The sequence below is a fragment of the Lentzea alba genome (assembly GCF_011067745.1).
Classification (GTDB): domain Bacteria; phylum Actinomycetota; class Actinomycetes; order Mycobacteriales; family Pseudonocardiaceae; genus Lentzea; species Lentzea alba.
Genome location: NZ_JAAMPJ010000014.1, coordinates 171,516 through 225,504, shown reverse-complemented (window position 1 = coordinate 225,504; position 53,989 = coordinate 171,516). Strand labels below are relative to the sequence as shown.

General features: G+C 69.1%; 65 protein-coding genes and 1 pseudogene (2 of these 66 only partly in view). 32 read left to right on the top strand and 34 right to left on the bottom strand.

Going from position 1 to position 53,989, the window contains the following annotated elements; genetic code table 11:
- Positions 1-703: the 5' portion of a GNAT family N-acetyltransferase gene (locus tag G7043_RS39280; RefSeq protein ID WP_166053774.1), read on the bottom strand. The gene continues 68 nt to the left of window position 1, outside the view; only the first 703 of its 771 coding nucleotides appear in the window; the start codon lies at positions 701-703; its stop codon lies beyond the left edge, outside the window.
- 178 nt (positions 704-881) lie between these two features.
- On the bottom strand, positions 882-1,484 hold the full coding sequence (locus tag G7043_RS39275) for a LysE family translocator (RefSeq protein WP_166053773.1): 603 nt from the start codon (positions 1,482-1,484) through the stop codon (positions 882-884).
- Positions 1,485-1,593: 109 nt separating this feature from the next.
- Here G7043_RS39275 and G7043_RS39270 point away from each other — a divergent pair, with 109 nt between their 5' ends.
- Positions 1,594-2,031 (top strand): VOC family protein, encoded by a 438-nt coding sequence (locus tag G7043_RS39270; RefSeq protein WP_166053772.1) that lies wholly within the window; start codon positions 1,594-1,596, stop codon positions 2,029-2,031.
- Here the strand turns inward: G7043_RS39270 and G7043_RS39265 are convergent.
- A complete protein-coding gene (locus tag G7043_RS39265) occupies positions 2,024-2,716 on the bottom strand; it encodes a helix-turn-helix domain-containing protein (protein ID WP_207312359.1) in 693 nt (230 codons plus the stop codon). The genes G7043_RS39270 and G7043_RS39265 overlap by 8 nt on opposite strands.
- A 145-nt stretch (positions 2,717-2,861) precedes the next feature.
- Here G7043_RS39265 and G7043_RS39260 point away from each other — a divergent pair, with 145 nt between their 5' ends.
- The 3 genes from G7043_RS39260 to G7043_RS39250 all read left to right on the top strand — a co-directional run bounded on the left by G7043_RS39260 (position 2,862) and on the right by G7043_RS39250 (position 7,365).
- On the top strand, positions 2,862-3,416 hold the full coding sequence (locus G7043_RS39260; RefSeq protein WP_166053770.1) for a TIGR03086 family metal-binding protein: 555 nt from the start codon (positions 2,862-2,864) through the stop codon (positions 3,414-3,416).
- Between the two features lie 8 nt (positions 3,417-3,424).
- Complete coding sequence (locus tag G7043_RS39255) at positions 3,425-4,108, top strand: aspartate/glutamate racemase family protein (RefSeq protein ID WP_166053769.1); 684 nt, start codon at positions 3,425-3,427, stop codon at positions 4,106-4,108.
- A gap of 98 nt (positions 4,109-4,206) precedes the next feature.
- Positions 4,207-7,365, top strand: a complete 3,159-nt coding sequence (locus G7043_RS39250; RefSeq protein WP_166053768.1) for a S8 family peptidase — start codon at positions 4,207-4,209, stop codon at positions 7,363-7,365.
- A gap of 72 nt (positions 7,366-7,437) precedes the next feature.
- Here G7043_RS39250 and G7043_RS39245 read toward each other — a convergent pair whose 3' ends face one another.
- The 5 genes from G7043_RS39245 to G7043_RS39225 are packed head-to-tail and all read right to left on the bottom strand — an operon-like array spanning position 7,438 to position 10,711.
- The gene (locus G7043_RS39245; protein WP_207312358.1) at positions 7,438-7,848 is read right to left on the bottom strand and encodes a YciI family protein; all 411 of its coding nucleotides are present in this window, start codon (positions 7,846-7,848) and stop codon (positions 7,438-7,440) included.
- 5 nt (positions 7,849-7,853) lie between these two features.
- Positions 7,854-8,252 carry a VOC family protein gene (locus tag G7043_RS39240; protein WP_166053766.1) on the bottom strand — a complete coding sequence of 133 codons (399 nt, stop codon included), beginning with the start codon at positions 8,250-8,252 and terminating at the stop codon, positions 7,854-7,856.
- A 45-nt stretch (positions 8,253-8,297) separates the two neighbouring features.
- Complete coding sequence (locus tag G7043_RS39235; protein ID WP_166053765.1) at positions 8,298-8,864, bottom strand: TIGR03086 family metal-binding protein; 567 nt, start codon at positions 8,862-8,864, stop codon at positions 8,298-8,300.
- Positions 8,865-8,868: 4 nt separating this feature from the next.
- Positions 8,869-9,540: an RraA family protein gene (locus G7043_RS39230; protein ID WP_166053764.1), complete on the bottom strand. Its 672-nt coding sequence runs from the start codon at positions 9,538-9,540 to the stop codon at positions 8,869-8,871.
- Positions 9,541-9,550: 10 nt separating this feature from the next.
- Positions 9,551-10,711, bottom strand: a complete 1,161-nt coding sequence (locus G7043_RS39225; protein ID WP_313888297.1) for an MFS transporter — start codon at positions 10,709-10,711, stop codon at positions 9,551-9,553.
- A gap of 72 nt (positions 10,712-10,783) precedes the next feature.
- Between G7043_RS39225 and G7043_RS39220 the strand changes: the two genes are divergently transcribed.
- Positions 10,784-11,521: a DeoR/GlpR family DNA-binding transcription regulator gene (locus tag G7043_RS39220; protein WP_313888296.1), complete on the top strand. Its 738-nt coding sequence runs from the start codon at positions 10,784-10,786 to the stop codon at positions 11,519-11,521.
- The gene (locus G7043_RS39215) at positions 11,518-12,051 is read left to right on the top strand and encodes an HAD-IA family hydrolase (protein ID WP_166053761.1); all 534 of its coding nucleotides are present in this window, start codon (positions 11,518-11,520) and stop codon (positions 12,049-12,051) included. The genes G7043_RS39220 and G7043_RS39215 overlap by 4 nt, the downstream gene beginning before the upstream one ends.
- On the opposite strand, the gene G7043_RS39210 is transcribed toward G7043_RS39215, so the two are convergent.
- Positions 12,048-12,827 (bottom strand): SDR family NAD(P)-dependent oxidoreductase, encoded by a 780-nt coding sequence (locus tag G7043_RS39210; protein WP_166053760.1) that lies wholly within the window; start codon positions 12,825-12,827, stop codon positions 12,048-12,050. The genes G7043_RS39215 and G7043_RS39210 overlap by 4 nt on opposite strands.
- An 85-nt stretch (positions 12,828-12,912) precedes the next feature.
- Between G7043_RS39210 and G7043_RS39205 the strand changes: the two genes are divergently transcribed.
- From G7043_RS39205 to G7043_RS39195, 3 genes are all read left to right on the top strand, one after another.
- On the top strand, positions 12,913-13,761 hold the full coding sequence (locus G7043_RS39205; protein WP_166053759.1) for a helix-turn-helix transcriptional regulator: 849 nt from the start codon (positions 12,913-12,915) through the stop codon (positions 13,759-13,761).
- Between the two features lie 247 nt (positions 13,762-14,008).
- Positions 14,009-15,124: a zinc-dependent alcohol dehydrogenase gene (locus G7043_RS39200; protein ID WP_166053758.1), complete on the top strand. Its 1,116-nt coding sequence runs from the start codon at positions 14,009-14,011 to the stop codon at positions 15,122-15,124.
- Complete coding sequence (locus G7043_RS39195) at positions 15,121-15,612, top strand: tautomerase family protein (protein ID WP_166053757.1); 492 nt, start codon at positions 15,121-15,123, stop codon at positions 15,610-15,612. The genes G7043_RS39200 and G7043_RS39195 overlap by 4 nt, the downstream gene beginning before the upstream one ends.
- Here the strand turns inward: G7043_RS39195 and G7043_RS39190 are convergent.
- The 7 genes from G7043_RS39190 to G7043_RS39160 form a co-directional block, all read right to left on the bottom strand.
- Complete coding sequence (locus G7043_RS39190; RefSeq protein WP_166053756.1) at positions 15,591-16,127, bottom strand: vitamin K epoxide reductase family protein; 537 nt, start codon at positions 16,125-16,127, stop codon at positions 15,591-15,593. The two genes, G7043_RS39195 and G7043_RS39190, sit on opposite strands and share 22 nt — an antisense overlap.
- Positions 16,124-16,723, bottom strand: a complete 600-nt coding sequence (locus tag G7043_RS39185) for a DsbA family protein (RefSeq protein ID WP_166053755.1) — start codon at positions 16,721-16,723, stop codon at positions 16,124-16,126. Before G7043_RS39185 ends, G7043_RS39190 begins: the two co-directional genes overlap by 4 nt.
- Before the next feature lie 49 nt (positions 16,724-16,772).
- Entirely contained in the window at positions 16,773-17,147 is a 375-nt protein-coding gene (locus tag G7043_RS39180; RefSeq protein WP_166053754.1) for a hypothetical protein, read from the bottom strand.
- Between the two features lie 45 nt (positions 17,148-17,192).
- Positions 17,193-18,668: a carboxylesterase/lipase family protein gene (locus G7043_RS39175; protein ID WP_207312316.1), complete on the bottom strand. Its 1,476-nt coding sequence runs from the start codon at positions 18,666-18,668 to the stop codon at positions 17,193-17,195.
- Between the two features lie 14 nt (positions 18,669-18,682).
- A complete protein-coding gene (locus tag G7043_RS39170) occupies positions 18,683-19,249 on the bottom strand; it encodes a TetR/AcrR family transcriptional regulator (protein ID WP_166053752.1) in 567 nt (188 codons plus the stop codon).
- 29 nt (positions 19,250-19,278) lie between these two features.
- Entirely contained in the window at positions 19,279-19,692 is a 414-nt protein-coding gene (locus G7043_RS39165) for a cytochrome P450 (RefSeq protein WP_313888295.1), read from the bottom strand.
- A gap of 289 nt (positions 19,693-19,981) precedes the next feature.
- Positions 19,982-21,016 (bottom strand): NAD(P)-dependent alcohol dehydrogenase, encoded by a 1,035-nt coding sequence (locus G7043_RS39160; RefSeq protein ID WP_166053751.1) that lies wholly within the window; start codon positions 21,014-21,016, stop codon positions 19,982-19,984.
- Between the two features lie 92 nt (positions 21,017-21,108).
- Between G7043_RS39160 and G7043_RS39155 the strand changes: the two genes are divergently transcribed.
- The 6 genes and pseudogenes from G7043_RS39155 to G7043_RS39135 all read left to right on the top strand — a co-directional run bounded on the left by G7043_RS39155 (position 21,109) and on the right by G7043_RS39135 (position 25,975).
- Positions 21,109-21,699: a TetR family transcriptional regulator gene (locus G7043_RS39155; RefSeq protein WP_166053750.1), complete on the top strand. Its 591-nt coding sequence runs from the start codon at positions 21,109-21,111 to the stop codon at positions 21,697-21,699.
- 474 nt (positions 21,700-22,173) lie between these two features.
- Positions 22,174-22,347, top strand: a pseudogene (locus G7043_RS48880) (transposase); the annotation flags it as partial.
- A gap of 231 nt (positions 22,348-22,578) precedes the next feature.
- Positions 22,579-23,919, top strand: a complete 1,341-nt coding sequence (locus G7043_RS39150) for a hypothetical protein (RefSeq protein WP_166053749.1) — start codon at positions 22,579-22,581, stop codon at positions 23,917-23,919.
- Positions 23,916-24,869 carry a hypothetical protein gene (locus G7043_RS39145; protein ID WP_166053748.1) on the top strand — a complete coding sequence of 318 codons (954 nt, stop codon included), beginning with the start codon at positions 23,916-23,918 and terminating at the stop codon, positions 24,867-24,869. Before G7043_RS39150 ends, G7043_RS39145 begins: the two co-directional genes overlap by 4 nt.
- 88 nt (positions 24,870-24,957) lie before the next feature.
- On the top strand, positions 24,958-25,824 hold the full coding sequence (locus tag G7043_RS39140) for a helix-turn-helix domain-containing protein (RefSeq protein WP_166053747.1): 867 nt from the start codon (positions 24,958-24,960) through the stop codon (positions 25,822-25,824).
- Entirely contained in the window at positions 25,802-25,975 is a 174-nt protein-coding gene (locus G7043_RS39135) for a DUF397 domain-containing protein (protein ID WP_166053746.1), read from the top strand. The genes G7043_RS39140 and G7043_RS39135 overlap by 23 nt, the downstream gene beginning before the upstream one ends.
- Here the strand turns inward: G7043_RS39135 and G7043_RS39130 are convergent.
- From G7043_RS39130 to G7043_RS39120, 3 genes are read right to left on the bottom strand one after another with little or no spacing between them, the layout of a single operon-like run.
- Positions 25,947-26,222: a hypothetical protein gene (locus G7043_RS39130; RefSeq protein ID WP_166053745.1), complete on the bottom strand. Its 276-nt coding sequence runs from the start codon at positions 26,220-26,222 to the stop codon at positions 25,947-25,949. The two genes, G7043_RS39135 and G7043_RS39130, sit on opposite strands and share 29 nt — an antisense overlap.
- A 30-nt stretch (positions 26,223-26,252) precedes the next feature.
- Positions 26,253-27,302 carry a 4Fe-4S binding protein gene (locus G7043_RS39125; protein ID WP_166053744.1) on the bottom strand — a complete coding sequence of 350 codons (1,050 nt, stop codon included), beginning with the start codon at positions 27,300-27,302 and terminating at the stop codon, positions 26,253-26,255.
- The gene (locus G7043_RS39120) at positions 27,299-28,174 is read right to left on the bottom strand and encodes an alpha/beta fold hydrolase (RefSeq protein WP_166053743.1); all 876 of its coding nucleotides are present in this window, start codon (positions 28,172-28,174) and stop codon (positions 27,299-27,301) included. Before G7043_RS39120 ends, G7043_RS39125 begins: the two co-directional genes overlap by 4 nt.
- 99 nt (positions 28,175-28,273) lie before the next feature.
- Here G7043_RS39120 and G7043_RS39115 point away from each other — a divergent pair, with 99 nt between their 5' ends.
- Positions 28,274-28,756 carry a winged helix-turn-helix transcriptional regulator gene (locus G7043_RS39115; protein ID WP_242643162.1) on the top strand — a complete coding sequence of 161 codons (483 nt, stop codon included), beginning with the start codon at positions 28,274-28,276 and terminating at the stop codon, positions 28,754-28,756.
- Here the strand turns inward: G7043_RS39115 and G7043_RS39110 are convergent.
- Together G7043_RS39110 and G7043_RS39105 are read right to left on the bottom strand one after the other, a co-directional pair.
- Positions 28,749-29,795 carry a M4 family metallopeptidase gene (locus G7043_RS39110; protein ID WP_166053742.1) on the bottom strand — a complete coding sequence of 349 codons (1,047 nt, stop codon included), beginning with the start codon at positions 29,793-29,795 and terminating at the stop codon, positions 28,749-28,751. The genes G7043_RS39115 and G7043_RS39110 overlap by 8 nt on opposite strands.
- A 48-nt stretch (positions 29,796-29,843) precedes the next feature.
- Positions 29,844-30,917 carry an AAA family ATPase gene (locus G7043_RS39105; RefSeq protein ID WP_207312315.1) on the bottom strand — a complete coding sequence of 358 codons (1,074 nt, stop codon included), beginning with the start codon at positions 30,915-30,917 and terminating at the stop codon, positions 29,844-29,846.
- 124 nt (positions 30,918-31,041) lie between these two features.
- Here G7043_RS39105 and G7043_RS39100 point away from each other — a divergent pair, with 124 nt between their 5' ends.
- From G7043_RS39100 to G7043_RS39090, 3 genes are read left to right on the top strand one after another with little or no spacing between them, the layout of a single operon-like run.
- Positions 31,042-31,503 carry an SRPBCC domain-containing protein gene (locus tag G7043_RS39100; protein ID WP_166053741.1) on the top strand — a complete coding sequence of 154 codons (462 nt, stop codon included), beginning with the start codon at positions 31,042-31,044 and terminating at the stop codon, positions 31,501-31,503.
- Entirely contained in the window at positions 31,500-31,847 is a 348-nt protein-coding gene (locus G7043_RS39095) for an ArsR/SmtB family transcription factor (protein ID WP_166053740.1), read from the top strand. Before G7043_RS39100 ends, G7043_RS39095 begins: the two co-directional genes overlap by 4 nt.
- Positions 31,844-32,293 carry an SRPBCC family protein gene (locus G7043_RS39090; protein WP_166053739.1) on the top strand — a complete coding sequence of 150 codons (450 nt, stop codon included), beginning with the start codon at positions 31,844-31,846 and terminating at the stop codon, positions 32,291-32,293. Before G7043_RS39095 ends, G7043_RS39090 begins: the two co-directional genes overlap by 4 nt.
- On the opposite strand, the gene G7043_RS39085 is transcribed toward G7043_RS39090, so the two are convergent.
- Complete coding sequence (locus G7043_RS39085; RefSeq protein WP_166053738.1) at positions 32,294-32,701, bottom strand: hypothetical protein; 408 nt, start codon at positions 32,699-32,701, stop codon at positions 32,294-32,296. It lies immediately after the preceding gene.
- A complete protein-coding gene (locus tag G7043_RS39080; RefSeq protein WP_166053737.1) occupies positions 32,698-33,252 on the bottom strand; it encodes a sigma-70 family RNA polymerase sigma factor in 555 nt (184 codons plus the stop codon). Before G7043_RS39080 ends, G7043_RS39085 begins: the two co-directional genes overlap by 4 nt.
- Before the next feature lie 153 nt (positions 33,253-33,405).
- On the opposite strand from G7043_RS39080, the gene G7043_RS39075 reads away from it, so the two are divergent.
- Positions 33,406-33,582 carry a hypothetical protein gene (locus G7043_RS39075; RefSeq protein WP_166053736.1) on the top strand — a complete coding sequence of 59 codons (177 nt, stop codon included), beginning with the start codon at positions 33,406-33,408 and terminating at the stop codon, positions 33,580-33,582.
- Here G7043_RS39075 and G7043_RS39070 read toward each other — a convergent pair whose 3' ends face one another.
- Positions 33,583-34,074 carry an FBP domain-containing protein gene (locus tag G7043_RS39070; protein WP_166053735.1) on the bottom strand — a complete coding sequence of 164 codons (492 nt, stop codon included), beginning with the start codon at positions 34,072-34,074 and terminating at the stop codon, positions 33,583-33,585.
- Positions 34,075-34,141: 67 nt separating this feature from the next.
- Here G7043_RS39070 and G7043_RS39065 point away from each other — a divergent pair, with 67 nt between their 5' ends.
- Positions 34,142-34,714 carry a TetR/AcrR family transcriptional regulator gene (locus G7043_RS39065; RefSeq protein ID WP_166053734.1) on the top strand — a complete coding sequence of 191 codons (573 nt, stop codon included), beginning with the start codon at positions 34,142-34,144 and terminating at the stop codon, positions 34,712-34,714.
- A 310-nt stretch (positions 34,715-35,024) separates the two neighbouring features.
- Here G7043_RS39065 and G7043_RS39060 read toward each other — a convergent pair whose 3' ends face one another.
- Complete coding sequence (locus G7043_RS39060) at positions 35,025-35,462, bottom strand: Lrp/AsnC family transcriptional regulator (protein ID WP_166053733.1); 438 nt, start codon at positions 35,460-35,462, stop codon at positions 35,025-35,027.
- A gap of 130 nt (positions 35,463-35,592) precedes the next feature.
- Between G7043_RS39060 and G7043_RS39055 the strand changes: the two genes are divergently transcribed.
- Positions 35,593-36,855 carry an ArgE/DapE family deacylase gene (locus tag G7043_RS39055; RefSeq protein WP_166053909.1) on the top strand — a complete coding sequence of 421 codons (1,263 nt, stop codon included), beginning with the start codon at positions 35,593-35,595 and terminating at the stop codon, positions 36,853-36,855.
- Positions 36,856-36,858: 3 nt separating this feature from the next.
- Here the strand turns inward: G7043_RS39055 and G7043_RS39050 are convergent, their stop codons facing one another.
- Positions 36,859-37,758, bottom strand: a complete 900-nt coding sequence (locus G7043_RS39050) for a helix-turn-helix domain-containing protein (protein WP_166053732.1) — start codon at positions 37,756-37,758, stop codon at positions 36,859-36,861.
- Positions 37,759-37,902: 144 nt separating this feature from the next.
- On the opposite strand from G7043_RS39050, the gene G7043_RS39045 reads away from it, so the two are divergent.
- A complete protein-coding gene (locus tag G7043_RS39045) occupies positions 37,903-38,655 on the top strand; it encodes a M15 family metallopeptidase (protein WP_166053731.1) in 753 nt (250 codons plus the stop codon).
- On the opposite strand, the gene G7043_RS39040 is transcribed toward G7043_RS39045, so the two are convergent.
- The 5 genes from G7043_RS39040 to G7043_RS39020 all read right to left on the bottom strand — a co-directional run bounded on the left by G7043_RS39040 (position 38,636) and on the right by G7043_RS39020 (position 43,509).
- Positions 38,636-39,721 carry an alpha/beta hydrolase gene (locus tag G7043_RS39040; protein ID WP_166053730.1) on the bottom strand — a complete coding sequence of 362 codons (1,086 nt, stop codon included), beginning with the start codon at positions 39,719-39,721 and terminating at the stop codon, positions 38,636-38,638. The two genes, G7043_RS39045 and G7043_RS39040, sit on opposite strands and share 20 nt — an antisense overlap.
- Positions 39,722-39,892: 171 nt before the next feature.
- The gene (locus G7043_RS39035) at positions 39,893-40,216 is read right to left on the bottom strand and encodes a toll/interleukin-1 receptor domain-containing protein (RefSeq protein ID WP_166053729.1); all 324 of its coding nucleotides are present in this window, start codon (positions 40,214-40,216) and stop codon (positions 39,893-39,895) included.
- Between the two features lie 77 nt (positions 40,217-40,293).
- The gene (locus G7043_RS39030; RefSeq protein ID WP_166053728.1) at positions 40,294-41,028 is read right to left on the bottom strand and encodes a hypothetical protein; all 735 of its coding nucleotides are present in this window, start codon (positions 41,026-41,028) and stop codon (positions 40,294-40,296) included.
- 4 nt (positions 41,029-41,032) lie between these two features.
- The gene (locus G7043_RS39025; RefSeq protein WP_313888294.1) at positions 41,033-42,403 is read right to left on the bottom strand and encodes a tyrosine-type recombinase/integrase; all 1,371 of its coding nucleotides are present in this window, start codon (positions 42,401-42,403) and stop codon (positions 41,033-41,035) included.
- Positions 42,404-42,408: 5 nt separating this feature from the next.
- Positions 42,409-43,509, bottom strand: coding sequence for a hypothetical protein (locus G7043_RS39020; protein ID WP_207312313.1), 1,101 nt, complete (start codon positions 43,507-43,509; stop codon positions 42,409-42,411).
- A gap of 316 nt (positions 43,510-43,825) precedes the next feature.
- Here G7043_RS39020 and G7043_RS39015 point away from each other — a divergent pair, with 316 nt between their 5' ends.
- The 6 genes from G7043_RS39015 to G7043_RS38990 all read left to right on the top strand — a co-directional run bounded on the left by G7043_RS39015 (position 43,826) and on the right by G7043_RS38990 (position 47,556).
- The gene (locus tag G7043_RS39015) at positions 43,826-44,173 is read left to right on the top strand and encodes a hypothetical protein (protein ID WP_166053726.1); all 348 of its coding nucleotides are present in this window, start codon (positions 43,826-43,828) and stop codon (positions 44,171-44,173) included.
- Positions 44,174-44,311: 138 nt separating this feature from the next.
- A complete protein-coding gene (locus tag G7043_RS39010) occupies positions 44,312-44,665 on the top strand; it encodes a hypothetical protein (protein WP_166053725.1) in 354 nt (117 codons plus the stop codon).
- Positions 44,666-44,671: 6 nt separating this feature from the next.
- On the top strand, positions 44,672-45,457 hold the full coding sequence (locus G7043_RS39005) for a pentapeptide repeat-containing protein (RefSeq protein ID WP_166053724.1): 786 nt from the start codon (positions 44,672-44,674) through the stop codon (positions 45,455-45,457).
- Positions 45,458-45,547: 90 nt separating this feature from the next.
- The gene (locus G7043_RS39000; RefSeq protein WP_166053723.1) at positions 45,548-45,892 is read left to right on the top strand and encodes a hypothetical protein; all 345 of its coding nucleotides are present in this window, start codon (positions 45,548-45,550) and stop codon (positions 45,890-45,892) included.
- 49 nt (positions 45,893-45,941) lie between these two features.
- Complete coding sequence (locus tag G7043_RS38995; RefSeq protein WP_207312312.1) at positions 45,942-47,003, top strand: agmatine deiminase family protein; 1,062 nt, start codon at positions 45,942-45,944, stop codon at positions 47,001-47,003.
- 7 nt (positions 47,004-47,010) lie between these two features.
- Complete coding sequence (locus tag G7043_RS38990; RefSeq protein WP_166053722.1) at positions 47,011-47,556, top strand: TetR/AcrR family transcriptional regulator; 546 nt, start codon at positions 47,011-47,013, stop codon at positions 47,554-47,556.
- Here G7043_RS38990 and G7043_RS38985 read toward each other — a convergent pair.
- Both G7043_RS38985 and G7043_RS38980 read right to left on the bottom strand, forming a co-directional pair.
- A complete protein-coding gene (locus G7043_RS38985; RefSeq protein WP_166053721.1) occupies positions 47,553-48,317 on the bottom strand; it encodes an alpha/beta fold hydrolase in 765 nt (254 codons plus the stop codon). The genes G7043_RS38990 and G7043_RS38985 overlap by 4 nt on opposite strands.
- An 83-nt stretch (positions 48,318-48,400) precedes the next feature.
- Entirely contained in the window at positions 48,401-48,856 is a 456-nt protein-coding gene (locus G7043_RS38980; protein ID WP_166053719.1) for a hypothetical protein, read from the bottom strand.
- A gap of 89 nt (positions 48,857-48,945) precedes the next feature.
- Between G7043_RS38980 and G7043_RS38975 the strand changes: the two genes are divergently transcribed.
- Both G7043_RS38975 and G7043_RS38970 read left to right on the top strand, forming a co-directional pair.
- The gene (locus G7043_RS38975) at positions 48,946-49,653 is read left to right on the top strand and encodes a Crp/Fnr family transcriptional regulator (RefSeq protein ID WP_166053718.1); all 708 of its coding nucleotides are present in this window, start codon (positions 48,946-48,948) and stop codon (positions 49,651-49,653) included.
- A gap of 57 nt (positions 49,654-49,710) precedes the next feature.
- Positions 49,711-52,974 (top strand): ATP-binding protein, encoded by a 3,264-nt coding sequence (locus G7043_RS38970; RefSeq protein ID WP_166053717.1) that lies wholly within the window; start codon positions 49,711-49,713, stop codon positions 52,972-52,974.
- On the opposite strand, the gene G7043_RS38965 is transcribed toward G7043_RS38970, so the two are convergent.
- The gene (locus G7043_RS38965) at positions 52,952-53,512 is read right to left on the bottom strand and encodes a TetR/AcrR family transcriptional regulator (protein ID WP_166053716.1); all 561 of its coding nucleotides are present in this window, start codon (positions 53,510-53,512) and stop codon (positions 52,952-52,954) included. The genes G7043_RS38970 and G7043_RS38965 overlap by 23 nt on opposite strands.
- An 86-nt stretch (positions 53,513-53,598) precedes the next feature.
- On the opposite strand from G7043_RS38965, the gene G7043_RS38960 reads away from it, so the two are divergent.
- Positions 53,599-53,989 carry the 5' portion of an FAD-dependent monooxygenase gene (locus G7043_RS38960; protein ID WP_166053715.1) on the top strand. Its footprint extends 827 nt past the window's final position, so only the first 391 of its 1,218 coding nucleotides appear in the window; its start codon is at positions 53,599-53,601; the stop codon falls past the right edge of the window.

Below are 53,989 nucleotides of genomic sequence, written 5' to 3'. Positions count from 1 at the left end.
CCGTCGCCGCCACGTTGGTCTCGTTCACCTCGGCCGACGCCGACTCGATCCCCGCCTGGTGCAGCACGCCGAGCGCGTGGGTCAGCAGCGCGCGGGCGATGCCGCGGCGCTGCCGGGCGGCGCGGACGGCGATCAGCCCGATCCGGGGCAGGCGCGTCAGCTGCACCACCCGCACCAGGCCCACGTACTGACCGTTCTCGACCGCCACGGTGTACATCGACGCGTCGCCGGCGGGCCGGACCATCACCTCGGCCGGCATCTCCTGCCAGCCAACGGTTTCTTCGACTTCGGCACGGATCACGCGGTCCAGCTCGTGCAGCGGGCCGTCGTCGGCGGACTCGATCGTGACGCCCGGTGGCGGGACGGCGGGCCCGGTGACGCGTGGATCGGTGGGCACGACGTACTCCCACTCACGCCGCCGGATCGTCATTCCGGCGCGACGCCAGCCGGCCACGAGTTCGTGATCAGTTTCGTCGGCCACCGTGTGCAGCGGTTCCGGCAGGGAGGTCAGCATCGTGCGGGCGAGCTGGTCGAAGACCGAGCGGTGCCAGGCGTCGACGCTGAGGAAGACCCGCCCGTCCGGTCGCGTGATGGCCTCGCCGCGACCGGTCACCTGGTCGTCGTCCAGCGCGTGCCACAGTCCTGGCGTGATGCGGGTGATCTCCACCGCGGGTTCGCCCGCGGTGAAACGCAGAGGGTTCATGATGGGTCGCCTTTCAGGAATGCCTGATCGCGGCGCTCCCGGCAACCCCTACGTCAGTCGCCCGACCGTGACGACGAGGGGAGCACCCACATCGAAACAGCGTTCATGGGTCTCACCTCCGAGTGTCGAGTCACGGTCGTCGGAACCCTAGAAGTGCGGCGTGATCGAGTCCACCGATTTAAGTCAGGGCCAGCTTCAGGCCGAGCGCGGCGAACGAGGCGGCGAACAACCGGCGCAGCCACACCATCACGCGCGGCCGGGCCAGCACCCGGTCGCGCATCGACGCCGCGAACACCCCGTACCCGGCGAACACCACGAACGTCAGCGCCATGGACACCGCGCTGAGCTGGACCATCTGCCCGACGCCCGTCGCGAACTGCGGCAGGAACGCCACGAAGAAGATCGTCAGCTTCGGGTTGAGCAGGTTGATCAGCACCGCCGACACCACGATCCTCCGCGCGGACGCCGGCGCCCAAGAGGTGTTTGCAGCGGTGTCCACGACCAGTTCGCTCTTGTCCCGCAACGTCATCCACGCCAGGTACACCAGATAGGCCACGCCCAGGTACTTCACGATCTCGAACGCCAGCGCGCTCGCGTGCAACAACGCGGCGAGGCCTGTCACGGTCGCCAGGACGTGCGGCACCATCCCCACGGTGCAGCCGAACGCCGCGATGACGCTCGCCTTGCGTCCGTGCGCGAGACCGGCAGACAGCGTGTACAGCACACCGGTGCCAGGCGTGGCGACCGCGATCAACGTCGTGACCAGGAAGGCAAGGCTCATGCCGGTGAACTCTGCCGCCAAAGCGGTCCAGGCAGGAGAGCCAAAAACCGCCCGTGAAGTTGGACCACTTTCGATGTCGAACTTCGGTCATGAGCTCCGTCCCTGGGGCATGACCATCAAGAGCATGCACCACATCGGCATGACCGTCACCGACCTCGCGGCCGCCGTCGCGTTCTTCGAAGCCCTCGGCCTGGAACTGGAAGGCAAGGCGCACATGGAAGGCGAATTCGTCGACGGCGTCATCGGGCTCGACGGTTCCAGCAGCGACATCGCGATGATGCGCACCCCAGACGACCGCTACCGCATCGAGTTCAGCGAGTTCCAGGCGCCCCAGAGCATCGACGGCAGCTCGCACGCCCCGATCAACGCCCTGGGGCTGCGGCACGTCGCGTTCGTCGTGGACGACCTCGACGACACCCTCGCGCGCATCAAGCCGCACGGCGCCGAGCTGGTCAGGAACATCGAGACCTACCAGGACGTGCTGCGGACCTGTTACGTGCGTGGCCCCGAGGGGATTCTCCTCGAACTGTGCGAGTACTTCAGGTGAGCGCCCGCGCGTAAGCCGTTGGAGACACTCCAACGGTCTGGGTGAAGTCACGCACGAGGTGGGCCTGGTCGCTGTAACCGAGATCGGCGGCCAGACGAGCCCACTCCACTTCGGACTCCGCGCGCTCCAATGCCTCGTGGATGCGATACCGCAGGATGACCCACTTCGGGCTCACCCCGACGTAGTCCGCGAACAGTCGTTGCATCGTCCGCACCGCGACACCGCAGTCCCGCGCGAAGTCCGCGACCCGCCGGATCTCCCGGTCGTCCCGGATCCGTTGGACGAGCTCCATCGCCAGCGTCGCCTGCGGGTCGGCCACCGGTCCCATCCCCAGCAGGAACGAATCGAGCGCGGCCACCCGCTCGTCCTCGTCCTCCACGTCGAGCACGAGCGCAGCGGGCACGTCGAGTCGCACGTGCCTGCCGGTCCAGTGCGACACCGGCTCGGCGCGGAACGGCCGGAACCCGCCCGGCCGGAACTGCACGCCCGCCACCCGAATCCGCCCGTCCAGCACCCGGCTGAACAACCCGAGCCCGACACCGGCGATCTCCGGCTGTGCGTGCCCGTGTTCGAAGACGATGTTCACGGACGGATGCGGCACGACGTGTGTGGTGTACGGCGTGTCCAGCTGACCGTCGATCAGCCAGTAGTGCTCCAGATACGGCTGCAACTCCACGCACGGCATGCGACGCCGGAACCGCACACGAGCAAAAAGCTCGCGCGCGTCCACGATTCCCCTAGTGTCCCGACGCGGCCCCTGCACGCCTTAAATCCTAGGTTGGCGTGTTTCTTCAAGAACGCGGAACCGCGCACTCCTAACGTCGAGAACCATGAAGCTCAGCGTTCTGCTCGACCGCGCCCGCGACCACGCGTTGCCCGTCATCGCCACCATCAGCGACGACGACCTGACCAAGCCCACCCCGTGCGCCGACTACGACGTCCGCGCCCTGCTCGACCACCTGCTGCACGTCGTCGTCGAGTTCCAGAAGCTCGCCGCCAAGCAGGACGCCGACTTCAGCCACACCCCGAACTACCCGGACTGGCGCGTGCAGTTCCCCGCTGAGACCGCGAAGCTCGTCGAGGCGTGGGCAGAGCCCGGCGCGGACGAGGGCATCGCCGGCAACATGGGGATGCCCGCGCAGACCGTCGGCGGCCTCGCGCTGCTCGACCTCACCATCCACGCCTCCGACCTCGCGCAGGCGACCGGCCAGCACTTCGAACCGGACCCCGAGGTGTTCGCCGAGGTCAAGAACCTGGTCGAGCAGATGGGACCGACGGCGATCGAGTGGAAGGTCTTCAAGGAACCCGTCGAAGCACCGGAAGGCGCGTCCGCGTTCGAGCAGCTCCTGGCGCGCACCGGCCGTGACCCGCGCTGGAGTGCTTGACTGGGCCCATGCTGACGATCGGGATGCTGGGCGGGATGAGCTGGGAGAGCAGCGCGGAGTACTACCGGCTGGCGAACGTGCTGGTACGCGAACGCGTCGGCGGTCTGCACTCGGCCAAGATCGTGCTGCTCTCCGTGGACTTCGCCGAGATCGAACGCATGCAGGTCGAGGGCCGGTGGGACGACGCCGGCAAGGCGCTCGCCGAGGCCGCGACGGGCGTGCAGGCGGCCGGCGCGGACTTCCTGCTGATCTGCACCAACACCATGCACAAGGTGTTCGACCAGGTCCAGGCCGCGGTCGACATCCCGGTGATCCACCTCGGCGACACGACCGCCGAGGCCATCAAGAACGCGGGCCTGACCACGGTCGGACTGCTCGGCACCGGGTTCACCATGGACCAGCCGTTCTACCGCGAACGCCTGGAGTCGCACGGGTTGCGCGTCCTGCTGCCGTCCCCGCAGGACCGAGCGACGGTGCACCGGATCATCTACGACGAGCTGTGCCTCGGCATCGTCCGCGACGAGTCCCGCCGCGCCTACCAGGACGTGATCGCCCGGTTCGACGGCGCGGAGGGGATCATCCTCGGCTGCACCGAGATCGAGCTGCTGATCGGCCAGGCCGACGTGCCGCTCCCGGTCTTCCCGACCACCCGCCTGCACGTCGAGGCGGCGGTCGAGCGGGCGGTTCTGTGAACCGTTGATGTGACCTGGAATACAACGCGGACACCCTCGGGTGTGTCTCAGTCACAGAGGGCTGATACAGCTCCACAGTGAACCCAGGGGAGTTCGCGTTGAAACGATCACACATAGCCGCAGGTCTGACGGCTGTCGTGGTAGCCGCCACGGCAGCCGTTCCCGTTTCCACGGCGTCCGCCGCGCCGCAACCGGAAGTACGCGCGGACGGGCTGACCACCAAGGTCACGCTCGTCACCGGTGACGAGGTCGTCGTCGCCAACGGCCAGGTGCGAGCCAGAGGGGCCAAGGGCCGCGAGAAGGTCGGGTTCCGCACGTTCAAGGACCCGCGGGGCGACCTCCACGTCGTCCCGCTCGACGCCCAGGCCCGGCTCAACTCCGGCGAACTGGACGAGCGGCTGTTCGACGTCTCGCTGCTCGCCAGATCCGGCTACGACGACGCGTCCAGCAAGACCATTCCGCTGATCGTGCAGGGGCAGGGGATCAGCGCGGCGGGCGCGGAGTCGTTGCCGAGCATCGGCGCGCACGCGGTGACGGTCGACAAGAGCGGCGGTTTCTGGTCCGGTGCCCGGGCGGCGGGCACCGGCAGGATCTGGCTCGACGGCAAGGTGACCGCGTCACTGGACCGCAGCGCCGCGCAGGTCGGCGCTCCCCAGGCGTGGGAGAAGGGCTTCACCGGCAAGGACGTGACCGTCGCGATCCTCGACACCGGCGTCGACGAGACGCACCCGGACCTCGCGGGCGCCGTGGTGGAGTCGAAGAACTTCAGCGACAGCGACACCACCGACGACCGTCTCGGCCACGGCACGCACGTCGCCTCGACCGTGACCGGTGACGGCAAGTACAAGGGCATCGCCCCTGACGCGAAGCTCGTCAACGGCAAGGTGCTGGGCGACCACGGCGGCGGGCGCGAGAGCGACATCATCGCCGGCATGGAGTGGGCCGCCACCAAGGCCAAGGTCATCAACATGAGCCTCGGCAGCTCGTGGCCCGACGAGGGCACCGACCCGATGTCGCTCGCGCTCAACAAGATCACCGAACAGACCGGCGCGTTGTTCGTGGTCGCCGCCGGCAACTCCGGTGGCGCGATCGGCTCACCCGCGTCCGCCGACGCGGCCCTCACCGTCGGCGCCGTGGACCGCGGCGACCAGCTCGCCCCGTTCTCCTCGCGCGGCCCGCGCTGGTACAACAACGCGGTCAAGCCCGACATCACCGCGCCGGGCGTCGACATCGTCGCGGCCAAGGCGCGCAACGGCCAGATCGGCACCCCCGTCGGTGACGCGCACGTCGCGTTGTCCGGCACGTCGATGGCCACTCCGCACGTGGCCGGCGCGGCGGCGATCCTCGCGGCCAAGAACCCGCAGTGGAAGGCCGAGGACATCAAGGCCGCGCTGATGAACAGCGCCAAGCCCAACCCCTCGCTGACCGTCTACGAGCAGGGCGCCGGACGCCTCGACGTCGGCCGTGCGGTGTCGACGAACGTGAGCACCGATCACGGCAGTCTCTCGTTGGGCACCGCGTTGTGGCCACACGACGACGACAAGGTGATCGAGCGGAAGCTGACCTACCGCAACACCGGCAGCGAACCGGTGACGCTCGACCTGAGCGTCACCGAGGTGAAGCCCGCGGCGAACGGCCTGTTCAGCGTCACCCCGGCCAAGCTGACGATCCCGGCCGGCGGTACGGCCGACGCCACGGTCACCGCGGACACCCGCGCGAACGTGCCGGACGCGATCTACGGGGCCGCGGTCACCGCTTCCGACGGCACCCGCGTGCCGGTCGGCGTGGTCAAGGAGGTCGAGAGCTACGACGTGAGCCTCACGTTCCTCGACCACAACGGCCAGCTGACGCCGAACTACTTCTATCGCTTCGTCGACCTGTTCCACCGGCAGGCGTACGTCCGCTTCGACGCGTCGGGCAAGCTCGTCCAGCGCCTGCCCAAGGGCACGTTCTTCCTGGACGGGTTCGTCCAGACGCCCGGCGCCCAGCCGACGGACCGCTGGAAGACGACGATCCTCAGCGAACCGGCCTACGAGGTCACCGGTGCGGCGGACCTGGTCTTCGACGCGCGGCAGGCGATCCAGCCGTCCATCGGCGTCGAGCGGAAGGACGCCGCCCCGGCGACTTCCGAGCTGAGCTTCGACATGCAGGCCAACTGGGGCGCCACCGGTGCCACCTGGGGCCTGCGCGACTTCGAGGGCCTGTTCGTGCGGCCGTCGACGACGTCGTGGCCGACGTTCACGTTCTCGGCCTCGTCCGTGATGGCCAAGCCGGACGGCACCGGCTTCTTCCACCTGAGCCCGTACCAGTACCACGTCCGGATCACTGAGAAGAGCCGCGTGCCGGAGAACCTCCAGCGCACGGTCAAGGACCGCGACCTGGCCCGCGTCGACTCGGTCACGCACGCCCGCGTGCCGGGCTCGATCGGCCAGCGCGACGACGGCGCCTCGGGCCCGCTGCCGTTGCGGCTCAAGGAGTTCTACACGCCGGACGTGGAGTGGATGGGCTCGCTCACGGAGTCCGCGAAGCTCAACGAGTTCCCCGGCCACGGCTACCAGTTCACGGGTGTGCCGCGGAAGTTCAAGCTCGGCAGGACCACGACCGAGCACTGGAACAGCGCCGTGTACGGCCCGTCCATGCCGAACGACCCGCGCTACGTCCGGTTCGCCGGACGCCTCGGCAACCAGCTGCGCCTGGACGTGCCGATGGCCAGCGCGATCGGCACGGTCGGCACCGGCACCCACACCGGCAAGACCGTCATCACCCTGGACGGCAAGGTGATCGCGGAGACCGACTACGCGGGCTCCGCGCGCGCCGCGGACGTGCCGGCCGAGAAGCGCCGCTACCAGGCGCACGTTGAGCTCAACCGGGACACGCAGTCCTCGCGCATCACCACGGACTGGCAGTTCACCTCCGAGCACGTCGCCGGCGAGGAGTACCGCCCGGTGCCGCTGCTCGCGGTGCGGTTCGAACCGGAACTCGACGAGCTCAACCGGGCCGGCCGGGTGCTGACGCTGCCGATCACGGTGCAGCGCAACGGGTTCGGCAACGTCACCGACATCAAGGACCCGGCGGTGTCGGTGTCCTATGACGAGGGCAAGACGTGGAAGCAGGTGCCGTTGCGCAAGACCCGCGGTGGCTGGCAGGTCACGCTGCTGCACCCGCACGGCGCCAAGAACGTGTCTTTGAAGGCACGTGCGGCCGATGCGGGCGGTGAGGTCCAGCAGACCATCATCCGCGCGTACGACCTGAAGTAACGCTGCGTTACCGCACGCGGGGCGCTTCCGTACTGTCACACAGTACGAAGGCGCCCCGCGTGCGTCTCGCCGCTACTGCTGGTACGGCGCCAGCGTTTCCGCGTCCACGTCGGGCGCGCCCATGATCGGGTGCACCTCGATCGGCTGGTTCAGGATCTTCCCGCCCGGCCCGGGACACGCCGAGCACTTGCGGGCGACCTCCAGCAACCGCTCCCGGCTGGCCACGTCCACCACCCAGTACCCGGCGATGACCTCCTTGGACTCCGCGAACGGCCCGTCCACCACGACCGGCCCGTCGTCGGACCCGCGCACCACGAACGCCCGCGCCGGTCCGCTCAAGCCCTCGGACTGCAGCAGCTCACCGGACGCGCGCAGCTCGGCGTCGAGGTCGCGCATGTAGGCGATCATGCGGTGCATGTCCTCGTCCGACCAGGCTGCGAGGCCCTCCCAGTCCTCCTGGCTGCCCCCGTAGCTGACCAGCATGTACTTCACTTCCACTCCCCACCGGTAGCGCGGGCCTTGATCTCCTGTACGGCCCAGCTGTTGCCGTCCGGGTCGTCGAAGAAGATGAACGACCCGCCGTCCTGTTCGTTCATGCGCACGATCTCGCCGACCTCGACGCCGCGCTCGATCAGTTGCGCGCGGGCTTTTTCCAGGTCCGACACGACGAGTTGGACGCCCTTCAACGAGCCCGGCTCGCCCTTGACGATGCCCTTGCCCAGCACGATCGAGCAGCCCGAGCCGGGTGGCGTGAGCTGCATGATGCGGGTGTCCTCGTTGAACGTCGTGTCGTGGTCGACGGTGAAGCCGAGTTGCTCGGAGTAGAAGTGCTTCGCGCGGTCCAGGTCCGACACCGGCACCACGACGACTTCCAGAGTCCAGTCCATCGTTTTTCCTCTCAGCGGCTGCCTTGCACCGACCCGTCGAACCGCTCAGAAACTTTTCGACACGGGGTCTCGACCCACATACCCGAGCAGCCGGTCCTGCAGCGGAGCGTCCTCGGGCACCGGGATCTCCGGGCCGTAGACCTCGATGCCCGGACCGAACGCGCCGGGCGTGCGGAAGCGTTCCATCAGCTCGGCGGGCACCGCGGTCGCGGCGGCCCAGAGACGTTCCAGATCGGCGGTGGGAATGGTCTCGTCCTGGCCGGTGGCGCGGGCGAGGTCCCAGCCGTGCAGCACCAGGTCGTCGCTGACGACCTGGTCGATGTGGTCTTCGAGCGTCATCGGGCCACTGGGCGTGGAGACCTCCTCGCCCGCACGGTCCGAATCCAACGCCTCCTGCACCTGACGGCGTGCCTCGCGGAAGTCCGTGAGTGGGTCATCGGTGCGTGGGATCTGCCGGCTGAGCATCACGCCGTGCATGTCGATGACGTGGTCCACCACCCCACGCGCGGTCCATCGGGCACACGGCGAGGGGTTGTCCCACTGGTCCTCACGGACGTGAGCGACTTTTGCCTCGAACGCGTCCGCACGGGCGCGATATCTCTCCGCGATCATGGCCTCACTCCTCGACGGCGCCGCCGATCTTGCGCAGATGCTCGCGGAACGTCAGCCCGCTCGCCAGGTACTCGTCGAACCGGAGCTGGCCGCGCAGGGACTCACCCTGCCGCACGCGCTCGGCCTGCGCGCGTTCGACGTCGCGAATGCTCGCGGCCTTGGCGAGGACCGCGTCCACGTCGGCTGCGGGCACGAACAGCACGCCGTCGTCGTCGCCGAACACGACGTCATCGGACGTGACGGTCCACTGGTCGATGTCCGCCGTCGAGAGAGCCTCGGGCGCACGGTCGCGCAGGCTCAACGGGCCCGTCGGGTTGGCGCCGAGGCTGAACACCGGCAGCCCGATCGCGCGGATGTCCTGGGTGTCGCGGTGCAGGCCCCAGATCACCACGCCGGCCAGTCCGGCGGCGCGCGCCTCCAGCACGATCAGGTCGCCCACGCAGGCTTCGTCGGTGCGGCCGTCGTTGTCGACGACCAGCACGTCGCCGGGCTGGGAACGCTCGACGGCCTCCAGGAAGACGTCGACGCTGCCCGCGTGCCGGGCGGGCAGGACGCGCCCGGACGTCCTGGTGCCCGGGATCACCGGCGTGAGAACCACCGTGCGGACCGGGATGCCGGAGCGAATGCAGGCGTCGGCCAGGTGCGCGGTGGTGAGATCCAGTTCAGCGAGATCCATGCGCGCATTCTTACGCCGCGACCCGCTCCTCGGCGGGTTCGGCCCGCAACACTCCCGCCGACAGCGCCGCGATCGCGCAGAACGCCACCGGCAGCAGGAACGCGATGTTGAGCGGCATGACGTGCGTCATCCACCCGATCACCGCTGGTCCGGCCAGCACGCCGAGGTAACCGATCCCGACCACCCGCGACATGTTCGCCGCCGCCGCACCGGGTTCCGCGTGACCGGCCGCGCTGAACAGCTGCGGCACCGTGCCCGACAGGCCGATGCCCGCGACCGCCCAGCCCACCAGCGCGAGCCAGATCCACGGCGAGAGCGCGGCGGTCGCGATGCCCACGGCCCCGATCGCCGAACCCCAGCGCAGCACCGCCATCGAACCGACCTTCGCGGTGACCCGGTCCGCGAGCAGCCGCCCGGCCGTCATCGTGGTCGCGAACGCGCCGTAGCCGAACGCCGCGATCTCCGGCGAGGCGCCGAGGACGTCCTGCAGGTGCAGCACGCTCCAGTCGTTCGCGGCACCTTCCGACAGCATCACCATGCCCGCGAGTCCCGCCATGACCCAGATCCGGCGCGGCACCTTGCGCTTGCCGGTCTGCTCGGTCGCGTGCTGCTCTTCCTTCTCGTCGAGCAGGAACCTGGCCGTGACGATGCTGACGACGACACCGAGCGCCGCGGCCGTGCCGAGCGTGACGGCGGGGGAGAGTTCCCAGCTCAACGTCCGTGCGCCGGTCAACGCCGCCGCCACACCGCCGAGCGACCACGTCGCGTGGAACGCCGACATGACCACACGCTTGTAGTGCCGTTCCACCACCACGGCGTGCGCGTTCATGCTGACGTCGATCAGCCCGTTGCCGATGCCGAAGACGAGCAACGCCGCACCGAGCGTCCATTGGTTGACCGCCACACCTGGCAGCAGGGCCGACAAGCTGCAGAACACACCCGCGGCCGGCAGGACCAGCTTCACGCCCACCCGGTCGGTGAACTTGCCGCCGAGCCGCATGCCGAGGAACGCGCCCAGCCCGAGCAACAGCAGCAACCGGCCGAGCTCGGCGTGGTCGATGCCGGTGCGCTGTTCCACCGTCGGGATGTGCACGAGCCACAGCCCGAGCAGGAACCCGTTGAGCGCGAAGTACGTGAAGGTGGCCACCCGTGCGGCCTTGAGAGCGTTCACATGCACAAGCTAACGAACATCAGCAGTGTTCGAAAGCTTGAGTATCGAACACTGCTGATGTTCAATACGGTCGTGTCCCGACTGAAGCAGATCACCGAGGCGGTCCGCGACGCCGGTTCCCTCGGTGTGGCGGAGCTGGCCGGCATGACCGGCGCCTCCGAGATGACCATCCGCCGCGACCTGGAGGTCCTCGCCGCCCAGGGCGTCCTGGAACGCTTCCGCGGCGGTGCCCGCAGCCTGCTCCTCAGAGGCGAAGAGCCGCCGTTCGCGCTGCGCACGGACGAGAACCTGGACGCCAAGCGCCGCATCGCCACCGCCGTCGTCGGCCTGCTCGCGGACGGCGAGTCCGTCATCCTGGACAGCGGCACCACCTGCCTCGAAGTCGCACGGCTGCTGCACGACCGACGCATGACCGTCATGCCGTTGTCCCTGCACGCCGTGAACGCGCTGTCGTCGTCGACAACCCTCACGCTGCTCGTACCCGGCGGCCGCCCACGCCCCGGCGAACTCGCTCTGACCGGCCCGCTGACGCTGGCCTCCGTGCAGGCCCTGCGCTTCGACACCGCGGTCATCGGCTGCTGCGGGCTCACCGCCGAACACGGCCTGACGGCGTTCGACCTGGAGGACGCCTCGGTGAAACGCGCCGCCATCGCGTCCGCCCGCAGGGTGATCGCTGCCGCCGACGCCTCGAAACTGACCCGCACCGCCCTCGCCCACGTCGCCCCGGTGTCCTCGTTGGACGCCGTGGTGACCGACGCGGACGGCGACGCGGGACTGGAGGCCGCGGGCGTGACGGTGGTGACGGCATGATCGTGCTGTTCGACATGTTCGGGGTGATCGCGCGCGACCAGTCGCGCGAGGTCATGGACACGATGAGCGTCGAACCGGAGTTCTGGGACGCCTACTGGGCGCACCGCCCCGCCTACGACCGCGGCGACGTGACCGCCGAGGAGTACTGGCGGCTCGTGGGCCACCCTCCGCTGGTCGAGCAGGACGTCGCGAGCTGGAGCCGGGTCGACTACGAGATGGTCGCCTACCTGCACGAACTGCACCGGGCCGGCCGCCGGATCTCGTTGCTGTCCAACATCCCCGAGGACCACGCGCGCAACTTCGAGCGCACCCACGAGTGGCTGAACCTGTTCGAGCTGCGCGCGTTCTCGTGCCGCATCGGCCATGCCAAGCCCGACCGCGCCGCCTTCGAGTGGTGCCGCGACCGGTTGAACGGCGAGGACGTCCTGTTCGTCGACGACCGGCTGGAGAACGTGCGGGCCGCCGAACTGGTCGGCATGCACGGCCACCACTTCACCGGGATCGACGGCCTGCGCGCTCGGCTCGGTTAGGCACCCGCACCACCGTCGACCGGCACGATCGCGCCGGTCACCATCGAGGCCCGGTCGCTGAGCAGCCACGCGGCGACCTCGGCCACCTCGCGAGGCTCGGCCATGCGACCGAGCGGGCTCGACGCGGTGATGTGGTCGACGACGCCGGGGGTCGCCGCCTCCCACGCGTCGATCATCTCCGTGGCGGTGCCGCCGGGGGTGATGCCGTTGACCCGGATGCCCTGACCGGCCCAGGTCACGGCCGCGGTCTCGGTGATGCTGTTGAGCGCGCGCTTCATCGCGCCGTACGCGGGCAGCGCGGGATTCGCGCGACGGCTGCCGATGCTCGAGGTGTTGACGATCGCCCCGCCGCCGTGGTGGCGCATGAGCGCGGCCTCGGCTGTCATGGCGGTCCAGTGAGCGCGGAAGTTCACCGCGAACTGCTCGTCGAGGTCCTCGTCGCTGGTGGTGTCGAGCGGACCGGGCTGCTGGATGGTCGCGCCGTTGTTGAAGGCGCCGTCGAGCCGTCCGTGCAGCTCCTCGACCCGGCCCACCGCCGCGCGGATGCTGGCGCGGTCGGCGAGGTCCAGGGTGACGGCGTCGGCGACGCCCCCGTCGGCACGGATCTCGCCGACGATCCGGTCGAGCGCGTCCGTGCCGCGGGCGGCGAGCACGACGGCGGCCCCCTCGGAGGCGAACAACGTGGCCGCGGCCGCCCCGATGCCGCGGCTGGCGCCGGTGATGAGCACGATCTTGCCGGTCAGCAGGCCGATGGGTGCGATGTCGTTGTTGGTCATGACACCACTGTCAGCCGGTTTCCCGACCGGATTCAGGTACAGGCTGTACCAGGATCCGCTGCCGCCGGAAGGGCAGACTCGGGGTATGAGCAAGCAGGAACTCGGGGCGTTCCTCCGCAGCCGCCGCGAACGGCTTCAGCCGCAGGACGTCGGCCTCCCGTCCGGCCCGCGCCGCCGGACGCCGGGACTGCGCCGCGAGGAGGTCGCGGTCCTCGCGCACATCTCCACGGAGTACTACGTCCGCCTCGAACAGGGCCGGGCACCGTGGCCGTCGGCCGAGGTCCTCGCCGGAATCGCGGGCGCGCTCCTGCTCACCGACGCGGAGTCGGACCACCTGCACGTCCTCGCCGGCGCCGCGCCGACCCGCACCCGGACGCACCGGCGCGACGTCCGCCCGAGCATCCTCGCGCTGCTCGAACGGCTGCCGCAGACGGCCGGCTTCGTGACCTCGGCGGTGTTCGAGGTGCTGGCCTGGAACGACCTCGCCGCCGCACTCATGGAGGACTTCGCCGCGCTCGCCCCGCAGGACCGCAACCTCGCCCGCCGGGCCTTCCTCGGACCGGCGCAGGCGCCGCTGTACGGGATCTCCGACGCCGCCGAGTTCCGCCACCACGTCGTCATGCAGCTGCGCGCCACCCTCGCCCGTTACCCGGCGGACCCCGCGGTGACCGGCCTCGTCGACGGGCTCCGCGCCGGCAGCCCCGACTTCGCCCGGCTGTGGGAACGGCACGACGTGCAGGCCGAGCCGACGCTGCGGAAGACGTTCCGGCACCCGGTCGTCGGGCCGATCACCGTCGACTGCGACTCGCTCGCGCTCACGGACCGCGACCAGCACCTCGTGCTCTACAGCGCGCCGCAGGGGTCCCCGGACGCCGAGGCGTTGGCTCTGTTGAACGTCCTCGGCCCTCAGGCGACCGCTGCCGTGCCGCGGTGACCGCGACGACCGGGACCTAGTACGCGGACTACCTGCGCCGCGCCGACATGGGCTGTTGGGCCGCGAGCACGCGGACCCGGTAATACAGCCCGACACCTCACCAGCCCCAGTGCGGCAACCACTCGACGTGAGCCCTGAACCCAGGCGTTGCCCAGAAGCCCGCTTGTCTATAACGGTCGTCATAGGCTAGCGTCCGCGACGGTTATAACAACCGTTATAACCAAGGGTCGTCGGAGGGACGCCAGACATGCAGCGTGAGCTGCGATTCGAACGGACGGGCCGGCTGGCCTGGCACGACGGTGCCCAACCGGTGCTGGCCGACGCCGGTGACGCGATCGTGCGGCCGTTCATCGCGGGCCGGTGTGACGGCGACACCCTGCCGATCCACCGCCCGGTGTCCAGGGCGTTGCAGGCCGGGATGGCGCTGGGCCTGGTCGACCCGGTCGTCGGCGGCATCTGCGGCAAGGTCCCGTTCCGCGGCCCGTTCGCCATCGGCCACGAATGCGTCGCCGAGATCCTGGAGCTCGGACCGGCGGTGACCGGGCTGCACGTCGGGCAGCGGGTGATCGTCCCGTGGGCCGTGTCCTGTGGCACCTGCGGCCCGTGCCTGCGCGGCCTGACCGCGAAGTGCGCCACCACCGCCGGCGACGGCGTGCTCGCCGCGTACGGCTTCGGGCCGGCCAGCGGTCCGTGGGGCGGCATGATCGCCGACCGGCTGCGGGTGCCGTTCGCCGACCACATGCTCGTCCCGGTGCCCACCGGCGTCCCGGCCGCCAGGGTCGCTGCGGCCAGTGACAACCTCGCCGACGCCTGGCGGGCGGTCGTGCCGCCGCTGGCTGCAAGCGAAGGTGGCTCGGTGCTCGTGCTCGGCGGCGGCGCCAAGAGCATCGGGCTCTACGCGGCCGGGCTCGCCGTCGCGCACGGCGCGTCCACTGTGGACTACGTCGACCACAACGCGGAACGACTCGCGATCGCCGAGTCCTTCGGCGCGCGAGCGCACCGCGAGATCCACGGCCACGTCGGCTACGACATTGCCGTGGAAGCCACTTCGCGTCCCGACGGACTGCGCCGCGCACTCCGGGCGCTCGGACCGGGCGGCGTGTGCACCGCGGTCGGCTACTACCTCGCCACCGGCACCCGCGTCCCGCTCATGCGCATGTACGCGACCGACGCGACGCTGCGCCTCGGCGTCTCCCACAGCCGCGCCGTGCTGCCCGACCTGCTCGCGTTCGTCGAGCGCACCGGGTTCCCGGCCGAACGCGTCACCACCCTCAGCGCGCCGTGGGACGACGCCCCGGCCGCTTACTCCGCCAGGACGACGAAGGTCGTCCTTCACCGCGACCCCCTCGGGAGCCAGTCATGACCGTGATCACCGTCAACACCGCGAAAGACCGCCTGAGTCGCGACCAGCGCCGCACCCTCGCCGAGACGCTGACGGACGCCGTGCTGGTGCCCGAGATCGGCCAGTTCGCACCGGCCGCACGCGCAGGCTTCCAGGTGCACTTCGTGGAACGCGAGCCGGACATGATGGCGATCGGCGGCCGCCTGCTGGCCGATGCCGGAACAAACCTCGACGTCATGGTGATCGACGTGGCCGTCATGGACGCCGACTGGCGCCAGGAGGTCCGCGCCCAGGTCATCGAGCGCGTTCTCGCCGCGATGGCCGATGCCTGCGGGCTCGGCAAGCCCTCACCGGCCTGGTGGGTCAACTTCCGGGTCATCGACGAGGGCAGCTGGGGGTCGAGTGGTGGTGTTCTCTCCGTTCTCTCCCTTCTGGGCAGCGGCGTGTTCACCGAGGAGAAGGTGAAGGCGATCCGCGCGGCACTGAGTCAGACGAGCGACGACCAGTAGAACCAGAACGCCTGCAGCACTCCGGCCACGATCACCAGGTACCACAGGATCAGCACGACGCTGTGGTACTGGAACGTCGGCCGGATGTTGCGCAGCGTCGTGTACCAGAAGATCGGGATCGTCACCGCCCACACGACCATGCAGTACGGGCACAGCGCCCCGATCTCGTACAGCGACTGGACGATCAGCCAGTGCACGAACAGCACGCCGAACGTCACGCCGACCTGCAGCCCGATCCACACCCACTGCGGCAACGACACCCCGGCCAGCAACAGCACGCCCAGCGTCGTCACCACCGCGAAGCCCGCGATGCCGAGCAACGGGTTCGGGAACCCGAACACCTCCGCCTGGGCCGTCTTCATGATCGAGCCGCAGCTCAGCACCGGGTTGATGCTGCACGTCGGCACGTAGAACGGGTCCTTGAGCAGCGCGATCTTCTCGATCGTCAGCACGAATGAGGCGACCAGGCCGACGAACCCGCCGACGGCGAGCACCCACGCGACGATCCGGTTCACGAGAGCGCCTTCTCGATCGCCGCCTTCAGCGCGTCGTACGAGGGTGCGCCGGTGAACTTGGTGCCGTTGATGAAGAACGTCGGCGTGCCCGTCACGCCGGCCTTGCTGCCCTCGGACCGCTGGGCGAGCACCCGCTCCCGCAGCGCCGGGTCGTCCAGCGCCTTCTCGAACGCGGCACCGTCGAGCCCGAGCTGCCCGGCGAACGCGGTGATCGCGGCGCGCTGGGACGTCTGCTGCCCGCCCCACTCCTGCTGCGCGTCGAACAGCACCCGGAACATCTCGTCCCGCTTGCCCTGCGCGCCCGCCGCCTCGACCGCGACGGCGGCCAGCTCGGCGTTGCGGTGGCTGGGAATCGGGAAGTGCCGCACGTCGAACGTCACGCGCTCGCCGTACTCGGTCTTGAGCCTCTCGACGCCGGGGTAGGCGGCGCGGCAGGACGGGCACTCGAGGTCGAGGTACTCGACGACGGTCACCTTGCCGTCGGCCGATTGCGGTGCCGCGGTGGTGTTGTTGTCGCGGCTGAAGAAGAGGAAACCGGCGACCACCACCGCCACGACGGCGACGATGATCAGGGACAGACGAGCGTTTTTCGACATGACAGAACTCCACGAAGGCTGAGGAACAGGACCGAAGAACGGGTTCGGTCTAGGCGCGCAGCACGCAGAGCTGCGTCAGCCGCACTTCCAGCCGGCGTGAAGGACGAGACCAGACGGGCGAGGGCACCAGGCGCGCCGGCACGGACCCGGACCGCCGCAGCACGGCGAAACCGATCAGCACCGCGAGCGCCACCACGAGACAGCACCCGGCGACGAGGATGCCGTCGAGCAACGCCGAACCGTCGTCCACTTGATCAGCCACGTAGGCGATCGCGGACGTGCTCGACGTCGGGCATTGCGCGGTCCAGGCGAACTCCGTCTCACACGGCGTGCCCTGCATCATCGCGACCCCGGCCACCAGCGCGAGCACAGCGAAAACCCGCGCGAGATACGCGCGGGTTCGCGAGCTGCGGGTGCCGGGCACGTGATCCAGGGTAGCGACCCGCCGTCTGCGCCGGGCGAGATGGGGCTAATCCCAGAACGCCAGCTTGTGCTCGGCCGCGTAGTCCACGCGCCCGATCGCGCCCGGCGCCAGAGACTGCACGTACTGCCCCTCCGAGAACGAAGGCCACCCCGGCGAACCACTCCGCGCGAAGTCCGTCCACGACTTGATCATGTGGTCGGACAGCCCGCGGTCCTTGGTGAAGCCGACGTCCGGGAACAGGTAGTCGATGTCGGACGAGTGGTTCGCGCCGTGCAACTCCGGCGGGAACGACGGATCCGTGGACGCCCCACGGTCAGCGAACTCGAACGCGTACACAGGTGCCTTCGCGGCGTACAGCGTGTTCTGCCGGAACGTCGCCCGCGCCCACACACGGTCCGTCAGCACCGCGGCCCACGCCTGCTTCGGCGACGCGTACGCGCTGATCGGGTACGCACGCTCGATCTCGGCGGCACGCTCTGGAAACGCCTCACGCACCAACCGCGAGTAGTCCGCCGCCGACAACGGCCCCGGCCGGAACATCCCCACGAAGCTGTTGTGCTCATCCCGAGTGGCGCCAACCAGAATCGGCACGCTGGAGAACTCGCCGGCCGCCAGCGACTCCCCGGGCAGCCGAGGCAGCAGCGAACCGCCGTACCCGACCGGCTGGAAGATGTTCATGACCTGCGGGTATTCCAGCAGCTTCTCGACCGGCAGCTGCCGCAGGCACGAGACGTCCGCGCATCCCAGCTCGCGCATGATCGACGCGCCGATCTCCTGGATCTCCGCCACCGGCCGCCACGCGAGCGACGGCAACGCCTCCAGATCCGGGTACCAGGCGCCGCGCGGCACGTCCACCATCGTGAACGAGCTGTGCATGATCGCCTTGTGGAACAACGGTTTCTGCCCGATGAGGTGCGCCGAGACAGCCGTCGCCCCGAAGGACACGCCGAACAGCGTCACGTTGCCCGGGTCCCCACCGAACGCGGCGATGTTGCGCTGCACCCACTCCAGCGCCGCCCGCTGGTCGAGCAACCCGAACTCGCCGGAGTGCGCGAGGCCGGGCAAGCCGAACCCGCCGAACACCCCCAGCCGGTAGTTGAACGTCACCACGACGACATCCCCTTGCCGCGCAAGACGTTCCGCGTCGAAGTAGTGCCCGGCCCCGACCGCGCCGTCCCCGTGCACCCACACCAGCACCGGCTTGCGCCCCACGACAGATGGCGTGGTGACGTTCGCGAACAGGCAGTCCTCGTCCGTGCTCTTCTCCGCCGCCGCGTAGCTCGATCCGACCTGCGGGCACGGACTCCCCGGCCGCAGCGCGTCCCGGACCCCGCTCCACGAGGCCGCTCGCACCGGCGGCTCCCACCGCGCCGCGCGGGCGTACGGAATCCCCCGGAACACCGCGTGCGAACCGATCCGCACCTCACCCCGAACCTGCCCGGTGTCGGTCGTGACCACGTTCGACAGCACCGCTTCCCCCTTCCCGCACGCGCTCATCAGCAGCAATGCGGCCAACAACATCCCCCGACGCACCACTAACCCCCTGTCGCCAGCTCGACGGCCGCGACCAACTCCCGTTCACAGACGTCGAGATCGAGTGCCCCGGACCGCAGCACGACGCCGTTGCGCATCGCGAGGACGAACACCGCCATCACGTCCGGGTCGAACGCGCGGAACTCGCCGGCCTGCTGCCCCTCGCGCAGCAGCGCGGCGAGTGCCACGTGATCGGAGTCGGCGATGCCCCCGTCGGTCACCGCCGCGTGTGCCCTGATCCGCAGGAACGCCACCATGTCCGCGCGGTGCTCGCGGAGGAACGCGATGTTCGCCCGCAGGAACGCCTCCAGCTCAGCGCGCGCCGAGCCTTGCCCCATGCGGGCCTGGACGAACCCCTGGAAGCGCGCCAGGACGTCCGCGAACACCACGTCGACGAGTTCCTGCTTGTTCCTGAAGTGGTACGAGATCAGCCCGGTGCTGCTCAGCCCCGCCCGCGCCGCGATCGCCTTGAACGACGTCTCCGCGTAGTCCAGTTCCGCGATCGTGGCGATGGCGGCCGACACGATCTGTGCCCGCCGAGCCTGCTCCGTGACCGACTTTGCTCGCATGAGCAAAAATTAGCACAGCTGAGCAAACATCACCACGCCACCGGCAACGAGCCGAGGCCGTGCACGGCGCTTTGCCGCAGGGCGTGCTCGTCCGGCGAGTCGGCCAGGCGCAGCGACGGAAGCCGGTCGAACAGGGCCGGCAGACCGATCTGGAGCTCCAGGCGAGCCAGCGCCTGCCCGACGCACTGGTGCACCCCGTGGCCGAAGGCCAGGTGCTGCCGCGCGTTCCTGTCGATCTCGAACCGGTCGGGGTCGGCGAAGGCGTCCGGGTCGCGGTTCGCCGCCTGCCGGGCCACGACCACGCCATCCCCGGCACGGATGCGCGTGCCGGCGACCTCGACGTCCTCGGTCGCGACCCGGCGCACTCCGGAGTGGACCACGGACAGGTGGCGGAGCAGTTCCTCGACGACCGCCGGCCACCGCTGGGGGTCGGCCCGCAGCACCGACAGCTGCCGCTCAGGGTTCGCAGACGAACGGGGGCACCCGCCGCCACCACCCCGAGGAGCACGTCGCCCGGCACGCTGAGCGCGGCCGGCGCTCTCACCAGACTGGTCAGATCGGCGAGCCGAACTGCGGTCATCGCGTCACACCTCGGTGTTCGGAAATCGATCTTGGCAGTCTGGACGGCCGTCCGTCCGGGCAAACCTTCTTTCCTGCATCTGCGGGAGGAATCCAACAATCGCGGAAACCACCGCACACAGTCTCAACAGGGAATTTTCGCGACCCTCCGAATCAGTCGAGGTCGGACAGATCGAGGACGAACCGGTATCGGACGTCGCCGCGCTCAAGCCGGTCGAGTGCCTCGGTCACGCGGGCCGACGGCAGGACCTCGACGTCCGCGGTGATGCCGCGGGAGGCGCAGAACTCCAACATGGCGGCGGTGGCGAGCAGCCCTCCGCTGCCTCCGGAAGTCAGCTTCTTGCGCCCGAGGAGCAGGTCCATCGTCTCCACCGTCAGGGATCCGAGATAGCCGACCTGGCTCAGGGTTCCGTCCATCGCCACCAGGCTGAGATAGGGCCCGAGGTCGTGGGGCACCGGAATGGTGTCGATCAGGACGTCGAACCGGTCGCGGGCCGCGGCGGTGCTGTCCGGATCGGTGGAGACGACGACGTCCCGCGCACCGAGCCGCACCGCGTCGGCCGTGCGGTCCGCCGACCGGCTCACGACCGACACCTCGGCGCCCAGGGCCGCGGCGAACTTGACCGCGAGATGGCCCAGCCCGCCCAGACCGGCCACCGCGACGCGCGTTCCCGGACCCACTCCGAGGGCACGCAACGGTTCCCAGACAGTGATCCCGGCACACATCAACGGCGCCGCGGCCGCCGGATCCAGCCCAGGCGGCAGGGGATGGGCGAACTTCTCGCGAACGACGTACTCACGCGAGAACGCGCCCAACGTCGTCGTCCCGTCGTGGCGATCGGTACCGGCGTAGGTGAGCGTGGGGAACTCACGGCAGAAGTTCTCCTGGCCCGCCGCGCACAGCGAGCACACGCCGCAGGAGTCGACGATGTTGCCGACGGCGACGGGATCACCGACCCGGAACGCCGTCACGTCCGCACCGGTCTCGGTCACCACGCCGGTGAACTCATGACCTGGCACCAGGACGTCCTCGCCGTTGTGTCCGCGCACGGCGTGCAGGTCGGTGTGGCAGACCCCGCAGAAGTCCACGCGCACCGCGATGTCGTCGCGGCGCAGGTCGCGCCGGGAGATCGACGCCTCCCGCAACGTGGTGGTCCCGTCGGCCTGCCAGCCGGTGGCGGTTCGCATGACTCTCCTCAAACAGACTGTTCGGTCTATTTGAGGCTAGGTCGGTGCTGTCGAAAAGTAAACCGACTGGTCTGTTTGATAGGGTGCGGCTCGTGTCCGACCAGCAGCTGACCGCCCGAGGCGCCGCCACCCGGCAGCGCATCATCGACGTCGCCACCCGCGAGTTCGCCGAACACGGCATCGCCGGGGCCCGCATCGAACGGGTCGTAGCCGCGGCGCGCACCAACAAAGCCCAGCTCTACGCTTACTTCGGCAACAAGGACGGCCTGTTCGACGCGATCTTCTTCGGCTCGCTGGAACGGATCGTCAACGTCGTCCCCATCGACGCCACCGACCTGGCGGACTGGGCGGTCCGTCTGTACGACGAGTACCTCGCGCGTCCCGACCTCATCCGGCTCGCGACGTGGGCCCGCCTCGAACGCCGCCCCACCGGCCACCTCGTCGCCGACACCGACCGGCTCGACGCGGGCAAGCTCCAGGCCATCGCCGACGCGCAGGCGGCGGGGCTGGTCCGGGCCGGTGACCCGTTCGACGTGATGGCTATGGTCATCGCGATGTCGATGGCGTGGTCACCGGTCAGCAACGTCTTCGCGGCCACGATCGACGAGCCCGCCGACGTCCACAAGCGCCGCCGGACCTTCTTGCGCGACAGCGTTCAACGCGCCGTCGCCCCGGCCCAGTAGCCCAGCTCCGACAACGTCGAGCCGTGGATGGTCGACACCACCGCCTGGTCCGGCAGCGTGGACGACTACGTCGACGCGCTGATCTGGCTGGTCGACCCGCCCCGGCCCGTTTGAGTGGCGTCAGACTTGATCGACGACCAGCCTCGCAGGATCATCGCCTGCGGGGCCGAGCTCATGTCCGCCACGCCCGAGCATCCACCAGCGCGGCGGCCGCAACGCCTCCGTTCTGGGGTGCGGATTGGGTTTCTGAACTGGGCTTTGTCAGGTTGCCTGGACCCGTGAACATGCGTGTCGGCGCGCCGTGAGTACCCGACCACAGCACGCCTGGGACCATGGTTCGATCTTGAAGAACCGGCTCTCACGGCTGCTACCAGCACAGTTGGTGGTAGTTGGGGTGATCTGCAATCGATTACATTGGCTCATAACTACAACCAACTCGCAGGCGTCGTGCGGATCGTCCGGGACGCAAGCGGCCGCGGTAGCGAGCACGGCTCCGGACTGGGCGTCCATCGCTGGGTGGTCGAGCAGACCTTCGCGCTGCTGCACTGGTTCCGCCGCATGCGGATCCGCTGGGAGATCCGCGATGACATCCACGAAGCTTTCCTCAGCCTGGCCTGCGCCATCATCTGTTGGCACCGACTCCGCAACCTCTCAACGAGTTCGGCTGAATCCCGCTGGTCAATCGGATTGGTCCGCTTGCGGGCTCGTCAGCCGTCCTTGTGGAGCAAGGCGCCATCTGGCGTCACTCACCCTGGAGCAGTCGCGGATACCGGACACCTCGAGTCCTGACAGATCGACTTGAACCTGCGTCTCTCGCGCCACGTTCCCGAAATGCAGCCGCCGGTGCGGGGAGCGGTAAGGGGATTGGGGTGACCGTTCGTGGCAGGGAATTCGGCTTCGACCACTGATCGGGCGAGTTCGGCCTTGGCGGCGATCGTCGGCAAGGGCTGGATCGCCGCCGGCCTGACCACCGGCCACAGCACGGCGACACTCGGCGCGACCATCCGCCCGGTCGACGACCTGGCCGCCGCCGGACTGGGGTGGCTCACCGGGCTGGTCCAACCACTGCAGGACACGGTCGACCGCATGGCCGGCGACTCCTCCGCGATCCGGACCTACGCCGACGCCTGGCAACGCACGGCCGACAACCTTCTGCAGACCCAGAACGACCTCGCGCGCTCGGCGGCCGCGGACACCGCGGACTGGCACGGTTCCGCCGCGGACCGCTACCGAGAACACGCGACCGCGGTCGGCTCCGCGCTGCGCGGCACGGCCGTGCTGGCCGCCGGCCTCGCCTCGGCCACCGGCACCACGGGCGAGGTGCTGGCGGGGGCCCGGCAAAGCGCCGGCGACCAGCTCACCGACCTCGTGCGACGGCTGATTTCCTATGCCTCACTGGCGACCGCGGTCGAGGGCGGCGTCACCACCAACGTCATGGCCCAGGCTTCCACCATGGTCGACTCATCCGCCGGTTCCATCAGTGCGCTCGAAGAGAACGTGCGGCAGAGCATCGCCAACGTGACGTCGCTGATCAACGCGCTCGCCGGCCAGCCGGACGAGACGACACCACAGGTGGCCACCACCCGATCCGTGGAACCGTGGCAGGTGGCCGCTCTGGGGGATCCGCCGATGCCGAATCCGGTACCGGACGCCGCGTCGCCGACCTCGGTGTCGGCTCTGCACCTGCTCGCCCCCGACCAAGCCGCCGCCACGCTGCCGTCCTACTACTCGAACGACCACTCGAACTTCTACGACAACCTGACGCCCGACCAGCAGCGCCGCCTGCGCGACGAGGTCAACGCCGGCGCCAAACACCCGCCGGACTGGGTGGGCCTGAGCGATCCGAATGCCGAAGCGGCGTTGAGACAGGGACCACCCGGTACCCATCCGGTGGTGAGGACCCATCCCAACCTGTCGACCATCATGTTCAAGTCCAACGACAGCGGCGTCGCCATGCTGTTCCGGGAAGTCGTCGACACCGACCCCGCCGGCCAGGGCTCCGAGCTTCGCGACGCGATCAGCAACCTCACCAGGGGAAGGACGGGTGACCCCAGGTGGCCCCGCGACGTGTTCGTCCAGGTACCGGACGGCACGACGACGGGTCAGCTCCAGGACTTCCTCGGCCGTTTCGGACCGGTGCCCGACCCGACGATCAAGGTGTTCTTCCGCGACACATCCGGACAACCGCTCGGCGTTGGAGCCAGGGAGAGCCTGCGATGAACGATTCCTACGAGGTGGTCACCGCCGCATTGGCCCGCCACGCGCGCACGCTGGACGAGCTGACCGCCGAGGTGCGTCAGGCTCTGGCGACCGCCACAGTGACCCTGAGAGGCAACGCTTTCGGACAGATCGGCCAGTCGCTCGTCACGGCCGCGGAGGCGACCGCCAGGACCGGCCGCGCCAGTCTTCAGTCCGAAATGGACGAACTGGCGACGGCGACGGCCAAGATGCGGGCGACCACTGCCGAGTACGACCAGCGGGAGAGCGACAACGCCACCCGGCTCGCCACCCTCGCCGGCGGCCTGGGTCAAGAAGTACCGGCACCGCGCGGGATGACCGGACCGGCGTCCACCTCGGACATCACGACGACGGCCGCGGCCGGCCTTCCCTCAGGCACCCGGCCCGATCCATTGCTCATTCCGGCCCAAAACCCGGTCGGCACGACAAGTGGCGTGGGAAACGTGAACGGCCGCTTCGGCGATGACCGCACCGGTCCGATCGGTGCCGCTCTCGACGTGACCGACCTTCTGATGTCTCCGTCACTCTCCAGCCGCACAGCCACCTTGCTGCTGGTCGAATCCGGTGCGATCAAGCCTGATCAGGAGTCACGTCTCGGCGCCTTCGCCGGAACGCACGGCTACCCCGCAGGAACGGTCGGCAACGCTGTGCACCTGGGTATCGCCGCCATCTACCTGGCACTCGGCGACGCCGGGCAGGAGAACATAGGCAGAGTCTTCAACTCGCCAGAGGCAAGAGCCTTGTACGGCCAACCGATCGACTCGGACGCGAACCTCGAGATGGCTCGCATCGAATACGGCTACTGGAGCAACGTCCTCAGGGAGGACTCGTGGTCGCCGGGCGCCCACCTGGCCACCCAGATGAGCCCAGAAGTGCGTGCCCTGGCGCAGAAACTGATCTCGGCCCCGTCGCCGGGCTTCCCTTCGCCGTGAGTGTGGAACGCCTCCAAACAGCACGCTTTCAGGTTGACCTGCGGCGAATGGGTGGAACCAAACGGACGGGCGGTTCTACCGTCCCTGCATGCCTTTGCGGAGATCAACGGTGCGCGGCCGCGAGTTCGGCGACGCGATACGGAGGCTGCTGCGGGCGGCCAACCTGACCAACCGAGCCGCCGCCGATTTGCTGGGGTGGCAGGAGGCCAAGGTCTCGGAGCTCATCAACGGCAAGGAAGGCACGACCCAGGTCGAACTCGCCCAGTTGCTCGGTCTGCTGCGCACACCGCCCGCAGAGTTCGACCACCTCATGGCGCTGCACCACGACGCCCACATCAGGGACTGGTTGCAGCCCACCAAGTCCGGCATGACGGACCGAGCGCGCACACTGCGCGAGCACGAGAAGATCGCCTCGGACATCACCGGCTGGTCGATGAATGTCGTGCACGGCCTGCTGCAGGCACCCGCGTACATCCCGTATGTCGTCAACGCCTCGACGAAGTTGTCCGCCGACGAGCGCCCCACCGTCATCAACAACCGGATCGCACGCCAGAAGGCCGTTCTCGACGGCCATCGAACCGTCGCGATCTTCATGCACGAACAGGCGTTGCGGCTTCCTGTGGGAGACGGGCGCGTCATGGCGGAGCAGCTGCACCACCTGTTGCGTCTGTCGGTCCGGCCCTATCTCACGATTCGCGTGATTCCCACAGCGTTCGGCCCGCACGCCGGACTGGCGGGAGACTTCGACCTGCTGGAGTTCAAGAAGATCCCGCCGATCGTCTACGTCGAGAGCGAAGGGGCTAACGTGTTTCTCGAAGATCAGCCTTCCGTCGGTCTCTATGACACCGTTGTGAAGTCACTCAGACGGACGGCGTTGGACGAGTCGCAAACCAGGAAGCTGATCACCGACATCATCGGTGAGGAGTTTCAGCATGATCAGGTGGCGGAAGAGTAGTTACAGCGGTAGCGACGGCAACTGTGTCGAAGTGGGGCGTGGCGTCGGCCTCCGGGACAGCAAGTCCCCGTCGGTCGAACTCCCGCTCACGGCCCACCAGTGGACGCGGCTGCTGCGCCAGGTCAAGTCCGGCACCACTGCCGGGTCCTGAAGTCCCGCTCGTAGCGCGAACGGCCGTCACCGGGGCGGCTCAGGAACGGCCCGCCCTGGTTGCTGATCTCCAGCACGCCGGAGCGGCCGCCGCTGGTCCAGTGCAGTTCGGCGAGCCGTGCCACGTACGGGAACTTGCCGCTCCTGAACCGCGGACTGGCCGAGCCCGTCAGGTGCAGGACGAGGTCGCCGTGGAGCTCGCGCACCTGGATCACCACGGAGGCGTGGCCACTCATCTCGTTGCCCACGGGGTCAACGGTATTGGTGGACGCGCCTGATCACGACCGAGGCGGCGGAGGCTGCCAGCCGCCGCTGACCTCCTTGGTGGGTTTGTGGGGAAACCGGCGCTGCGCGTGTGCCTGCGCGGCCGATCCCGGCAGGACGTAGAGGGTCTCCGTCTTCTCCTGCAGCGGCCGCAACACGGTGTCCATGAAGGTCTTGCGATCATCGAGGTACGGACCCAGGACGTCCTCTCCGGCAGGGCAGACGGCCAGGCAGTAGCCGGACTTGTAGCCCGGCGGGTTGGCGAGGCTCTGCCACATGGAGGCGCTCTCGGAGTCGGTGACCCTGGAGCGGTAGTCGGCGGCGTCCTGGCTGTCGGCCACGGTCTGCACCCAGTCGGTGAACCCGCTCATGAACTCGCGGTAGTTGTGCGTGGCACAGCCCAGTCCGTCGAACGAGCCGTCCTTGCGGATGGCGCCGATCGGGCAGGCGGCGACGCACAACTTGCAGTCGATGCACGGGTTGTAGTCCAGCGCCTGGCCGTACTCGCTCACCTCCGCGTCGACCAGCACGGTGGCCAGGAGCACGAAACTGCCGAACTTCGGGTGGATCACGTTGCGGTGCAGGCCCATAACGCCGAGTCCGGCGGCCACCGCGACGGTCTTGTGCGCCACCACCCAGATCCGGCCGGGATAGCGGTCCATCTCCTGTGGGAAGCCGACGGACGGGTTGAGCGCGCGGTAACCGGCGTCCTGCAGGGCCTGGGTGACGCTGCGGGCGGCGTGGTTGGCGTGCTCGTCGGTCTGGTGGAACTCCTGGTTCGCGACGCTGCGGGCCGGGGAGCGGCAGTTGTCGCGGTTCATCCGGAACGCCATTGCGATCAGGGAACGGGTGCCCGGCAACGCGGCGAGCGCGTGTTCGCGCTCGCCGGCCAGGTCGGGGTGGTCCAGGCTGACCACGGCGGCGTCGTCCGCACCCGCCGCGAGGCACAGTTCGCGCAGCCAGGCCGCGTCGATCACGGCCGGCGGGCTCGGCCTGCGCTGGGCGAGCACGGCCTGCACCGACGGGTGTGCCGCGAGTTTCGCCGGAAGCTTGGGACCGGTCATGCGACCGAGAGCAGCAGGTCGGCGGGCACGTCAGGGCGTTCCAGGGAGATGAAGTGGCCGGCGTTCGCGACCTGGGTGAACTCGGCGCCGGGCAACAGGTCCTTGTTGGCCTGCCGGTCCGAGGGGCGGGACCAGTCCTTCTCGCCGTAGACGAGGTGGATCGGCGCCTTGACGTCGGTGTAGCGGGCGCGGGCCGCGATGAGGCTGGGCAGGTTGCGGTAGACGCCGCGGGCGACGGTCGAGTAGCCGGGGTGGCGGCCGACGGCGAGGAGCTCGTCCAGGTAGTCCTCGCGCAGGGCGGAGGGGTCGGCGAGGCCGCCGGACAGGATGGCGCGCATGACGTCTTTGGGTTCCAGCCGGGCGAGCAGCGGGCCCACGCCGGGGGCGATGACGCCGGTGATGATCAGGCGGGCGAGCAGGCTGGACCTGGCGATGCCGCCGGCGAAGTCGTAGGCGTTCACCGCGACGACCCGCCGGACGCGGTCGGGGAGGTCGGCCGCCGCGGTGAGAGCCAGCGTGGCGCCCATCGACTCGCCGAGCAGGGTCACGTCGCTCAGATCGAGCTGGGTGAGGAGCCTGGTCACGGCGGCGCGCATGGCGGGTTCTTCGTAGGACGCGCCGGGCACGATCTCCGAGTAACCCATGCCCGGCAGGTCCAGCGCGTAGACGGTGTACTGCTGCTGCACCAACGGAATGAGGTGGCGGAAGTGCTCGGCCTGGGTGCGCACGGTGTGCAGCAGGACCAGCGGCGCGCCGCTGCCACCGGTGAGGTAGCGCAGCCGGCCCTGGTGGCCCGGTTCGGTCGCCTCGAGGAAGTGGCTCTTCGTCCCGGGGACGCTGATTCCGGAACCGGTGTTGGTGATCATCGACATGGCCGTCCTCGTGGCGAGTGTGTTGTGTTTTCCAACCGACTGACCGATACAGTAGGGCAGTCGGTTGGAAAACACAACACACTCGATTAGGGTGAGGTCATGACCGATCCCGAACCGCGGCCCGGCGTCCGCATGGCCGACCTGCCCCTGGGCGTTCGCCCGTGCTCACTCGCGGCGGCTTTGGACGTCCTCGGCGAGAAGTGGTCGTTACTGGCCATCCGGGAGATCGGCTACGGTGTGCACCGTTTCGCGCGCATCGCCGGCTACACCGGTGTGTCCCGAGACATCCTCGCCGACCGGCTGCGCAAGCTGGAGGCCGCCGGGGTCGTCGAGCGCCGGCTCTACAACGAGCATCCGCCGCGCCACGAGTACCACCTCACCGAGGCGGGCCGGGAGCTGTTCCCGGTGATGCTCGCCCTCAGCCAGTGGGGCGACAGGTGGGCGGTGGAGAGCCCCGTCCTCGTCCGCCGGCACTCCTGTGGCGAGCGGGTCCAGGTCGACCTGGTCTGCCACCACTGCGGCCGGCCGATCACCAACGACACGGTCCACGCCGAAGTCGACGGTGTCTCACCCGCTAGTTGACGCCGACGTCGTTCCAGGACGCGCGCACGACGTTGGCTACCTCGGTCCCGAACAGCGCCTGCGCCGACGCCACGGTCGCCGCGGCGGCTTCCGCGAAGTTCGAGTTCACCCGGAGCTTGGTGGCGAGCGCGTCGTACCAGACCTTGCCGGCCTTCTCCCAGGCGTTGCCGCCCAGCCGCGTCGCGACGAGGTGGAAGGCCTTGTTGGGGATGCCGGAGTTGATGTGCACGCCGCCGTTGTCGTTGCGAGGGTTGCCGTCGTCGGGCAGGTCGACGTAGGAGCGCATGTGGCCGGGCTGGCGGTCGAGCTGGTGGGCGGTGCCGGGGTCCTTCATCGACCGCAGCGCGACGCCCTGCAGCTGCGTGCCGAGGATGCCCGCGCCGACGAGCCAGTCGGCCTGGTCGGCGCTGTGGCCGAGAGCGTGCTGCTTGACCAGTGAGCCGAACACGTCGGCCATGGACTCGTTCAACGCGCCGGACTGCTTGCGGTAGCGCAGACCCGCTGTGTACTGCACGACGCCGTGCGTGATCTCGTGACCGACGACCGAGATGTCGCGGGCGAGCGCGCCGGGCTGGAAGACCTTGCCGCTGCCGTCGCCGTAGACCATCTGGGTGCCGTCCCAGAAGGCGTTGTCGAAGCCGCGGCCGAAGTGCACCGAGCTGACGAGCTTGAGGCCGTTGCCGTCGACGCTGTGGCGGCCGAGGACGTCGCGGTAGAAGTCGTAGGTCTTGTCGGCGTTGTCGAACGCGTCGTTGACGGCCGGGTCGTTCGAGGCGCCGTCGCCTTCCTTGCGGCGCATGACACCGGGCAGGTTGCGCTCGTCGCCCGCCTGGACGTCGTGCACGGCCTTGAACTCGCTGGCCGGACCGCGCAGCTGGGCGGCGTTGAGGTCGAGGAACTGGATGGCCTCGGTCAGCGTGTCGCGCTGGGTGCGCAGGGCGGCCGAGGCGAGCAGGGTCGGGATGGTGTCGCGGATGTCGACGTTGCCGGCTTCCGCGAGCTCGATGAGCAGATGCGCGGGCAGGATGAAGCAGACCATGGGCGTGTTCCCCCTCTATTTCCCCTTGTACCTGGGGAGGAGGGGCCGTCAGGCAGGGAAATACGCCGTGTTCCGGAGGATCTCGGCGGCGATCTCGTCCGGGCGCCGGTGGTCGGTCTGCACGTGCAGATCGCCCTTGCCGCGCATCGCCTCGACCGTGCGTGCCGCCTGGTCCGCGATGTCCCGCAGCCGGTCTGGAGGCTGCCCCAGCAATGTGTCACCGGCAAGACCTGGCGCTGGAGAGTCGCCTCGGGCTCGGCGCGTGGCGCGGTCGAGGAGCACGTCGCGGCCGGCGTCCAGGCAGCACAACGTGATCGTGGCGGCGGGAAACGCCGCCGTGTACGGGGTGGGGTCCTCCAGCGGGCCGACCGCGACCAGGCAGTCGGCCCCCGCGGCGCGGAAGGTGTGCCAGACCGCGGCGAGGTTGGCGGCGCGGACGTGGTGGCCGAGTTCGGGGCGGTGAAAGGAGATCTGGTCGAGGTCGGCGAACGCGGCGTTCCGTCCTGCGCGCTGGAGCTGTTGGTAGACGTGCCAGCCGACGGTCGACTTCCCGACGGCGGCCGGTCCGCACAGCAGCAGGATCTCGCCCGGATCCTCGTACTGCCGCAAGGGTTTCGGCGCCGGCGCGGGTGCGTCGGGCCAATCGGTCCGGTCCAGCACCCGGTCCGCGACCTCGCTGACGGACAACCCGGTGGTGTCCACCCATGCACCGGGCGCGAGGTCGGCGGCCTCGGCGTGGGCGAGCGCCTCGGCGAGGTCCGTCATGCCGCCACGGCCGGTGATCCGGCGGGTCAGCTCCGCCGGGTCTGCCCGCAGCCGACACGTTGTGATCTCCGTGTTCGGCACCGGCTCGGGTTCGCGGCCTGAATCGGTGACGCCGGGCACGACCAGGCACTGGGCGCCGGCGTCCCGGAAGTTCGCGGCCACCGCGGCGAGCGCGCGGGCCTTGAGCAGATAACGACCGGGATCGCCGGCGGGTTCGGGGCACATGCCGAGCTGGTCGATGTCGACGTGGCCGACAGCCAGACCCCGCCGGCCGAGTCGCTCGAACAGCTCCCAGGCGACGGTCGTCTTGCCCACTCCGGGCGGACCGGACAGCCACAGCACAGGCAACGAGATCACTCCGGCGAGTATCGGGACGTGACGCCGCCGGGTCGACCGAATTCATTCACGCAACCAAAGGTTGCGCTACTGGCGGGCGACGGTTAACGTGCAACCGTTGGTTGCGAATAGATGGGAGAAGCCCGTGGAGTACGGAAGCATCGAGAGGGAACTGCGGATCGACGCCACCCCCGAGGTGGTCTACGAGGTGATCAGCTCCGCCGAGCACCTGCGCGAGTGGTGGCCCGACGACGCCGAGCTCGACGCCGTTCCCGGCGGCACCGGCACGATCACCTTCGGCGATCCGGGTTCGCCGGACGCCAAGGTCGAGCAGCTCACCGTCGTGGAGGCCGATCCGCCGCGCCGGTTCGCGTTCCGCTGGGTGTACGACGGGGACTCGGCGGCTCCGGACAACTCGCTGCTCGTCACGATCGACCTCGTCCCCTCCGGCGACGGCACGGTGTTGCGCTTCAAGGAGACCGGCTTCCGCGAGCGCGGCTGGGAAGCGGCCGTGCTGGAGCAGGCCTACCGCGACCACGTCCAGGGCTGGGACCACTTCCTGCCGCGCCTGGTGGCCCGCGCGAACAGCCTGGTCGCACGGCCGTGAGCACGACGATCGACGACGACCTGTGGTCCGCGGTCGGCGATCCGACCCGCCGCAGGATGCTCGACCTGCTGCTCGCCGACGGCGGCGGCACGGCGACCACGCTCAGCGAGCAGCTGCCCGTGACCAGGCAGGCGGTCGCGAAACACCTCGGCGTCCTGGACCGGGTCGGTCTGGTGCACGTGACACCCGCAGGGCGCGAGCGCCGTTACGAGGTGGACGAGACGCAGCTGGCGCGTGCAGTGGCACAGCTGTCGGCCGTCGGCGCGACCTGGGACGCCCGGTTGCAGCGGATCAAGCGGATCGCCGAACGGATTCAGCGGGAGAAGGAAGCAGATCGGTCATGACCACATCGCGCACCGGTTACTCGACGTCGTTCACCGTCGAGCAGTCGCCGGACGAGGTCTTCGCCGCCGTCCTGGACGTCCGCGCCTGGTGGACGGGCGAGGTCGAGGGGTCTGCCGACGAGGTGGGCGCCGAGTTCACCTACCGGCATCCCCCGCAGCACTACAGCCGTCAGCGCGTGACCGAGCTTTCGCCGGGCCGGCGGGTGGTCTGGCAGGTCACCGACAGCCATCTGGCGATCGTCTCGGAGCCGGCGGAGTGGACCGGCAGCGAGATCGTGTTCGACGTCGTTCCCGCGGCGGGTGGTGCGGAGCTGCGGTTCACCCACGTCGGTCTGGTGCCGGACGTCGAGTGCTTCGGCGCGTGCTCCGCGGGCTGGGCGCACTACGTCGGCGGCAGCCTGCGCAGCCTGATCACCACCGGGCGCGGCCTGCCGGATCCGTGGTGATCAGCTGGTCGTCCACCGCGTGACGACCGGGGTGCCGTCGAGTGCCGTCAGCCGGATCCGGACCAGTCCGCGCGGTACCTCGGTGGCGGTGAACCTGCCGTCGGTGATCGGTACCGCACGGCGTGAGCGCGGTGTCTCCACCACCGCCTCGCCCTCGGCACCGGTGACGAGTCCGCGGACCACGTCGTCGTCGATCTCCAGGTTGACCGCGACCCGCTCGGACTCGAAGACGAGCGTCAAGGGCTCGTCGCCGCGCACCAGCACCTCGGACTCGACCAGCTCGGCGAGTTCGGCGTCGAGCGTGCGCAACGCCAGCGCGGCACTCGCGTCGCGGATGACACCCGCCGGGACCGGGTCGAGCTCGTCGGCCGCGGCCCGCAGGACGTCGAGGAAGTCGTCGTCGTTCATGACCGTTCCTCCAGCAGCTCGTTGCCCTTGACCAGCGCTTTCAGTCGGCCGAGGCAGCGCTGGCGGATCGGCCCGATGCTGCCGACCGGCATGTCCAGCGCGAGGGCGACGTCGGCGTAGGCGGGCGGCGGCGAGGCCATCAGCACGCGCAGCAGCTGACGGCAGCGGTCCGGCAGTTCCTCGAAGACCCTCCACAGCGCGGTGTTGCGTTCGGTGGTGAGGAGCTCGTGGTCGACGTCCGGGGCCGGGTCGGGGGAGTCGGCGATCTCCTCCGCCGGTTCCGGCAACCGCCCGGCGCGCCGCAGCAGCTGCAGGCACTCGTGCCGCGCGGTCGTGGACAGCCACCCGGCCAGGCGTTCGGGTTCGGTGATGCGGTCGAGGTGCTCGACCAGCTTGATCCACGTGCACTGCACCGCGTCCGCCGCGTCGGCGTCGTTCAGACGGAAGGCGCGGGCGATCGACCAGAGCAGCCCGCTGAACTGTCTGACCAGCGCGTCCCACGCGGCCTGGTCGCCCCGGGCGGCCGCGGCCACCAACGCTGGGATGTCCATGTGCTCATGATGCCGCGCGATCGCGCCGTGATTCGGATTTTGCACTCGAACGTCGCGACCCGCCGATCGTCTCGAATCGCCGAAATTGCCGCCCAAACTCGGCTCTTCGGGTGCATTCTGATGGGCAACAGCTCAACTCGAGGACTGATGACCATGACGAGTCCGACCGCGTCCTCCCGCCACAACTGGGAGTCCGACCTGGAGCGCTACCGGACCAGGGCGGTCCAGGTGCTCGACACGCACCTGCCCGCCACCAGCGGATGCAGCGAGTGCGGCGACCCGTGGCCCTGCGCCCGCGCGTGCACGGCCGAGCTGGTGCTCGAACTCTGATCAGGATTCCACCCGATCGAGGAACGCCACCACCCCGGTGACGAGCCTCGCGGCCTGTTCGTCCCGTGTGATCGACTCGTGGAAACGCGAGCCGGGTCCCGCGTTCTTCTTTCCGCGCAGGTACAGCGAACACTGCAGGTCCGCACACACGTAGGCACCCACCGAGTTGCCCAGCTGCCCCGACTTGCCCGCCTTGCGCGCGGTCATCAGCGACACCCCGTCCCCGGAATGCGTGGTCAGGCACCACGCGCACATCGTCTTGCGCGCCCGCCCGGCCTGCGCGGCACGCCGCAGCGCGACGCCGACGAGCCGGTCGCCGAGGTCGATCACCAGATATGACCGGTCCGGCGCGGCGGGGTCGGTCCAGCCGAGGAAGTCGAGGTCGTCCCACGGCCGTTCGCCGAGATCCCTGGGTACGTGCATGCGCTTCGCCTCGCCCTTGGTGGAATTGACGAAGGACGCACGGATGTCGTGTTCGGTCAGCGGCTTCATGTCCGGGAACGCTAGGCTTGCCTAGAGGTCCTAGGCAAATCATTAAGGGCCCTAGGAAGGGTGACGGATGGCACGCGCGGGCCTCACCGCCGACCGCCTCACGCAGGCGGCGGCGGAGCTGGCGGACGAGGTCGGCTTCGAGAACGTGACGGTCTCGGCGTTGGCCCGGCACTTCGGCGTGAAGGACGCCTCGCTGTACTCGCACATCCGCAACGCCCACGACCTGCGGGTCCGCCTGGCCGTGCTGGCCCTGGCCGAGCTCGCGGACCAGGTGTCCTCAGCCGTCGCCGGCCGATCGGGCAAGGACGCCCTGGTGGCGTTCGCCAACGCCTACCGCACGTACGCCCGTGAACACCCCGGCCGCTACACGGCGACACAGATGGCGCTGGACCCGGACACGGCGGCGACGTCTGCCGCCTCGAAGCACGCCGAGATGACCCGTGCGATCCTGCGCGGCTACGACCTGTGGGAACCCGACCAGACCGACGCCGTGAGGTTGCTGCACAGCACGTTTCACGGCTACGTCTCGTTGGAACGCGTCGGGGCGTTCCACAGTCACCCGCGCGGGGTGGAGGCGTCGTGGCTGCGCGCGCTCGACGCCCTCGACTCGCTGCTGCGGGCGTGGCCGGTGGGCCGATGAGCGTGTCCCTGTACGAGCGTGGCTCGGTGACTACTCCGGCACGCCTGCAACGGCGACTACCTGAACGGCTACTTCGCCGACAAGGTCGCCACTGCCGCACACCTGCACGCGGCCATCACCTCCGACGACAGTTGGTGGTAGTTGGGGTGATCTGCAATCGATTGCATTGGCTCGTAACTACAACCAACTCGCAGGCGCGGCATTGTGAGAGCGTGACCACCGGTGTTCTCTCACCGCAGCCGTACCCGACCTGACAAAGCACTACTGGTGTTCGACCGCGATCGCCGAGTACCTGCGAGACGTGTGACGCTCACAAGCGCGGCCGGCTGAGCAACCGGGAGAGCACGATCGCGCTCTCGGTCCGCTCGATCGGCGCGGTGGCGCGCACCCGTTGGATGGCCTGTTCCAGATGCGGGATGTCCCGGGCGAGCAGGTAGATCATCGCGTCGGCCGCGCCGGAGACGGTGCAGGCCTCGACGACCTCGGGGATGCCGTCCAGCGCCCGGCGCAGCTCGGCCGGGGTGGGGTTGCCGCTGCAGTAGACCTCGACGAACGCCTCGGTGTGCCAGGCCAGCGCCTGCGGATCGACGATCGCGGTGAACCCGCGGATCGCGCCGGTGGCCACCAGCCGGTCCAGTCGTCTCTTGGCCGCGGACGCCGACAGCCCGGCGGCCTTGCCGATCTCGGCGTAGGTGGCGCGGGCGTTGCGCAGCACGCACTGGATGATCGCTTCGTCGATGGTGTCCACACCCGTGAGGATCCGGCGTCACGCAAATAAACGCCAGCAGGCGGCTCACATTGCAAAAAACCCAGTACAAGACGCCGCAAATGAAGATTGTTTGCAGCGCTCGTCCGAACCTACTGTCCTGCTCGTGACGATGAACGACGTGGAAGCGGCCGCACTGGCCGCGGTGGACGAGGCGGAGATCGGGCGGCTGCTGGTGGAGCTGCTCGAAGTGCCGAGCGTGACGGGCAGCGCCGCGGAGTCCGAGGTGCAGCACGTCCTGGCCGCGAAACTGGAGCGCCTCGACCTGGACGTCGACCTGTGGTCGATGGACCTGGACGGTCTGCGCGCACACTCCGACTTCCCCGGCGGCGAGGCGCCGCGCACCGAGGCCTGGGGCCTGGTCGGCACGCGCAGCCAGGGGGACGGGCCGACGCTGGTGTTGCAGGGGCACGTCGACGTCGTCCCGCCCGGCGACCTGGCGCAGTGGGACGGCGATCCGTTCCGCCCGCGGATCGCCGGGGACGTGGTGCACGGCCGCGGCGCGTGCGACATGAAGGCCGGTGTGGTGGCGATCCTCGCCGCGCTGGGTGCGATCCGCGTGTCGGGCGCGACGTTGGACGGGCAGGTGTCGGCGCACTTCGTCGTCAGCGAGGAGGACGGCGGGCTCGGCGCGTTCGGCACGCTGGAGCGCGGGCACACCGGTGACGCCTGCATCATCACCGAGCCGACCAGCGGAGCGTTGATGATCGCGAACGCCGGTGCGCTCACCTTCCGGATCGAGGTGCCGGGCCGGGCCACCCACGGCAGCACCAGGTACGTGGGCGTCAGCGCCATCGACTCCTACCTGCCGATCCACCAGGCGCTCGCCCGGCTCGAAGCCCGCCGCAACGCCGGTGCCGACCCGCTCATGGCCGACTACCCCGTCGCGTACCCGTTGTCCGTCGGCACCGTGCAGGCCGGCGACTGGGCCAGCACCGTCCCCGACCTGCTGGTGGCGGAGGGACGACTGGGCGTCCAGCTCGGCGAGGATCCCGCCCTGGCCCGCGCCGAGCTGGAGAACTGCGTGGCCGAGGCCTGCGAGGCGGACCCGTGGCTGCGCTCGCACCCCGCCACCGTGACGTGGCCGGGCGGCCAGTTCGCGAGCGGCCGGCTGCCGGCGGGACATCCGCTCGCGGACGTCGTCGGTACGGCGCACGCCGACGTCACCGGCGGGCCGCGGCCTGCCGAGCGGGGCGCTCCCTACGGCAGCGACCTGCGGCTGTACGCCGGGGCGGGGATCCCGACATTGCAGTACGGGCCCGGCGACGTCCGGCTCGCCCACAGCCCGCAGGAGCAGGTCCGGGTGAGCGAGATCGTCACCGTCACCAGGGCGTTGGTGCTCGCCACCCTGCGGACGGTCGGAGCGGCCCGATAGGCCTCACCGGGACTGGCTCCGGGTGTCCCCGGCGGGGGTGGCCGCCCAGCTGGCGAGGAGCTTGAGCTGGTCCTCGTCGGGGGTGCCCGGCTCGGCGGTGTAGATGATCAGGGAGTGGGCCTCGCTGCTGGAGATGGGCAGGTCCAACGGCTGATAGGTGAGTTCCAGCGGGCCGGCGTCGGGGTGGTTGAGGTGTTTGACGCCGCCGTGGTGGATGCGCACGGTGTGCGTGGCCCACTGGGTGCGGAACTCGGCGCTGACCGTCGACAGCTCTCCGATGAGCTCGCGCAGCGCCTTGTCGTCGGGATACCGGCCGGCCTCGGCGCGCAGGAGTGCGGTGGTGATGGTGGCGGCACTGTCCCAGTCGCCGACGAAGTCGCGGGAGCCCTTGTCGAGGAACCAGAACCGGGCGAAGTTGGGCCGCCCGCGCTGGTTCGCGGTGTGACTGCGGTACAGGGGCGAGAACAGGGCGCGGGCGAGCGCGTTGGCGGCCACGATGTCCAGGCGGCCGTTGGTGACGTAGGCCGCGGACAGGGTCATGGAGTCGAGCAGCCACTGGACGCGGGGCGGCAGGTCGACGGCCTTGCGCCGACGCCGCGCCACGGGGCTGGGCTGCGCGGCCTTGGCGAGATCGAACAGGTAGGTGCGCTCGTCGTCGTCGAGCTGCAGAGTGCGGGCCACCGCGTCGAGCACCTCGTCGGACACGCCGCTGATGTGGCCTTTCTCCAGCCGGGTGTACCACTCGGTGCTCACCCCGGCGAGGACCGCGACCTCCTCGCGGCGCAGCCCGGGCACCCGGCGCCGACCACCGGCGGGCAGTCCGACCTGCTCCGGGGTGAGCTGGGCGCGCCGACGGGCGAGGAAGTCGCGGATGTCGGCGCGATTGTCCGAGCGAGGGGCCATAGCTTCACGGTAATGAAGGCCTCAGCCGCAGGCAGGTCGAGTTTGTACCCCCATAACCTCGACCTTTGTCGATGGCGGCCTCGCCCGACATCTGTTCCGCTGACCGGTCTCGGCTCTTCAACCCGATACTGGTCCGCTGCTTGGATGAGCACCATGCGCGCCCTGCTGCTCTCCGTGCTGCTCACGTTGTCGTTCGCGGTGCCGGCCCAGGCCGGCACCAAGTTCGTGGTGCTCGAGGACGTCGACCCGACGATCCTGCACGACGTCCGCTACTACACCGCCCACAACTTCGTCGGCACCCGCATCGACGGCTACCACCAGCCGCTGTGCATCCTCACCAGGCCGGCGGCGCTCGCGTTGCGCAAGGTGCAGCGGGAGATGCTCAAGCAGGGCTACACGCTCAAGGTCTACGACTGCTACCGCCCGCAGCGCGCGGTCGACCACTTCGTGCGGTGGGCGCGTGATCTCGCCGACCAGCGGATGAAGACCGAGTTCTACCCGCGGGTCGACAAGACGCGGCTGTTCGAGGACGGCTACATCGCGGGGAAGTCCGGGCACAGCCGCGGGTCGACCCTCGACCTCACGATCGTGCGGCTGCCCGCGCGTTACCAGCGGCCGTACGTGCCGGGGGAGCCGTTGGTGAACTGCTATGCGCCCCAACGGTTCCCGGACAACACCGTGGACATGGCCACCGGCTACGACTGCTTCGACACGCTCTCGCACACCGACGACCCGCGCGTCACCGGCACAGCTCGGGAGAACCGGCAGTTGTTGAAGAAGGCGATGACGGACAACGGGTTCCGCAACCTGCCCGAGGAGTGGTGGCACTTCACCTTCAACGGCGAGCCCTACCCGGACACCTACTTCGACTTCCCGGTCAGGCGAGGTTCTTGGTGAAGAACTCGTCGAGCTTGTCGAAGGGGATGCGGTCCTTGCGGTCGTACAGGTCGACGTGGTCCGCGCCCGGCACGACCAGCAGGCCGACGGCTTCGGGGGCCTTCACCTGGACGTCCTGGGAGTAGTAGAGGGAGTGCGCGTTGGCGCCGGCCACCAGGAGGGCCTTGCGGGGCGCCAACAGGTCGAGGTTCGTCATCAGCTGGAACCCGAAGAACGACATCGGCGTGGTCCCGGTCCACGCGGTGGTGGAGTTGATCGAGCGCGGGTGGAAGCCGCGCTCGGTGCGGTAGTAGTCGAAGAAGATCCTCGTGATCGGATCGGCGTCCGCCGGCAGGGTCTTGGGCAGGACGCGGTTCGAGGGGGCGACGTCGCCGTTCTTGTCGAACGGGATCTCGTGGGAGAGCCGCGCGTAGGTGCCGTTCTCGGCGTCGATCCAGCGCTGCCGGCTGAGGTGGGCCACGACCTTCTGGCGCTGCTCACGCGTGTAGAAGTCCTGGTGACCACGGGACATGCTGCGCGACATGTCGTACATCGAGGCCGTGGCGACCGCCTTGATGCGGTCGTCTGCCGCCGCCGCGGTGAGCGCCATCCCGCTCAGGCCGCAGATGCCCTGCGCGCCGATCCGGTCGCGGTCGACGAGTTTCTGCAGGCCGAGGAAGTCGACGGCGGCGCTCCAGTCCTCGGTGTTGATGTCGGGCGAGCCCACGTCACGCACCTTGCCGCCGCTCTCCCCGGTGAAGGAGGGGTCGAAGGCGAGGGCGACGTAGCCGCGGCGGGCGTACTCGTTGGCGTAGAGGCCCGACGACTGTTCCTTGACCGCGCCGAACGGGCCGCTGACCGCCAGGGCGGGCAGCTTGCCCTTGGCGTTCTTCGGAACGTAGAGGTCCGCGGCGAGCTCGATGCCGTAGCGGTTCCGGAACCGCACCGGGGTCCGCTTGACGTTCTTGTCCAGCGCGAAGGTGTAACCGCCGTTGCCCTGTCCGGTGGCGCCCGCGCTGATGGAGGGCAGAGCCGTGAAGGAGGCGGCGGTGGCGGCGATGAGTCCGAGCGCTGTGCGGCGTTCCATGGAGTTGACCTCATCTTCTATTGGTGGGAAACGATTCCCAGACAACCGCTTCCGCGCCAGGACAGGCAGGTCGGGTTTGTGGGGGGACAAGCTCAACCCCCCAGGGCTGGCTACGATCGTCGGTGTGTCGAAGACTTGGGCACTCGCTGCCGTCGCTCTTCTCGCCGCCTGTCAGTCCGCCCCCGCGCCACCGCCCTCCGATGCGCCGAAAACCCAGTCACCGCAGGCGTTTCCGGACCAGCAGTCCAAGTCACCTGTACTGGGGCTGGAGTTCTGGGTGAACGACGCGAAGTCACCGATGCGCACCCGTGCGATGACGGCGTCGGTGCGCCGCAGCTCCCGGTACAGCCGCAGCTTCCAGTCCTCGCCGAACTCGATGCCCCGGTGCGGGTCGCGGTCGAAGAACACCTCGTGGCCGGCGTCGCGCAGCCAGCCGAAGATCTCGTTCGCCCGCGCCTCGTCTGGGCTGGCGTAGCTCAGGAAGACCTTGGCCACGACACCCCCGTCGGGTTCTCTTGACTCCGTCCACCGTAGGGACCGGCGGTGCGGTTGTGACCGTTATCGGGATTTCCTCACGGGCCGACCCAGAGGTGCGACGGCACCTGCGCGTAGTCGGCGATGCTGTCGACTTCCGCCGCGAACTCCGGATGCTCCGGCCCGATGATCCACGTCGGCGGATCCTGCGGCTGTCCGGCGAGCCGGGACGACAACTCCTCGAACGCCTCCCGGGAGTGCCCGCGGGGCCTCCACAGCAGGCATGGTCCGGGCACCTGGGTGGAGACTCGCTGGCCCAGCGCCGTCACGATGATCTCGGGGCCGCCCAGTTCGCTGTCGAGCAAGCACAGCGACGCCCCGGTCGACAAGGCCAGCGTCGCGAAGGTTTCCCGGATCGACGGTGACATCAGGAACAGCTGGCTCTGCGCGTTGACCGCCGGCATGAAGCCGAACCTCCAGTGGTCCGGCAGGACGGCGTAGGTCTCGCCGGCGCTGAGGTAGACGTAGCCCACCATGATTCGGCTGCTGCCGTCCGGGTCCGACATCGCGTCCCGGTATGCGCGCAGGGGCTCGTCCGCCGGAAAGCTGAGGGACAGGTCGAAGGTTCCGCCCAGCTGATCGGAGCCGGCCAACTCCACCGTTGTACCGCTGGCGAAGCCATGAGTGCCGGGCAGCCTGACCGAGGTGCCGTCGGGCAGGAGGACAGTCGTCCACTTTTCTGACCGCGGTGCGCAGAGATCCGCGACCGCGGTCAGAAAGCGGCGGACGTCCCGCCTGTGCACGTAGAACTCGTAGCTGAAGTCGATGCCCATGTCGTCACGCCGAGGAGTTCAGCCGCGCGAGCAGGGCGCGGGTGTGCTCGGCGATGCGCGGATGCGTCTGCGGCTGCGCGGCCACCGCTCGGACCTGCGCCACGACCGCCGCGGGCACCGGTCCTGAGCACAGCCGGTCGATCTCCTGCAGATGATGCAACAGCTCCACCGGGTCACCGGCTTCGGCCGCGCGGGCAAGAGCGTCCGCCGCGTCGGTGAGCGCCGTGCCCTGGGTGCGTTTCTGCCGCGCCCACAACAACGTGGCCTCGACGATGTCGACCGCCGACCGGGACGGGTCGCGGGCGGCCTGGTTGTAGACGCGCTGAGTCGTGTCGACCGAGGCGTGGCCGACGTCGGCCTGGACGTGGGTCATGTCAGCACCGCCCTCCGCGGCGCTGGTGACGTAGAAGTGGCGCACGACGTGCGGGCCGAGGGCTCCCGCGACCGCGGCCAATTCCGGCCCGGCCGCCCGCGCGACGCGGCGCAGCAGGGCCCACATGTCGCGGGGGTTCACGCGTCCGCCGTCGCGGGTGACGATCAGCGGTGTGCGGTGCGGGGCCACCTGGTGCGGCAGCGACAGCACCGAGGCCCGTGACCAGCGGTCTCGTTCGGCCAGGTATTCCGCGATCGCGTTGTCGGCCAGCGCCGACAGGTACACGATGCGCACCTTCCCGCCCTTGCCCAGCACCCGCAGCGCGGTGCGGCCGCGGTTCTGATGCAGGTCACCGCGATCCAGTCCGGCCGTCTCCCCGACCCGCAACCCGAGCGTGAACAGCGCCGTGATCGCCACCGACCGCAACGCCATCAGCCGGCTCACCCCGCGCCGCACCCGTGCCGCGGTGTGCAGCAGCAGCTCGACCTGCCCTCCGGTCAGCACCACCGTGGCGGAGGTGTCGTGGCTGCGGCCAAGGCCCAGTCCCGACCGGTCGAAGTTCGTCGGATCCCCTGGCACAGCACCGTGTTCCCACAGATATCCGTAGAACTTGCCCACCACGGCCAGTCGGTGCGCACGGGTCGACTTGGGAACCCCTGCCGCGGCCAGTTCCTGCTGCCACTGCTTGACCTCGGTGGAGGTCACCACCAGCGGGTGCACGCGGACGTGGTCACACCAGCGAAACCACGCCAGGTGCCGGAACTTGCCGGTGCGCACCGGCGGCTTGCTGGAACGCGGCACGGCGGCGGGTTGCGGGGTGAGCGATTCGACCCACGCGCGGCTGACTCCCAGCGCGTCGGCATAGGACAGTCGCGTCGCCCGCGAGGTGTAGCCCAGCAGCCAGTCCCGCAGCAGCCGCTCCAGCTCGGCGAGCTCGCTGAACAACTCCGAGGGCAGCTCCATCGCGCCAGGCGAGGCGGTCAGCTCCACTTGATCGCGCACGCGGCTCACGGTAGCGGTCCGTCCTGGTCAGGCCCGTCCTGGTCGGCAGTCGCGAGCGCGGCCAACGCTGCCTCGATCCTGTTGTCCGGGGCCGGGGCTTCGGCAGGGGATGCGAGCGCGGCACGAACGGCGCCGAGCACGTCGAGAAGCCGCTGCCGGTGTGCCGCCTCGCGTTCGGTCTGTGCTCGCAGCGCCTGGAGCTGTTCGCCGTGGTGCAGGGCGCGGTTTTCGTGTCCCGCGACCAAGGCCGCCAACGACGCGTCGTAGGCGTTCTTCTGGGCGGTGAGCGCGCCGGCCTGGTCACGGCGCATCTGCTCGACCTCCTCGAGGCGAGCGGCACGTTCCTGCTCGATCCGGCTGGCGAAGGACTGCCGATCGGCTTCGGCCCGCTGCTGCTCGTCGTCGAGTTGCTGTCGCAGCGCGGCGAGCTCCGCGGTGAGGTGAGCCGCCTTCTCCCGGGCGCTGGCGGCTTGTTCGTGCGCGAGGGCCACGCGGGTGTCGGCAGCCTGCGCAGTGGCAGCCTCACGTGCGGCCGCGTCGGCGGCTTGCTGTTCGGCGGTGTCGCGCTGCGCCTGCATGCGGTCGCGAGCGGTGTAGGCCTCCGCACGCGCCTGTTCCGCGGCGTCGCGGGTTTTGAGCGCGGCCGTCTCCGCCGCGCGGGACTCCGCGGCCTGCCGCAGCGCCTCATCGCGGGCGAGTTCGGCCGCATGCGCCTTTTCCAGCGCCCGGTCACGTTCCTCGATCGCCGAGCGCGCTTCGGCTTCGGCCGCCTCGGCCCGCGCAATCAGGCGTTCTTCCACGGCGTCGAGGGCGGTGCGGGCTGCGGTCATCGCTTCGAGGAGCCCGTTGACCGGCTCCCACGCGTCGTCGAGCTGCTCGGCCAGGTCTGTTGCGGTCTGCCGCAGTGTCACCGCTTCGCCACCGGTGAGGTCGACCGCGCGGGACGCGGCTCGCTGCAGCTTCGCCTGGGCCTGGCAGTCCTTGCCGTCGTCCCAGCAGTACAGCGGCGGCCGTCCGGTCGGCTTCCGTGCCATCACCGGTGTGCCGCAGAACCGGCATGGCTGGCTGCGAACCGTCTGACCTGCGGTTTCTGGGGGAGCGCTCACCCGCACAGCCTAACACAGTTTCTGTTTCCGTAACTCTGAACCACTTTCTGTTTCCGGATACCGGGTACTCGGGAGCGACCTTGCCGAGATAAGTGTCATTATCTCGGCAAGGTATGCACTAGCGAATCCCGAAGGCCTGCGGGTGGCGGAACCGTGCCGCGAAAACCAGGGGGCCGTCACCGTGACGAAAGTCGCCCTTGGGATCTTGGGATCGGGCGTCGTGATCATCGGTCACATGAGTGAAGGTCGCGCCTATTTGGCGTGAAACGAGCCTCGCGATCGGAGATGATGGCGGCGTGCGACCCGTTGGCGGCCGGTGGTCCTGATCGCCGACGCGATCGTGACGCTGGCCCTGCTGCCGCTCACGGTGGACGTCGCGACCGGAGGTGTGCTCGCCCCGGCAACCAGCTGGACGTGGTCGGCGCTCGGCGTGCTGTTGCTCGCGGCCGCTGCCCTTGGCCTGCACGGACTGCGTCGTGGCGACCGCATAAGCGCGAGGTTCCCGGACCACCCGCAGCTGGTGGTGTCGAGCAGGGAACGCGACTACGACCGGCTCGCCACGAGGCTGCGGATGCACGGCGCGGTCGTGATCAGTCCGCTGAACCGGACCCAGGAGCACCTGGCCGGGTGCGATCCAGAGGAACTCGCCGGACGAGTTCGGTAGCCCCGTCTTTCTGATCAATGTCAGGCCGAACATTCCGTCCGGCTTTGTAAGATATCGACGACTTTGTCTGGCAGTGGCTATGTTCGCCGGGACAACTTCGTGTGATCCGGAACGAAAATCGCTCGGGAGGAGATTTTCGTGCAGAAATCACGCCCAAGCACCTTTTTCGCGATGCTCACCGCGACCGAGGTGAACCTGCGGTCGAGCGCGCGACCAGCCCAGGCCACACCAGGGCAGTGCACGGGTTCGTGGGTCAGGCTGACGGCCACCGTCGGGGTGTTCAAGCACACCAGCCCCAATCCGTCGGACATCGACTACTACCTCTCCGGCGGCCAGTATCACCCGTGCCGGGCATTGTTGCTCGGTGACCGGTACAGCGGCTGCGGTTATACGAACGCCAACGGATACATTCTCATTCCGAAAATCATCGGCGGTGCCTTCTACGCGCTTCAGGGGCACGCCGGTCACACTAGAGCGCGGCCCGTATCCTGATCGGTGATGAACGAGTTGAAGGGCGACTGCGCCAACTGCTTCGGGTTGTGCTGCGTCGCGCTGCCGTTCGCGAAGTCGGCGGACTTCGCGGCCACCAAGGACGCGGGCACTCCCTGCCGCAACCTGCTCGCCGATCACCGGTGCGGCATCCACGACCAGTTGCGGCAGAAGGGTTATCCGGGCTGCACGGTCTACGACTGCTTCGGCGCCGGTCAGCGGGTGTCGCAGACGGTGTTCGCGGGCAACGACTGGCGCACCGGTGAGCGGCAGAAGATGTTCGACGTGTTCCCGGTCGTGCGGCAGTTGCACGAACTGCTCTGGTACCTCACCGAGGCTCGCCGGCTCGACCCGCACGACGACCTCGACGCCGCCTACGCCGAGGTCGAAGCGCACACGGTCGCCGGCCCGGACGACATCCTGGGGCTCGACGTCGCGGAGATCCGGGCCAAGGTGAACGTCCTGCTGCTGCGCACCAGCGAACGGCTGCGCAGCAGTGCCAAGTCCTACCGGGGCGCGGATCTCATCGGCGCGCGGCTGCGGAACAAGAACCTCTCCAACGCCGACTTCCGCGGTGCCTACCTGATCGGCGCGGACCTCACGAACTCCGATCTCTCGCGGGCGGACATGATCGGTGCGGATCTGCGGGGCGCCGAGCTCGGGGGTGCGGATCTGAGCACCTGTCTGTTCCTGACGCAGCCGCAGGTCAACGCGGCGCGTGGGAACGCCCGGACGAAGCTGCCGGCCACGTTGAGCCGGCCCTCGCACTGGAACGCGCCGGCCAAGCGCCGCTGAGGCCGGTTGCTCCGTTTGGCGGGCACGGGTGCCGCCGTCTGCCTACGATCGGGACGCACACCTGATCATTGCCGGGGAAGGAGCTGGGTGGTGCGTTCCACGATCAAGCGAATCGCGGCCATGGCGTTGGTGGTCGCGTCCGCACTGGGGTTGACGGTCGCGTCCGGCGGCACGGCGCTGGCCTGGGGGCCCGCGTGCCGCAACGGTGAGGTCGCCACGGGATTCAAGTTCACCGGCGACGGCATCAAGATCCGCACGAGGCCCGCGGGGAACGCGACGGTGCTCGGGCTGGGCTACCGCAGTCACAACCTGGCCGGTGGCGGCCGCCACGGCGACTTCATCTACGTCATCGACTGGACCACGAACGTGCGCGGCTGGGCTCCGGGCGCGTACGTGACGTGGCAGTGCGCCGGGCAGACCCATCCGTCTGGCTGACCAGCCGGAACGGTTTGACTGAAATTTCAGTCAGGCCTACGTTGGCGTCGTGAACAGGCGCAACTTCGTGCAGTCGGCTGTCCTGAGCGGGCTGTTCGCCGGCTGCGCGGACGACACCGGTGGCAGGACCTGGCTGATGCCCGAGGAGGGCGAGCCGCACGCGCGGACGTGGATGGCGTTCGCGGCCGACGAGCGCGTCTGGGGGCGTGATCTCGCGCCGCGGGTGCGGCGGGACCTGGCGACGATCGCGACCACGATCGCCCGGTTCGAGCCGGTGTCGATGCTGGTGCGGGCCGAGGACCTGGAGCAGGCGCGGTCGCTGGTCGGGTCGTCGAACGTCGAGCTGGTGACCGCGGAACTCGACGACCTGTGGATGCGCGACACCGGGCCGGTGTTCGTGCGTGAGCGCGGCGCGGTCGACTTCAACTTCACCGGCTGGGGCGGCAAGCAGGAGCACCGCCGGGACGCGAAGGTCGCGGGGGTCGTGGCCGGGCGTGCCGGGGTCGAGCGGGTGCGCACGGACCTGGTGCTCGAAGGGGGTGCGCTGGAGATCGACGGCGAGGGCACGGCGATCATCACCGAGAGCTGCGTGCTCAACGGCAACCGCAACCGGGGCTGGCGCAAGCACGACGTCGAGACGGAGCTGGCGCGCCTGCTCGGGATCACGAAGGTGATCTGGCTGCCGGGCATCGCGGGCAAGGACATCACCGACGGCCACACCGACTTCTACGCGCGGTTCGCCGGGCCCGGTGTCGTGGTGGCGGGGCTGGACAACGATCCCGAGTCGTTCGACCACGACGTGACGCGCCGTCACCTGGAGATTCTCGAGCAGGCCACCGACGCCGCCGGCCGGTCGTTGCGGGTCGAGGTGCTCGAAGGTCCGTCGACCGTGCGGGTGCAGGATCCCGGCTTCGCCGCCGGGTACGTCAACTTCTACGTGTGCAACGGCGCGGTGATCGGGCCGGAGTTCGGTGACGCGCGGGCGGACGCCGCGGCGAAGGCGACCATGGAGCGGCTCTTCCCGGGACGTACGGTGGTGCAGATCAACATCGACGGCATCGCGTCGGGTGGTGGCGGCATCCACTGCACCACCCAGCAAGAACCCAGGTGAGGACACAGTGTCGGAGCGCAGGACCCAGATGCTCGAGGCCGCGGTGCGGGTGATCGCGCAGGACGGCGTGCGCGGGTTGCGCGTCGAGAAGCTCGCGGCCGAGGCCGGGGTGTCCACGGCGTTGATCTACTACCACTTCAAGGATCGCGCCGGGATCCTGCGGGCGGCGCTGGAGCACGTGAACCACCGTGCGCAGACCTACACGTCCCCCGCGATGTCGGACGATCCGCGCACGCGGGTCGAGCAGATGTTGCTGGGCGAGTTGCAGGACGTCGACGTCGTGCGGGAGACCAGCGTGGCGTGGGGTGAGCTGCGGGCGAGCGCGGCGTTCCACGAGGAGCTGCGCTCGACGTTGCTGGCCACCACCGACGCCTGGAACGCCGACGTCGAAACCCTTGTCCGCCAAGCGAATCCCGGCGTGGACGCGGCGGCCGCCGCGGAACGGCTCACCGCGCTCGTCGAAGGCCTGAGCGAACGCTGGCACAGCGGCTCGCTGACCCTGGACCGGGCGCGCGAGCTGCTGTCCGGCGGGATCGCCCGCGAACTGGGCTAGACCGACAACCGCTGCTGGGCCACGGCGCGCGCGAAGCCCTCGACGTTGTCGATCATGATGTTGTGGCCGGCGTTGGGCACCGACACGATCTGGACACCGGCCGCGGTGAGCTCCCGGGCCCCGCTCGGCGGTGCTTCCTCGGGGTGCAGGAAGACGCGCGGGACTTCCAGTTCCATCAACAGCTTCCGCATGGTCGGCGAGGTGCCGCGGACGAGGTCGACGGCGCTGCGGTAGAGGGCTTCGCGGCCGGCCATGCGCATGGTCGCGGCCCAGTGCGGCCCGACGTCGCGCAGCACGCGCTCGAAGCCGTGAGAGAGGAAGTCGGCCTCACCGTAGGCGGCGATGCCCCGGCTACCGGGAGCGCCAAGCGCGGGCGTGGCGGGGTCGACGTGCGGGTCGACCAGGACGAGCGAGCGCACCATCTCGGGGTGCCGGGCGGCCAGCACGATGGCGACGGCGCCGCCCATGCTGTGCCCGATGATCTCGCTGCGCCGCAGCCCGATCTTCGCGAGCGCCACCGCGAGCGCGTCGGCGTGGCCTTCGAGTGAGTAGGCGAAGCCGGTCGGGCGGTCGCTGATGCCGAACCCGAGCAGGTCCATCATCAGGCTGCGGCGCCCGGCCAGCAGCGGGTGCGCGACCGCTTCGGCGTAGTAGGGCGCCGAGGACGCGCCGAGGCCGTGCAGGTACACGCGGGCGGGTGACGCGCCCGGCACTTCCACCCAACGGATCCGGACCCCAGGTCTGATCTCGACGGCGCGCATGTCTCTCCCCGCGTGATTTCGGATTGCCGGACCCTACCTCGCGTGCCCGGCACGTGAGACCGGTTTCGAGAGCCGTTTCTCATCTAGTCCACGAGCTTTGCCGAGAGCACTGCCAGCAGCAGTGTCACGGCGGTGAACACGAAGGTGTAGCTGAATCCTATGACCGCGTGCAGCGGCCGTGAGCGGGCTCCCTCGCACAGCTGCAGCTGCCAGTAGCCGGCGCCGAGGCCGAAGATCAACCAGGGCACGACGACCAGCGCATCCGTTCGCTCGCCCAGAATCGCGCCGACCGCGAACGGGGTCGCGGCGGTGAGGATCGCGGTGCCGGCCGCGATGATCCGCGGCTTGTCGACGAGCTCGCCGGAGACGTGCCCGGCTGCCGCCGCGGTCGCGGTGGCGAGGAGTGCGGCGGCGATCAGCAGCCCCAGCAGCCAGAGGTATTCGGGGCCGCCGGCGGTGACCGGGACGAGGGCGACCGCGATGAGCAGCACGGCGGCGACGGGTGTGAGCGGCAGCACCCAGGCGTGGCGGAGGGTCACCCGCGTGATGGTCGTCGATGGACGCGTTGATCGGCAGCGGCCGAACGGTGTCACTCAGGCGAATCGACGACCGCGTCTAGGCTTTGCCGATGATCCAAGCCCCCTCCTGGGTGCCTGGCACGTTCGTCAGCCGGCTCGACTCGGACACCCGTGAGGAGCTGATGTCGCTGGGCAGGCGGCTGGAGTTCCCGGCGGGCACGGTGTTGCTTCGCCAAGGATCACTCCAGACCACCGTGCTGGTGCTGACGACGGCGCGATCGAGCGACCTCGCCTGCGTGAAGATCGTGCTGACGGCGGAGGACGGTCACGAGAGTCTGCTGGGCATTCGCACGAGCGGTGATCTGATCGGCGACATGGCAGCGCTGTCCGAGCAACCGCGTACCGCGACCGCGAAGACCTGCAGGCCGACCGCGGTCCAGAAGATCAGTCACGGCGAGTTCACGGCTTTCCTCAAGAGGAGGCCGGACGCCGAAGTGGGCATCAAAAGGATGCTGGTCGATCGGCTGTCGCAGGCTGACCGGCAACGGCAGGAGTTCATCCGTTACGACGGGCCTACGAGGCTCGCGCGCATGATGGTCGAACTCGCCGATCGCTTCGGACGGGCGGGCGAACACGGCCTGGTCGTCGGTGTCGAGCTGTCGCAACGCGAGTGGGGTCACCTCATCGGCGCCGGTGAGGAGTCGGTGCGCAGAGCGATGCGGCGGTTGCGCGACTTGGACCTGGTCGTGCCCCGGTACCGCGACGTGACGGTGGTGGACCTGGCGGGCCTGCGCCGATTCGGTCACCTGAAAGAGTGAAGCAGAACCGGGATTTTTCCCGGTTCTTCGGCGGCCGCGCACGCCAGACTGCCGCCCATGAAAGACAGTTTCACCCGTCAGTTGTGCTTCGCGGTCGACGCGCAGGGGTACGGCAGGGGTAACACCGCCAAGCAGACCGAGATGCAGAACGAACTGAGCACTCTGCTGGAGACAGCCGCAGAGGCAGCCGGCCTGCACCGCAAGAACTGGTCCAAGGATCCTCGTGGGGATGAGGAGCTCGCTCTCATCCCGGTCACGGAACCCGAACACAAGGTGATCGACGCGTTCGTCCGCGAGCTCGCCTCGCAGCTCTACGCTCGCAACCTCGACCGCGCCGTCGAAGACAGACTGCGGTTGCGCCTCGCCTTCGCCCACGGCCCTGTCGGCCTCGGCTCGATGGGATTCACGGGCCAGGTGGTCGTCAAGGTCAAACGGCTGCTCAACTCCGGTCTCGCTCGCCAAGCCCTCGCCCACGTCCCCGAGGCGCACCTCGTCGTGGTCCTCGCACAGGACGTCTACACCGACCTCGTCGTCGGCGGCCTGACCTCACTGGAACCCACCCTGTTCGCGAGGGCGGTCGTCACCGAGAAGGAGTTCTCGGCCGACGCCTGGTTCTGGTTGCCCGGCGTGGAACCGGAGAAGCTCCGGCACGCCCTCACCGTTCCCGCCGCCGCACCGCAGATGTCGGCGGACCGCGGACTGGCGGCGGTGGTCGCGGCCACGCAGGGGATCCGCGAGGTCGTGTCGAGCCGCTACGACCGCGGCGCGGACGTCTCGCACACGCTGGGGGTGTTCCGGCGAATCGTCGAACTCGTCGACGTCCACGCGCCGATGACCACGTACGGCAGCACACCCCAGATCGCCCTCGCCTACGTGCTCGCGGAACTCTCGGTGATCCACAACCACCGGTCACAGGCCGATCCCGCCGCGGAGTTCGGCAGCGCCGCACAACTGCGGCGTGACATGGACCTGCTGGCCGAGTCGATGTCGGGAGTCGAGGTCCGGGACTTCGAAGCGACCCGGCGGCTGATCGGTCGGATGAGCCTGGTCGACCCGGAGCAGTTCAAACAGGTCGCCGGCATGCACGCCACCCCCACCGCCCGGTGCTTCAGCCTGCTGTGGGGCCTGGCCAGGCTCGCCCAGCTGCTCGACAACCCCGGCCTGGTGGACGCCGAGCTGCCGTCGGACGTGGTGCAGCGCAAGAACGTTCTCGAGGTGAGGCACGGCCCGTCCGACGGCTGTGTGCAGATCGACCTCGCCGTGACCGAACGCATCGGCTTCCGCATCGCCGCCGAGGCACACCACGTGGTGCGCCGGTACTTCGCAGAGCTGGAGGACGCCTGGCGCCGCTCACACCTGATCCCACCCACGATCCGCTTCGAGCTCGACACCCCGAACTGGCGCGACCGCAGCCTCGAGGTGCACGAGGTGAGGGTCGATCCGCGTCCGATCACCCGGCTGTTGATGGGCCGTGCCCTGTACGGGGACAGGCCTCACGTGTGGTTGCGGGAGCTGGTGCAGAACAGCATCGACGCGGTCGAACTCGGGGGCCGGCGGGATCGCGACTACGTGCCGCGGGTAGAGGTGGAGTTCGAAGACACGCACCACGTGACCATCCGTGACAACGGGATCGGCATGACCTATCAGCAGGTGCTGACGCAGCTGTCGGTGCTGGGCCGGTCGGGGTGGCGAGACACCTCGGTCGCGGAGGGCGCCGACGCGAGTGCGTTCTTCGGGCGGTTCGGCATCGGGTTCGCCTCGGTTTTCAGCGTGGCCTCCTCGCTCGAGGTGCACACCCGGACCGCTGACATGTCGGAGTCGCACGGGATCGCGATCCGGTTCTCCAGCGCCGACAAGCCCTTTTACACCGACTTCGTGCGTTGCCCGGTCGGTACGGAGATTCGCATCACCTTGACGAGCGCTATGACGTTCACGGAGTTCCGTGATGCGATGACGGACCTTTTCGCCTATCTGCCTCCGTACGTCGTCGTCAGCCCGAACGTGCACATCCCGTCATCGCTTTCGGACTTCTCCACGCTCGCCCGTGACGCCGCGAATTGTGCGGGTTGGTCGATCCTGGAGAGCACTCGTACGCTTCGAGTGGAAGCATACGAAGTCGACTTCAAGATCGAGATTCTGTACGACCCGAAGCCCCACAAACGAAAGGGCAGGGGTTCTGGGAGGCCCAAGTACGGCACTCTCGGCCGGACAACGATGACGTTCTGCGTGGACGGTATCCGAATCGACAAGCAATACGGGTTTCGGCCCTACGACGGAGCATCCGGCCCTCGGCAGGGCAGCCACAACCTCAACCTGGAGGGCTGCTATGTCACGGTGAACTTCCGGCGCGAAACCGCTCCTGTGGCGGCCTCGCGGAACAACCTCGACATCGATGGAGATTTCAAGAAGGAGCTGGCAGCGGTCATCTTCGCCCAGGTCGCAGCTCTTCTTCCGAAACTGGTTGCCAACGTCCGCACGAGCTGCATCAACGGCCGAGACCAGCGCAGAGCGGTTCTGGCCACCTTGGTGAATCTGTTCCCCGACAGCCAGCACCGCTATCACAACAGGCTTACCGACGCCACTTTTCATCCCAATGAAATGCTGGAGTCGGCCGTTGTGGTCGTCTATCACGCGCAATGCCCGGCATTGATCGTCTCCCGCGCAGGCAAAGAGCGACATGCGCTGCTGGACGACGTCAATCCCGATCAATGCCGTACCGTGGTCCTCGAGTCACTGACGGCGCACGCTGTCTTTCCGGCTTTTGTCCGCACGACCGGGTTGGACAGTTGGATGGTCGCGACGACTTTTCACGAGATGTCGTTGATCGAGCAGGCGTGGCCGCACGAGGCGCCTCTTCGTGTGGTCGACGAGGCGGCTCAACTCTACGAGGACTTCCAGACGGTTCTCCCGGAGATCCGCGACGGACAACTCTGGCTGTTGCTGCGAGGTGACTACGCTCTGTCCGAGGGCTCCGTCTTCGGTGATGCCCTGATCCTCCCGTTGCCCGGCCGCAAGCGCGGTGTGGCCCGGGACATCGGCCTCGCTCGCCGTCGTTCCGAGATCAGTGCCACCGAGCGCCCTCGAAAGATGTTCAACCGCGGGCACGCGCTGCTGGCTGCGCTCGAGCAGACCCTGGCCGACGGGGATGAGACCAAGCGCGCGACCGTTCAAGTCTGGCTCGATCGGCTCTGCAAGGACGTGCTGGACGAGAGGTCTGTGCGCGCGGCGAACGTTGTTCTGCGGAAGTTGCTCGACGAGCTGGTGGACATCACCGGAACGTCCTTCTCGCAGTGGGACGTCAAAGACCTGACCGTGTCCTGACCTGGTCGATGCCGAGCGCGGCGCACGCGGCTGTCACCGTCGCGGCCCGCAGCTCGTCGAACGGCGCGTCGGGGAACTGCATGGTGCAGTCCTGCATGCCGCCGAACGCCAGCACGGCGCGCGCTTCCTGTTCGAGGGTCGGCTCCGGGCCGAACACCATCCGGGTCAGGCGGGCGCGCCAGGCCAGCACGACGTCGATCAGGCCGAGCTCGGCGAGCGTGGTCAGTTCGGAGAGCAGCAGCAGGATGTCGGCGCGGTGGCGGTGGTGGAAGTCGAAGAAGCCCTCGACGAGTTCGAGGGGTGCCACGTCGTCGCGTTGTTCCATGTGGCTGAGGAACTGGTCGCCGTCGTCGATCAGCGGGGTGACGATGCTGCGGATCAGTTCGTCGCGTGAGGCGAAGTGGTAGTAGAGCGCGGGTTTGGTGATGCCGAGGCGGTCGGCGATCTCCTGCAGGCTGGTCTGCTGCACGCCTTTGGTGGCGAACAGCTCGCGCGCGGTCTGCATGATCCGCTGCTTGGTGTCGGACGGTCTGGCCACGGGCCGAATCTTACTTAACAGTCGGTAAAACTGGTGCTAGGCTCGCCCGCAGGGGCACTTACCGACCGTTAAGTAAGGGGGTTGACGTGCGCGTTCTTGTTTCTGGAGCGAGCATCGCGGGTCCGGTGCTGGCCTACTGGCTCACGCGGCACGGGCACGAGGTGACCGTCGTGGAGAGGTCACCGGTGCTGCGCAAGACCGGTGGGCACGCGATCGACCTGTTCAAGCCGGCGATGGACATCTCGGAGAAGATGGGGGTTCTGCCGCGCATCGAGGCCATGGCCACCGGCATCGACGCCATGACGATGTTGCGCGAGGGCGCCCGCAGGCCGGTCACGGTGGAGGTCGCCAAGATCGTCTCGGCCGCGTCGGACCGGCACGTCGAGATCATGCGCGACGACCTCGGCGAGATCTACCACGAGGCCACGCGTGACGACGTCGAGTACGTGTTCGGCGACTCCATCGCCTCGATCGACG

Bases quoted from the DNA above. Each gene is read 5' to 3' on its own strand.
- G7043_RS38985 (WP_166053721.1), bottom strand. From the start codon at position 48,317: ATGCGCGCCGTCGAGATCAGACCTGGGGTCCGGATCCGTTGGGTGGAA.
- G7043_RS39210 (WP_166053760.1), bottom strand. From the start codon at position 12,827: ATGACCAACAACGACATCGCACCCATCGGCCTGCTGACCGGCAAGATC.
- G7043_RS39275 (WP_166053773.1), bottom strand. From the start codon at position 1,484: ATGAGCCTTGCCTTCCTGGTCACGACGTTGATCGCGGTCGCCACGCCT.
- G7043_RS39230 (WP_166053764.1), bottom strand. From the start codon at position 9,540: ATGGATCTCGCTGAACTGGATCTCACCACCGCGCACCTGGCCGACGCC.
- G7043_RS39040 (WP_166053730.1), bottom strand. From the start codon at position 39,721: ATGGAACGCCGCACAGCGCTCGGACTCATCGCCGCCACCGCCGCCTCC.
- G7043_RS39065 (WP_166053734.1), top strand. From the start codon at position 34,142: ATGGCACGCGCGGGCCTCACCGCCGACCGCCTCACGCAGGCGGCGGCG.
- G7043_RS39005 (WP_166053724.1), top strand. From the start codon at position 44,672: ATGAACGAGTTGAAGGGCGACTGCGCCAACTGCTTCGGGTTGTGCTGC.
- G7043_RS39135 (WP_166053746.1), top strand. From the start codon at position 25,802: ATGATCAGGTGGCGGAAGAGTAGTTACAGCGGTAGCGACGGCAACTGT.
- G7043_RS39170 (WP_166053752.1), bottom strand. From the start codon at position 19,249: ATGCGAGCAAAGTCGGTCACGGAGCAGGCTCGGCGGGCACAGATCGTG.
- G7043_RS39260 (WP_166053770.1), top strand. From the start codon at position 2,862: ATGAAGCTCAGCGTTCTGCTCGACCGCGCCCGCGACCACGCGTTGCCC.
- G7043_RS39030 (WP_166053728.1), bottom strand. From the start codon at position 41,028: ATGGGCATCGACTTCAGCTACGAGTTCTACGTGCACAGGCGGGACGTC.
- G7043_RS39270 (WP_166053772.1), top strand. From the start codon at position 1,594: ATGACCATCAAGAGCATGCACCACATCGGCATGACCGTCACCGACCTC.
- G7043_RS39125 (WP_166053744.1), bottom strand. From the start codon at position 27,302: ATGACCGGTCCCAAGCTTCCGGCGAAACTCGCGGCACACCCGTCGGTG.
- G7043_RS39115 (WP_242643162.1), top strand. From the start codon at position 28,274: ATGACCGATCCCGAACCGCGGCCCGGCGTCCGCATGGCCGACCTGCCC.
- G7043_RS39265 (WP_207312359.1), bottom strand. From the start codon at position 2,716: ATGCCGTGCGTGGAGTTGCAGCCGTATCTGGAGCACTACTGGCTGATC.
- G7043_RS39120 (WP_166053743.1), bottom strand. From the start codon at position 28,174: ATGTCGATGATCACCAACACCGGTTCCGGAATCAGCGTCCCCGGGACG.
- G7043_RS39050 (WP_166053732.1), bottom strand. From the start codon at position 37,758: ATGGCCCCTCGCTCGGACAATCGCGCCGACATCCGCGACTTCCTCGCC.
- G7043_RS39185 (WP_166053755.1), bottom strand. From the start codon at position 16,723: ATGTCGAAAAACGCTCGTCTGTCCCTGATCATCGTCGCCGTCGTGGCG.
- G7043_RS39080 (WP_166053737.1), bottom strand. From the start codon at position 33,252: ATGGACATCCCAGCGTTGGTGGCCGCGGCCGCCCGGGGCGACCAGGCC.
- G7043_RS39205 (WP_166053759.1), top strand. From the start codon at position 12,913: ATGAGCAAGCAGGAACTCGGGGCGTTCCTCCGCAGCCGCCGCGAACGG.
- G7043_RS39055 (WP_166053909.1), top strand. From the start codon at position 35,593: ATGAACGACGTGGAAGCGGCCGCACTGGCCGCGGTGGACGAGGCGGAG.
- G7043_RS39045 (WP_166053731.1), top strand. From the start codon at position 37,903: ATGAGCACCATGCGCGCCCTGCTGCTCTCCGTGCTGCTCACGTTGTCG.
- G7043_RS39215 (WP_166053761.1), top strand. From the start codon at position 11,518: ATGATCGTGCTGTTCGACATGTTCGGGGTGATCGCGCGCGACCAGTCG.
- G7043_RS39175 (WP_207312316.1), bottom strand. From the start codon at position 18,668: ATGTTGTTGGCCGCATTGCTGCTGATGAGCGCGTGCGGGAAGGGGGAA.
- G7043_RS39195 (WP_166053757.1), top strand. From the start codon at position 15,121: ATGACCGTGATCACCGTCAACACCGCGAAAGACCGCCTGAGTCGCGAC.
- G7043_RS39090 (WP_166053739.1), top strand. From the start codon at position 31,844: ATGACCACATCGCGCACCGGTTACTCGACGTCGTTCACCGTCGAGCAG.
- G7043_RS38975 (WP_166053718.1), top strand. From the start codon at position 48,946: ATGATCCAAGCCCCCTCCTGGGTGCCTGGCACGTTCGTCAGCCGGCTC.
- G7043_RS39255 (WP_166053769.1), top strand. From the start codon at position 3,425: ATGCTGACGATCGGGATGCTGGGCGGGATGAGCTGGGAGAGCAGCGCG.
- G7043_RS39200 (WP_166053758.1), top strand. From the start codon at position 14,009: ATGCAGCGTGAGCTGCGATTCGAACGGACGGGCCGGCTGGCCTGGCAC.
- G7043_RS39085 (WP_166053738.1), bottom strand. From the start codon at position 32,701: ATGAACGACGACGACTTCCTCGACGTCCTGCGGGCCGCGGCCGACGAG.
- G7043_RS39235 (WP_166053765.1), bottom strand. From the start codon at position 8,864: ATGATCGCGGAGAGATATCGCGCCCGTGCGGACGCGTTCGAGGCAAAA.
- G7043_RS38970 (WP_166053717.1), top strand. From the start codon at position 49,711: ATGAAAGACAGTTTCACCCGTCAGTTGTGCTTCGCGGTCGACGCGCAG.
- G7043_RS39140 (WP_166053747.1), top strand. From the start codon at position 24,958: ATGCCTTTGCGGAGATCAACGGTGCGCGGCCGCGAGTTCGGCGACGCG.
- G7043_RS39245 (WP_207312358.1), bottom strand. From the start codon at position 7,848: ATGCTGGTCAGCTACGGGGGCAGCCAGGAGGACTGGGAGGGCCTCGCA.
- G7043_RS39075 (WP_166053736.1), top strand. From the start codon at position 33,406: ATGACGAGTCCGACCGCGTCCTCCCGCCACAACTGGGAGTCCGACCTG.
- G7043_RS39145 (WP_166053748.1), top strand. From the start codon at position 23,916: ATGAACGATTCCTACGAGGTGGTCACCGCCGCATTGGCCCGCCACGCG.
- G7043_RS39240 (WP_166053766.1), bottom strand. From the start codon at position 8,252: ATGGACTGGACTCTGGAAGTCGTCGTGGTGCCGGTGTCGGACCTGGAC.
- G7043_RS39160 (WP_166053751.1), bottom strand. From the start codon at position 21,016: ATGCGAACCGCCACCGGCTGGCAGGCCGACGGGACCACCACGTTGCGG.
- G7043_RS39070 (WP_166053735.1), bottom strand. From the start codon at position 34,074: ATGAAGCCGCTGACCGAACACGACATCCGTGCGTCCTTCGTCAATTCC.
- G7043_RS39110 (WP_166053742.1), bottom strand. From the start codon at position 29,795: ATGGTCTGCTTCATCCTGCCCGCGCATCTGCTCATCGAGCTCGCGGAA.